A 57,671-nucleotide genomic window follows, 5' to 3' on the forward strand; every position below is an offset into this window, starting at 1 on the left:
ATCATTTTGTTTTGTGCATTTATATCAGGATTGGCATTTAATCCATCAGCTACCTCTCGAAAAGTCAAAGCTGTTTTAGGCGTGTTGTCTTCGTTTATACACGAATGCAATCCTATGGTTGCAATCAATAGGAGTAAAAATTTTTTCATTGTTTTCATGTTTTTATGATTATTTTTTAAATATGTAAAAAAATTAAAAACTATTGAAATTTGAAAATATCTTCATTTGTTTTTTACTACATAGATTTGACTGAGGGATAATTCAAAATTTTTAACTTGTATCCTTTGTTTTGTGATTGGCAATTTTTTATATTTTAAAAAAACATATCCATCTTTATCAATGATACATTCTGGCTTTGGCTTGAAGTTTCCTTTTGCATCAAAATGTTTCATAAAATCATCTTTCATAGGATCAAAATCGGGTCTTTGCCAGTCATAGGCGTATGTTTTTTCTGTGGAATGTATGGGCAAAAGATAGGAAAAAGACAGTCCAGTGAGAAATCCTGCCAAATGTCCCTGCCAAGAGATTCCTTCTTTTACATTGGGAAACATATACCAAATCGAACTTCCATAAAAAAGCACAACAAAAAATGATACTGCCATCAATCGAAAATTTTTACTTCGCAATCCTGTAAAAAACAAATAAGCGGTAAATACGTATATCAATCCACTAGCTCCAATGTGTACTCCGCTTTCGGCAATCAACCAAGTACCTAATCCAGACAGTACGATTCCACCTATAAAAAGTACTTTCCAATATTTGGGGTAATAATATAAAACCAAAGGAAATAATACAATAATTGCTATACTATTGTTGGCAATATGCTCGATAGAACCGTGTAAAAAGGGAGAAAACAAGATGCCTTTTAATCCGAAAAGTTCTCTTGGATGTATGCCAAAGTTTTCCCATTCAAAAGAAAATCTCCAGTTGATATAATAGATGCTCCACAATATAAAAATAAAGAGAAGTGGAATAGTAAATTGTTCTTTTTTTATCCTAATTTGATTTGTATTCATAGTATGAACTATTCAAAAATGTATCCAATATTTTTTTACTGACAATACGGCAGTAATGTGTTTTTTATGTAATTTAGCGGAAATTTTCTTAAAAAGAATATGGTTACTAACGAACAAATAAAAAATTTGAGTGAACGAGTAGAATCTTTGCACAAATATTTAGATATAGAAAAAAAACTCATTGAAATTACCAACGAAGAAGAAAAAACGTTTGCTCCTGATTTTTGGAACAATGCCAAAGAGGCAGAAATGATAGTAAAAAACCTTCGTTCAAAGAAAAAATGGGTAGAAGACTACAACCATGCAGTCGCAACCAAAGACGAATTGTTGATAGCAATGGAGTTTTTTCAAGAAGGTGCAGTAGAAGCTGAAGAAGTGGATGCATTGTATGAAAAAGCATTGGAAGCTGTAGAAAATCTCGAGTTCAAAAATATGTTGTCAGACGAAGGTGATGCCATGAGTGCTGTGTTGCAAATCACAGCGGGTGCAGGTGGTACAGAATCGTGCGATTGGGCGTCTATGCTGATGCGTATGTACTTGATGTGGGGTGAGAAAAATGGTTATAAAATCAAGGAACTCAACTTTCAAGAAGGTGATGTGGCTGGTATAAAAACAGTAACTCTGGAAATCGAAGGCGAATTTGCTTTTGGGTATCTCAAGGGAGAAAATGGCGTACATCGTTTGGTGCGTATTTCACCTTTTGATAGCAACGCCAAACGTCATACGTCGTTTGCTTCGGTGTACGTATATCCGTTGGTGGACGATACTATTGAAATCGAAATCAGTCCAGCAGATATTGAAATTACAACCGCTCGATCGAGTGGGGCAGGGGGGCAAAATGTAAATAAAGTAGAAACGAAAGTACAATTGCTACACAAACCTACAGGAATACAAATTCAGTGTTCAGAGACTCGTTCTCAGCATGACAACCGTGAACGTGCAATGCAAATGTTGAAATCACAGTTGTACGAAATAGAATTGAAAAAACGATTAGAGCAACGAGCAGATATCGAGGCAAGTAAAATGAAAATCGAGTGGGGGTCACAGATTAGAAACTATGTGATGCATCCGTACAAATTGGTAAAAGACGTGCGTTCGCAACACGAAACTAGTGATGTAGATGCTGTAATGAACGGTGGTCTCGACCCGTTTTTAAAAGCATACCTGATGATGATGGGGCAAAAAGAAGAATAGTAAGTAAAATTGCTTATGGAAAATACAACAAACGATTTAAACAACCCACATGTTCTTTATGTAAGAGAAAAGAGTTCAAATAGTATGGGAATTGCAGGATTTGTTTTTGCTATTTTGGCATCGGTTCTTTCTTTTATTCCAATATTAAATTTTATTTTATGGTTGATGGGTGCTATTTTTTCCATGATTGGAGTTTTCAGACGCCCACGAGGATTTGCTATAGCAGGATTAGTCATCTCCTTTTTCTGGATTATAGTTTTTATAATTGTAATGTTCGTTTTAGTAGGAGCAGCAACAGTTATAGCGGTATAAAAAAATCAGACTACTCAATGTAGTCTGATTTTTTTATTTGAATTTATGATTGAATTTTCTTTTGATGTATCTGAATTTAGCATGGCATAAATTGCAAAAATCGCCAACCAATGTCCGCCTCCATAATCACTTTCAAATAGCAAAGGCAAAATCCATTTTTAAAATTCTCTTTCAGGCAAAACATGCGTCATCAGGTAGGCTGTATTCAAACTTGGAAAGAAAAAATCCGATCCGTCAAGTTCGAGATGAGCTGGGATTTTTCGGTCGTTGAGATAAAAATATTTTGCTTTTTCGATGAGTTGTTTTTCAAATTCTACATTTTGAACTTCTCTTGCCCAATCGATTGCAAATGCCAATCCAAATGCTGTATTGGGGTGTACTCCAGTTCGGTTGGGATAGGTTTGTTTAGGTAAATAGTCTTTCCATTTTTTACTATTTCATTGGTCAAAGGTTGTAGGTTTTCTTTCCACTTTTTAGCGTATTCGTGTTGTTCTGTACGAGCAAGTACTGAAATTTCTTCGTCCAATTTTAGTAACCACGCCCAGCTGTAAGTTCTTTCAAAAGTTTTAGCCGAAGGGTATTTAGAAAAATACAAGGCTTCTTCCAATAGATTTTCTTTGGTAAGCGATTGATTGAGTTTTTGAATAATTTCTTGTTTTATAGAGAGATTGGGATACGTTTTTAGCAAACGTACCAGCATCCAATGTCCGTGTACAGAGCTCTGCCAATCATAGCAACCGTAAAAGGTAGGATGTAAATCTATTGGAGACAAACCTACTTCAGCCTCGGTATTGAATGTGTGTCCTGTTTTGTTTGGGTATTCTGTGTGAACGCAATGCAATGACAATTCAGCAAGATTTAGTGCTATTTCATTTGATAATATATGCTGATTTTGAGCGAAAGTTGAAAGAGAAAGCATCGACCAGAAAAATATGTTTTTCATCTTGTGATTATTTCCAAACAAAGATAGAGATTATTTTTTATGATGAAATCTCATTTTCAAATTAAAACAATCAACAAAAATCCTTCACAGATATTCAAAAAAGTATTAAATTTGCGACTTTATAATAGAAACATATCTTTATGAGAACAATACAATTTAGAGAGGCTATTTGCGAGGCAATGAGCGAAGAAATGCGTAGAGACGAAAACATCTATTTGATGGGGGAGGAAGTTGCTGAGTACAATGGTGCTTATAAGGCAAGTAAAGGAATGCTTGACGAATTTGGTCCAAAACGCGTAATCGATACACCTATTGCAGAGCTTGGTTTTGCTGGTATTGCGGTAGGTTCGGCAATGAATGGATTGCGTCCGATTGTAGAATTTATGACGTTTAACTTCTCATTGGTGGGTATTGACCAAATCATCAACAACGCAGCAAAAATGCGTCAGATGTCAGGTGGTCAGTTTTCGATGCCTATCGTGTTTAGAGGTCCTACAGCATCAGCAGGACAGTTGGCTGCAACACACTCTCAAGCGTTTGAAAATTGGTATGCCAATACTCCAGGTTTGAAAGTAGTAGTTCCTTCTAATCCGTATGACGCAAAAGGTTTGTTGAAATCTGCTATCCGTGACAACGACCCTGTAATCTTTATGGAGTCTGAGCAAATGTACGGAGACAAAGGAGAGGTGCCTACAGAGGAATACACAATTCCGTTGGGAGTTGCCGATGTAAAAAGACAAGGAACAGATGTTACGATTGTTTCTTTTGGAAAAATTTTGAAAGAGGCGTTTATCGCAGCAGACGAATTGGCAAAAGAAAATATTTCTGTAGAAATCATCGATTTGCGTACCATTCGTCCGATGGATTACGATGCGATTATCAACTCGGTAAAGAAAACCAACCGTTTGGTGATTTTGGAAGAGGCTTGGCCGTTTAGTTCGGTTGCATCAGAGATTACTTATATGGTACAAGAAAGAGCCTTTGATTATTTAGACGCTCCAATCCAAAGAATTACGACTGCCGATACACCAGCACCTTATTCACCAGCTTTGTTGAAAGAATGGTTGCCAAATGCACAAGATGTAGTAAAAGCGGTAAAAAAAGTTCTTTATAAATAATAAAAATAATCTTAAATTTGCAGCTCCAAAAACGTTCAGAGTTTTTGGGGCTTTTTTTATGAAACATTTTATAGCGATAATATATTTTTTTTTGGGTGTATTTTATTCATTTGCTCAAACACAAATCAGCGGAGTTGTCCGAGATGATATGGGTAATCCTGTGGCAAATGCTCTCATTTACTATGAAGATTATTCTGCTGAAACAGAAAGTAATGACAATGGAGAGTTTTCTCTTTATTCTAAAAAAAAACAAGAAAATTTTATTGTAAGTGCCGTTGGTTTTAGAGAAGAATCTATTTCTTTGAATACAGCCAATTCAAACTTTTTTAACCTTGTTTTAAAACCAGAAAACGAACTCAAAGAAATAATTATATACTCAGGAAGAACCTCTAAGAAAAACAATCCTGCGATAGATATTTTACGAAAAGTTTGGGAAAATCGTAAAAATAACGGACTCAATAAATTCAATCAATACGCATATAACAAATACGAAAAACTACAATTTGACTTTAATACCATAGACAGTACATTTATGAAAAATGCCCTGTTTAAAAATATGGATCTGGTGTTTCAGTTTGTAGATACTTCCAAAATTACAGGAAAGTCATTTTTACCTATTTTTATCAACGAACAAGCAAGTAAAGTTTACGGAGATAACACTAAAAACTTGAAAATAGAAAAACTATTGGGTAATAAAAATTCTGGTTTTGAAGATAATACATTTTTTACTGAAGTAACTAAAGAGTTGTATAAAGCGTATGATATTTACGACAATTATATCAAATTGTTTAACAAAGATTTTACAAGTCCCATTTCTCGCACAGGGATCGATGTGTACAATTATGTGTTGCACGATACGCTGATAGAAGACGACAGAAAATCGTTTCACATTGTATATTATCCTCGTAGAAAAGGTGGTTTGACCTTTAGAGGTGAGTTTTTCGTAGATGAACAAACTTGGGCTGTAACGAAAATCAATATGTATTCAAACGAAGGAGCTGATGTCAATTGGATAAAAGAATTTTTCATAGAGCAAGAATTTGTCATTGTTTCTGATGATTTGATTTTATTGAAAAAAGATTTTATCATGACTGATTTTTCACTTTCCAAAAAGGAAGAAGCTCGTGGTATGTATGCCAAACGCACTACGCATTACAACGATTTTGTCTTTGACGACGAAAAACCTGCTTCATTTTATCTGCAAAGAGCCAAAACTTATGACCCGACGATTTATAATCAGTCAGAATATTTTTGGCAAAATTTTAGAGCGGAAAACCTCAACAAAAATGAGGCGAATATATACGAAATGCTGGATCAATTACAAGACAATCCAAAGTTTAAAACTCTAACTACCCTTACTCAAATTTTGACTAATGGATATTATAGAGGGAAAAATTTTGACTACGGAAATTTGTTTACATTTTTTGGTTACAACGATATTGAGGGAATCCGCACACGCATTGGTGGACGAACATTTTTTAATCAAAACGATCAATGGAGATTGGAAGGATATTTGGCTTATGGTTGGAAAGATCAACAGTTTAAATATGCATTGCAAGCAAAAAAAATGTTGGTCAACGATTGGCGTTTGATTGGTCATATTGGTTATAAAAACGATGTGGAACAATTGGCGGGGCAGCTAATGCAATCGTCTAATCTTATGAAAAGCGAATTTGCTTCGAGTTCGCTATTGGCAGGAGGTGACAATTCTAAGCTCACACATATTCAGCATTTTTCAACAGGTTTTGAAATTGAACCATTGAAAAACATAAGGTTGCGGACTTCCTACAATTACAGACAATTACAACCTGCGGATTTCAGTAGATTTTCTACGGCATTTTTTCAAGATGGGGTGATAAAAGATCAAATCAAACAGCACGAATGGAATGTAGCTTTTGATTTTACACCCAATAGAAAAGTTGCGGGGTTTGGGGTAGAACAAAAGGCAATCGTAAGGAGATTTCCTCGCTTTTTCTTAAATTTTACGCAAGGATTTGACGGACTCACTGATACTGATTTTGCGTATCAAAAATTGCAATTTCTTTACCGACATCCTTTTACAATCGGAGGATTTGGACACATGACCGCTGTAGTCGAAGCAGGAAAAACATGGGGCACCGTACCATTGAGTTTGCTCAATGTATTGCCAGGAAATCAATCGTATTTTGTACTCGAAAACGGATTTAGTCAATTGGATTATTATGAATTTGTTACAGACCAATATGTTACCTTTCACATTACACACAATTTCAACGGAAAGATTTTTTCAAGAATACCATTGATTCGAAAATTAAAATGGCGTGAAATTATAGGAATACGAGGAGCATGGGGAGCCATTTCTGATAAAAACAAACTATTCAACCGAAGTATGATTAGCTATAACGCACCTTCGGATAAATTGTACTACGAATATTTTGTTGGTGTAGGAAATATTTTCAAAGTATTCCGCATAGATTTTAGTTGGAGAGGCAATTATTTAGACACTCCCAATGCAAGAAGATTTGGTATAAAAGGAGGATTTGAAATTAATTTTTAAATCTTTTATAAAACAAAAATTGCAGTCCGAAAAGACTGCAATTTTTGTTTTATAAAACTTGTAATGTAACTAACACAGGGTTAATTACCGTGAAATGCCTAACGAAGTGGGCTATAACATAAAAAAGAAAGCAATATGAGTTTTAAACTGCACTTAAAATTCAAGTCTTTTAATTTGTTGATAATCATTTATTTCAAAGAAATAAAAAACAAATTCTGAGACTTTGTAGGGAGATTGCCTCTCCTCCTGCTTATTGCTTTACTTCTTGATACAAAGTTATAATTTTTTTGAACTGGAAGTAGAAAAAAACAAAAAAATAATCTATCAAAATCAGTATTGAATTAGAATGGTGGTTTATTCTATTGATCATCACAATCATTGTGTTGTGGAAAGTATTTGCTTAATTTAGTGTTTTTTAGCTGATACTTGTTTGAAATCTCATAAAAAAGGAGTACTTTCGCAAAAAATTAATAAATAAAATAAAAGATGGCAAAAACAGATACTTTCGATGTGTTTATCGAAATACCAACAGGGAGCAGAAATAAGTACGAATTTGATTTTGAATTGAAAAAAATGCGTTTCGACCGTTTGTTGTTTTCATCTATGAAATACCCAACAGATTACGGTTTTATCCCTGAAACTTTGGCGTTGGACAACGACCCATTGGATGCATTGGTGTTGTTTACAGAGCCTACAATCCCAGGGTTGTTGGTAGAAGTAAAACCTGTAGGTGTATTCTACATGTCTGACGACAAAGGAAACGACGAAAAAATCATCTGTGTTCCTACAGGAGATCCTTTGATGAGAGAGTTGAACGACTTAAACGATGTAAACGCTCACTTATTGAAAGAAATCGAACACTTCTTTAAAGTATATAAAGATTTGGAAAACAAGAAAGTAGAAACTAATGGATTTGGAGATAAAGCAGCAGCTATTCAAATGATTGAAGAGTGTAAAGCTCGTTTCAACGCACTTCCAAAAGAAAAACAAGAAGAATATAGTATTTTTTAATACAATAATAAAAAGCTGTCTGAAAAGGCAGCTTTTTATTTTTCCCAAACGACCGTCCAAACAAAATCTTCTAAGAAATCAAAAATACCTTGGTATTCGATTTTGATATTGTTTTGTGTAGTATAGCCTTCAAATTGATTTTGTTGTAATTGAAAAGGACGAATATGCATTTCTTTTGTAGCATCAATTCCTTTGAGATTGTTTGTTTTGTAAATGCTTTCTTTTGCCGACCAAATAATGGCTAAATAGTTTAATTGTTCATTTTGAGAGATGAAATTTTCTTCTGAATCAATAAATCGACGTTTTACATTTGCCAATTTAGGTCTTATTTTTTCAATGTCAATTCCAACTGGTAGATGGTGAATTGCCATTGCAACGTATTCAAACGAATGAGAAAATGAAATATGCAAGCCATTGTTTAGCATAGGTTTTCCCGATGATTCATAAAAAAAATCTTCCTCTTTTATATTGGCTAATTGTAATAACTTTCTTTGAGAGAAAAAAGTTTTTTTCTGTAAATCAGTTTTTAAGTGGGAAAAATTTTCATTTAGCAAAGGATTATTATCAATGTTAAAAGACAATTTCTCAATGTTTTCAGTGATTTTCCATATAAAAAGTGTACAATTATTGTTGAATGATTTTTGTAAAACTAATGGCATTTTTTTATCCTAATTTGAATGTACAAAAATAGTTTTTTTTAGATAAAAATGACCATCTACTGAAAAATATACTTTATGTTACATACCTATTTACTCTATTCTGAGAATTTTAGAACTTGTTCCGAGAAATTTGAGACCTGTCTCGAGAAATTCGGGATTAATACTTTATTACGAATCTTTTGTACTTAATACTTTATACCTTACCTTTGCACTCAAATTAATAAAATCATAAAAATGAGTACAAAACAGATTCCGTATGTTCCGTATAAAGTTAAAGATATGTCTTTGGCGGCTTGGGGAAGAAAAGAAATAGAATTGGCTGAAGCTGAGATGCCTGGATTGATGGCGTTACGTGAAGAATACAAAGATGAACAACCTTTGAAAGGTGCAAGAATTGCTGGATGTTTGCACATGACAATTCAGACGGCGGTTTTGATTGAAACGCTTGCTGCATTGGGAGCTGAGCTTACTTGGTCTTCGTGTAATATTTTTTCAACTCAAGATCAGGCTGCGGCAGCAATTGCAGAAACTGGAGTGCAAGTTTACGCATGGAAAGGTCTTACAGAAGAAGAATTTGACTGGTGTATTGAACAAACGCTTTTCTTTGGCGAAGACCGTAAACCTTTGAATATGATTTTGGACGACGGTGGAGATTTGACCAATATGGTGATCGACCGTTATCCTGAATTGGTAGCTGGAATCAAAGGACTTTCTGAAGAAACGACAACGGGTGTTCACAGATTGTACGAACGCATGGCAAAAGGAACGTTACCTATGCCGGCTATCAATGTAAACGACTCGGTAACAAAATCAAAATTTGACAACAAATACGGATGTCGCGAATCTGCTGTGGACGCCATTCGTAGAGCAACGGATGTGATGTTGGCAGGAAAACGCGTAGTGGTATGTGGTTATGGTGATGTAGGAAAAGGTACTGCGGCGTCTTTTAGAGGAGCAGGTTCGATTGTAACGGTTACAGAAATTGACCCAATTTGTGCGTTGCAAGCGGCTATGGAAGGTTATGAAGTGAAAAAATTGGACAATGCTATCGCCAATGCCGATATTGTAATCACAACTACAGGAAATAAAGATATTGTGGTAGAAAAACACTTCCGTAAAATGAAAGACAAAACCATTGTTTGTAATATCGGACACTTTGACAACGAGATTGATATGGCGTGGTTAAACAACAACTATGGTCATACTAAAACGGAAGTAAAACCTCAAGTGGATATTTATAATGTCGATGGAAATGACATCATCATTTTGGCAGAAGGAAGATTGGTAAACTTAGGTTGTGCTACAGGACATCCTTCGTTTGTAATGTCTAATTCGTTTACCAACCAAACTTTGGCTCAAATCGAGTTGTGGAACAATAGTGCAAATTATAAAAACGAAGTTTATACACTTCCAAAACATTTGGATGAAAAGGTAGCTCGTTTACACCTAAATCGTATCGGTGTAGAATTGGATACATTGACCGAAGAACAAGCAGCGTATATTGGGGTTACGGTAGAAGGTCCTTTCAAACCAGAATATTACAGATATTAATAAATTTTTTCCTATAAAAAACAGGTTGTCTATTACAGACAATCTGTTTTTGTATTATTAAAACTCCGCTTCGGCTTCAAAAATCATTTCTTTTTGTGTAATGGGATGTGTGATTTTTAGTCGCTTGGCGTGTAAATACAATCTATCGGCAGGTGTACCGTACAAATCATCACCTTTGATAGGTATATTCAATCCTAAGGCGTGTGCAGAATGCATTCGCAATTGATGCGTTCGTCCAGTGATAGGTGTGTAGGCTATGCGAGTAGTGCCGTTTTTTATTTCGAGTATTTCGTATTTTGTTACAGCTTTTTTTCCATAGTCGAAGCAAACTTTTTGTTTAGGTCTGTCGTCTATGTCGAGAATCAACGGTAGGTTGATAATGCCAGTTTTTTCTGCCGAAATTTCGCCATCGAGCAAGGCAATGTATTGTTTTTCAGTTTTGTGTTTGATAAATTGCTGTTGCAAATGCTTGTGAACTTCCTTGGTTTTTGCCAAAATCATAATCCCCGAAGTGGACATATCCAATCGGTGAACGATGAGAGGTCCCGTAGCATTGGGGTAGCGATTTTTTATACGTTCATATACCGAATCGTGTACATTGATACCAGGTACGGACAAAAATTCCGCGGGTTTGTTTACCACCACAATATAGGGATCGTCATATACGATGGGCAATTCTTTCCCTTCGGCAGGGTTTACGAGCAAGGGATTTTCCTTTACTTCCAATCCGTCCATCATAAACGACAATATCGGCATACATTTTCCCCAACAAGCAGGGTAGATTTGTCGGTGTTTTTTTACTTCCGATTTAGGAGAAGCTCCCCACCAAAACTCCGCAATTGCCAAGGGTTTTAGGTTGTGTAGATACGCCATTTGCAATAGCTTAGGAGCACAACATTCACCTGCACCTGATGGAGGTGTGCTATATACATTTTTTTTAAAAATATCGAGTAAATCTTTTCGTTCGCCTTTGGCATTGAGAAAATTATACGAATGAAATAACTTTTGTTGTAGTTGATTTGATTTTTCTTGTCGTTCCTTTTTCAGTTGTTGAATTATAAACTCAAAATCCTGAATTTTCTCCGCAATTTCGTTTATTTGAGTTGAAAATTGTGCTTCAAGAATGCGTAATTCGTGTTTGTCTCGCAGACTTTGCTTGATTAAATCATTTTCAAATTTGGTGTATTCTTCGGCTGAGAGCATATTTTTAAACTGCAATCTCTTTTCTTTTCGTTCGTTTTTCAGCTGTTTGTTTCGTTGTTTTTTCTGAGTAATCGCCGTTTCTTTCTCCTTTGAAAGAGTATTTAATCGTTCTTTCAATAAAAGAAAATTTTCATCCTTTTCAATAGATTCGATTTGTGCATTGATACGATTAAGGTGTTTTTCCTCTTCCACAAAAAAGCTGTTTTCTGTGAGCATATCAAAAACCGGCGGAACAAAAAACGAAATATGATTGCTGTTTGCCAATTTTCCCGAAAAAGCTGCCAAATATCCCAATTCGCCTGTTGGTTTTTCTACGACCAGTACGCCAAACATTTTCCCAATCGATTGTTCGTTGGGAGTTGTAATACCAAAATCGTGGGTAAAATCCTTGGTAGTTTCCAAGTAGTTTTGTAATTCCTTTAAAGCAAGTTCGCACAGCGGATGTGTATCGATTACAAAGGGAAAATTAAACTGTTGGGGAAGTTCTATCGATTGAATATCGGTTTGAAAACAACGGAAGTATTTCTCTATCGTTTCTTCGGATTTTTTTATGGAAAATTGGGCAAAATTTGTCATTAAAGCGTATCTTTGCTACAAAAATAGGTAATTATGTCTTATATATCAAAAGTAGTAAAAGGAACTTGTCCTCATTGTGGAAAAAGTAAAGTATTCAAAAGCATAGGAAATATTCTCACTTTGTCTTTGCCAAAAATGCACGAAAACTGCCCTAATTGTAATTATTCCTTTCATAGAGAAACAGGATTTTATTTCGGAGCGATGTATATGAGTTATGCATGGACGGTTGCTGAAATGGTAGCGTGTTTTGTGTTGGGGTATTTGTTCCATGTAGATTGGCGTATCACATTTGCTGCGGTAGTAGTAGTGTTGATTTTATTGGCAAATTTCAACTTTAGAGTGTCTCGCTTGATGTGGTTGAATATGTTTTATAAAGAGGATGAGGCTTAATGGTTAATTATCAATTGTCAATGAATGAATAAACCAAAAACATCGTTGAATAGGCGGTGTTTTTATTATTTAAGAGTTGTTTAGGATGTAACATTTCAAAATGCTTGTGATAAAATAAATTTGTCATTGTAAAAAAATATTCGTTACATCTGCATCGATTTTTTCTGAAGGCAATTTATTCGTAGCTTCGTTTTATGTTAATATTACTTTTCAAGAATCTAAATAGTTTTAAGGAATCCCCTAATTTATATTTTATTAAAGCAAATTTAGCTTAAAAGTCTTTTTTCTTAATTAATTAACCCGTTGTGCATTTTAAATTATACTTGCTTTAATCTTATTTATTTCCTTTTTTAATACAAATTTGTTAATGTATTGAATTAAGGTTAAAGCAGTTATTTTACTGATAATTCGTGTTTTAAAACCGTTGAATGATTTTGCATAATTCCTTTTAATCATAAATTGATCACATAACTGCGAAATCGAAGATTCGACGAAGTCAAAATAATGTTTCGATTCTTTTCCTCTTTCTCTTGAATAAGTAAAATTTTTCCCTAATCTGATTTATATGATAAAAAAGATTTCGTTTTCTTTTGTTGTAAACACTTCTTTCTATTTTGTTTTTCAAAGAATTAGGTAGTTTTTTAAACAGTTGCATTTTACTATCAATACTTAAATATTTAATAGTTAAATTCAAACTCACAAGTTCTAAATCACTCATTTTTGGCTTTCTCCTTTGAGAAGGTAAAGACTTTTTAAAAACTTCTAAAATTCTTTCGTATATTTAACTTTATTGAATCTTCGATTTGTCCTAAGTTGTTCATTTTTGATTTGTTTTATCGATATAAATATATTGATTTTCAGTTAAATGAATAACTTTTTTTATTTCATAATGTACAACGGGTTAATACATTATATTTTAACTATTATAATTAACTAATTCTTGACTTTTTTTTATTTTGATATTTCTTTTACCCAAAATAATTTCGTGGCGATTTTTTAATATAAATATTTACAAACAATGAAAAAATATTTTACAATTATTTTATCCATATTTAGTTTGTTGAGTTGTACAAATGAAGAACAAGAAGTAAAACCAACTTTTGACAGAGGTTTTGTGGAAGTAGAGGTAGATGGTAAGTACAAAGACTTTAGTTCAAAAAATCATACATATCAATACAAGATTGATTATGTTGATTCTGGATGGGCTCATACAGCAAGAATTGATGAAGTTCCAATATGGGAATATGACCAAATTAGCATCATTTGTTTATTTGGAGAAGATGGTAAAACTATTACAAATTTTAAAGTTCATTATACAGATATGTTTGTAAGAGAAAGTGGTTATTCTGTAGGTGATATTTATTTATACTCAGATCAAGAAAATCCACTTATCTTCAGCAATGTTTACCAAGACAACGAATATGTTTATGGTGAATTTGAAGGTGCATTGACACTAAAACCATACGAAGATAAAAGTATAGACTTTAAAAATGGTAAGTTTAAAATACCTTTATTTAGAGTGGAAAAAGATTCAAAATGGTAAAACAACAAAAAACATCGCTTAATAAGCGATGTTTTTGCGTTTTGATAATATATCTGTGTAAATACGTTCGTAAAGTGGGATGATTTTTTCAACAGAAAATTTTAATGAATGTTTCCAAGCATTGGTTTTAAATTTTTCCAAGGTGGCAGTGTCAGACAATATTAGCAACGAATTTTTTACCATGTCTTCAATGTCTCCAATAGGAGAGAGGTAGCCCGTCAATCCGTGAATGTTTACCTCGGGAATTCCGCCTGTGTTGGACGAAACTACGGGTACTCCACATGCCATCGCTTCTAACGCTGCCAAACCAAAACTTTCGGTTTCTGAAGGCAATAAAAACAAATCTGATACTTTCAATATTCTATCCACTTCGTTAGAATTACCAAAAAAGATTACTTTCTCAGAAATGTTCCAATTGGCAGCCATTTGTTCTGCTTTGATTTTGTCTGGACCATCGCCAATCATCATCAATTTTGCCGGTTGTTGTTCTAAAATCCCTTTAAAAACCTTCATTACATCTTCTATACGCTTTACTTTTCTAAAGTTGCTCACGTGTGTGATGATTCGTTCCTCTTTTGTTGCCAAAACCTGACGACACGATTCGGGAGTGTGCGATTTGTTTTCTATAAAGTTGGGAATGACATAAATATCCTTGGCAATGTCAAATAATTCATAAGTAGATTTTTTCAAATCTTCCGAAACAGAGGTTACAGCATCCGATTGATTGATACTAAAACTCACCGCACTTTTGTAATAAGGATGATTTCCTACCAAAGTAATATCCGTTCCGTGCAAAGTAGTAACCATCGGAAGCGAAATCCCTTGTTCTTTCAACATTTTTTTTGCCATATATCCTGCAAACGCATGCGGAATCGCATAATGAACATGCAATAATTCTATACCGTGAAGTTTTACCATATCGACGATTTTACTCGATAATGCCAATTCGTATGGCTGATAGTGAAACAATGGATATTCGGGAACTATTACTTCATGATAATGAATGTTTGGGTTGAGTAATGCCAATCTTACAGGCATTTTGTATGTGATAAAGTGAACTTCATGCCCTTTTTTTGCCAATTCGATACCTAATTCAGTAGCAACAACACCACTACCTCCAAATGTTGGATAACAAACTATTGCTATTTTCATGTGAAATAAATTTTGGTAAAAATAAGGATAAAAGTCAATTTTTATTAGTAGAGTATTCGTTTAATTTATGTTAAATATTTGCGTATGATAAATATTTTTTATAATATTATAAAATTATAATATAAAAAAATTATACAAGCTAAACATTTGTAGATTAATTTTGCCTCAGAAAAATTTAAAAACAACAACAATATGAGTCATACAGAAGGAAAATGCCCTTTCCACCACGGAGAGGCTCCTAAACAAGAAGAAAAAATGCAATCATCAGGAAAATGTCCTGTAACACACGGTGCGAACACAGAAGAAAACCAGTCGGTAATGAGTTGGTGGCCAAAGGCGTTGAATTTGGATATTCTATCGCAACATGACAACAAAACTAATCCGTTTGGAAAGGATTTTGACTATGCTGAGGAGTTTAAAAAACTCGATCAGGAAGCACTGAAAAAAGATGTAAAAGAATTGATTTACGACAGCCAAGATTGGTGGCCTGCAGATTGGGGATATTACGGAGGTTTATTTGCTCGTATGGCATGGCATCAAGCAGGAACTTATCGTGTAGCAGATGGTAGAGGTGGTGGAAATACTGGTAATCAACGTTTTGCTCCATTGAACTCGTGGCCTGATAACGCCAATTTGGACAAGGCTCGTCGTTTATTGTGGCCTATCAAAAAGAAATACGGAAACAAAATTTCGTGGGCTGATTTGATTTTGTTGGCAGGAAATATGGCGTATGAAGCAGCTGGATTAAAAACTTTCGGATTTGCTTTTGGACGTAAAGATATATGGCATCCTGAAAAAGATATTTACTGGGGATCAGAGCGTCAATGGTTAGCAAAATCAGGAAGTGAAGGTTCTCGTTATTCAGGAGAAAGAGATTTGGAAAATCCGTTGGCATCGGTGATGATGGGACTTATTTATGTAAACCCAGAAGGTGTGGACGGAAATCCTGATCCACTCAAGACGGCAAAAGATATGCGTGTAACTTTTGCTCGTATGGCCATGAATGATGAGGAAACAGTAGCATTGGTAGCAGGTGGTCATACCATTGGAAAACAACACGGAAACGGCGATGCAAGCAAAGTAAGTGCTGAACCAGAAGGGGCAGAAATCCACGAACAAGGCTTGGGTTGGAACACGATAGAAGGACCAGGAAGAGTTACTTCGGGAATCGAAGGAGCGTGGACTACCAATCCTGATAAGTGGGACAATCAATTCTTCAAGTTATTGTTCAAATACGAAGATAAATGGGTATTGACCAAATCGCCAGCAGGTGCTCAGCAATGGGAACCAATTGAAATGGATGAGGAAGATATGCCTGTAGATGCTTTCAACCCAAATGTTCGTAGAAAAATCACGATGAACGACGGAGATATGGCTCTTATCCGTGATCCTGAATACCGCAAAATTTCAGAGAAATTTTTGAATGACCAAGCGGCTTTTGACGATGCTTTTGCTCGTGCGTGGTTTAAATTGTTGCACCGTGACTTAGGACCGAAATCGCGCTATCTCGGAAACGATGTGCCACAAGAAGATTTGATTTGGCAAGACCCAATTCCTGCAGTGGATTATACACTTTCGGATAGCGAAATTGAAGAACTTAAAAAGACTATCTTGAACAGCGGACTTACTCGCACGGAGTTGATTAATACAGCTTGGGATTCAGCAAGAACATTCCGTGGATCAGACTACCGTGGTGGTGCGAATGGAGCAAGGATTCGTCTGAACCCAATGCGTAACTGGGAAGCCAACGAACCTGAAAGATTGAACAAAGTATTGGAGAAATTGGAGCAAATTCAAGCGTCATTATCTAAAAAAGTAAGCATTGCTGACCTCATCGTATTGGGAGGAGCTGCTGCTATCGAAGCTGCTGCCAAAGAAGGTGGTTTTGATGTGAAAGTACCTTTCTTAGCGGGAAGAGGAGATGCCTTGCAAGAGCAAACTGATGTGGATTCATTTGGTGATTTAGAACCATTACACGATGGTTTCCGCAACTGGCAAAAGAAAAATTATATCGTTCAGCCAGAAGAAATGCTTTTAGATAAAGCTCAATTGTTAGGATTGACCGCCCCAGAAATGACTGTGCTTATTGGTGGTATGCGTGTACTCGGAACGAATTTCGGAGGAACAAAACACGGTGTTTTTACCAACAACGAAGGCGTGTTGAGCAACGATTTCTTTGTAAATCTGACGGATATGAATTATTCGTGGCAACCAACAGGTGAGAACCTTTACAACATCGTAAATAGAAAATCAGGAGCTACTAAATGGACAGCTACTCGTGTGGACTTGGTCTTCGGTTCCAACTCTATTTTGAGAGGCTTATTCTGAGTTCTACGCTCAAGACGATAATAAAGAACGCTTTGTAAACGACTTTATCAAAGTTTGGAACAAAGTGATGAATGCGGATCGATTTGATGTGAAATAAAAATCAAATGATAAAAAATTAGCCCTAACTAATTTAGTTGGGGCTAATTTATTTTTGCTTTCAAATAATGGTAATAGTTCAAATATTTATTCAAACGTTCTACATCTTTTTCTTCTAATTTAGACAATCTTTTTATATCGAGATTGTCTTCTAAATCATTGATTTTAAATTTTGTTGCGACGGGATTTTGAATAATTTGATTAATGAAATCACCATAGTCTTCGTTTTTTCTTTTAGTTAAACAATCTAAAATGGCTATTATTTCATCAGAAAAACCTTCGATTTTTAGTTGTTCAAGTGTCCATTCAGTATCTTCGATCAGATCGTGTAGCAATCCATAAATTTTTTCTATTTCGATCTGTCCTTTTTCTCACACTCTTAGTAAATGGTGCAGATAGGGATTTCCAGATTTATCTGTTTGATTTCTATGAGTAATCGATGCAATTTCTAATTTCATTTTTTATTAGTAAAAAATATTACTCCAAGTTCCCAAATTTTCCTTGTTCAAATTCTTTGAAAGCGGTGATCAATTCTTCACGTGTGTTCATCACAAATGGGCCATAAGCAGCGATAGGTTCGGCGATAGGTTCACCGCTAAGTAAAAGAATCTTTGAATTTTTGGTTGCTTTGATTTCGATATTTTCACCGTCTTTTGCAAAAAGTACAAAATGGTCAGCAGGAACGATTTCTGATTGATTTACTGTGATTTCTCCATTGATTACTACCAAAGCTGTAGTATAATGTTTTGGAAATGAAAAACTTTCCACTGCGTTTTCTTTCAAATCTACATTGTACATTTCGATAGGAGAAAAAGTACTTGCTGCTCCTTTTTGATTTTGAAATTGACCTGCAATAATTTCTACTTCGCCCATATCATTGGCAATTGCTACTCTTGGAATATCCTTATTTTCAATAGCTTGGTATTTTGCAGGAGTCAATTTATGCTTTGCAGGAAGATTGACCCACAATTGCATCATTTGGAAAATTCCCCCTTTTTTACTCCATTCTGTTTCGTGAAATTCTTTGTGCAGAACGCCACTTCCAGCAGTCATCCATTGTACATCGCCCTGACCGATAATTCCCCCACCACCTGCACTGTCGCCGTGTTCTACTTTTCCTTGATAGGCAATCGTTACGGTTTCAAATCCTTTGTGAGGATGTACTCCCACACCACGAGGAATCTCGGTTGGAGAAAATTCGTACGGTGCGTTGTAATCCATCATGATAAATGGATCGGTGCGTTCCATAGAAAATACAGATGGAATAAAATTGTGAACTCTAAAACCATCGCCTACAAAGTGTGGCGTACCTGGTTTGATTACTTTTTCTATTGTTTTTGTTGTCATGATTTTAATTTTTTATACAGCAAAATTACGAGTAGTCATTGAGTGGTGTATTGATGTATGTTAAGAAGTGAAAATTTTGCTTTTATTCTTTCGCTAATTCTTTACGCACACGGTTTAGACTTTCTGGAGTAATTCCAAGAAAGGAAGCAATCATCCATTGAAGTATCCGCTGTATAAGATTGGAATACAGATTCATAAAGTCTAAATATCCTGTCTTTTGCAGAGGCACTAATCAACAAATGTATTTTGTTTTGTAAATAACGAATATGGCTTTGTGTGATTTGTTCGTTATATTTCTGATAACTTGGATTTTGTTCAGCAATCATACAATGAATTTGATCATTAAATTGCATTACGACCGTATCTTCAATAGCTTGAATATAAAATTGAGAAGGTACTCCAAAATACAAGCTCGTACGGTCGCTGATAAACCATTGTTCAGAAGCAAATTGTAAAATATGTTCTTTATCAAAATCATCAATACTGTACATTCTCAACAACCCCTTTTCAACATAAAAATAACCTTGACAAATTTCACCTTGTTTTAGTAAATAATCCCCTTTTTTACTTCTTTATAAATCAAAAAAGGTGACAATTTTGTCAAATTGTTCCTCTGAAATAGTTGTTTTTTCTATCAAATACTGTTCAAATGAATAGGTCATAACTTTATGCTTTTGTCCCAACGATAGCTTTTCACTTATTACTGATTACTTGTTTTAAACACATTCATTTTGTCCAAATTAAGAAATGGGTTGTTTAGATTGGGAGCGTCTTCCAATTCAAAGCCAAAAGTTTTGTTTTTGAAATAACTTCTCCACAAATCGACAATTAGCGTTTCTAATGCAGAAATATCATCAAAATTAGCTGTTGTAATTTTGATTGTTTCATCTAATAAATGAGCTAGTTTTGTGATTTTTGCAATTTCATCTTTTGAATATGTGGTGTCTATCACAATACAATTGATGGAATGATTTTGTATTTTTTCTATTGCAGTTTCAATCGCTTGTTCTTGTACGATGTATATCATCGAGTTCCTTTTAGCAAGCGAAGCAGTATTCCAATCTTTGTTGGAAATCGTCAAAAGTGTAAATTTTTTCATATACAAAATTACACTTTTATTTCTAAAGAATGATTAAACTGATTACTAATGAAAAGTAAAAAGGGGAGAGGATATAAAAAGCTGTCCAAATAGGACAGCTTTACTACGTTTACTGATTATATTCAGCTTCTCTTTTTGCTTTGTTTTCTTTGATTAAGTCAACTGCACCTCCAAAGGCCCAGTAAAATACAAATGAAACTAAGAAAAGCATCAACCAAAATCCCATAAGGATAATAGTAGCGCCAATCATAAAAGCAACGAATTGTTGAAAATCAAACATAATATTCCGGAATTTTTTGTGTACTCTGCAAAAGTAGTAATTTTTTCTATTGTAAAAAAATCTTTCGCCTGAATTTAGTATTCTTTCAATAATATTGAATCAATATAAAAGTTTTATTTCTTTCAAATTATACAAAACTTCTATATCATCTTCATGTAAAACGATCAATTTTCCTTGACGATTGACTCCTTTTATTATTCCTACTATTTTTCGTTGGTTGGGTAATTCAAATGTAGAAACTTGATTTTTTCGGAATAAATTTTCAAGATAAAAATCCCATAAATTTTCTTCATTTAGAGGAAAATCATTTGCTAAAAGTTTGATTTGTTCTACTATTGTTTCGAGCAATTGCATTTTGTCTATCATCTGACCATATACTGATAAAATCGACCCCGCTTGTGGCAAATGTTCAAATTCGGTGTCAAATACATTGATTCCTATCCCTACTACAGAGTAAATTTCACTTTCGTTTTTGATTTGATTTTCGATGAGTATACCACATATCTTTCTATTACCTGCCAAAATGTCGTTTGGCCATTTTACACAATTTTTTGTTAAACCTAATTGTTCCAGTCCTTTAATTATAGCTTTTGTAATCAAAATATTCCATGAAAAAAGTTGTTCTGTTTTTTGGAATGTAAAGCGATGAAATACGCTAAAAGTAAGACTGTTCAATGGATTGGATTTCCACACAGTACCTCTTTGTCCTTTTCCTTGGGTTTGATTTTCGGTAAATACAACTGTGAAATTTGGCAAATCGGAATTAACAGAAAGCATTTTTAGATAATCATTGGTCGATCCGATGGCACTTGTTTTGATTAAATTCATACAAACAATTAGCTAATAGTCATTATCGTTTGGACAAAAGTAAGGATTATCCAAAATACTTTGCCTTTTGCACTGAAAAAATTACTAATTTTGTGCTTTTTGTACAAACGACTAAACAACTTTTATTAAATGAATAAAGCAACGCACAACAACGAAGAGCTTTTGGCTCTAATTATCGAAGGTATCGAAAATGTAAAAGGTGAAAATATCACTTTGCTCGACTTGAGAGAAATCAGCAATACACCTTGCGACTACTTTGTGATTTGTGATGGTAATTCCAATACGCAGGTAAACGCAATTTCGGGTTCTATTCAACGCACCGTTTCAAAGGCATTGAAAGACAAACCTTGGCATATCGAAGGTACCGAACAGGCTTTGTGGGTTTTGATGGATTATGTAAGTATCGTAGTACATATTTTCCAAAAAGACCAAAGAGCTTATTACAACATCGAAGACCTTTGGGGCGATGCGAAAATCACAGTATTAACTACCAACGACTAATCAATAATCTATGAATCAACAGCCTAATAGAAAAACTCGAATAAGCCCTTGGTACTTGTGGAGTAGCTTGATATTGCTTTTTATTTTTATCAATTATTACACAGGTGAAAATGGTGGGGCAACCGATGAAATTTCGATTTCAAAATTTGACGACTACCTCAACGAAGGTAAAATAGAAAAAGTAGCTTTCAACCGCAATTCGGCTCGTATTTTATTTACAAAAGAGGCTGAAAAAGAATTGGAAGAAGCCAATAAACAAAAAGCAGAAAATCAACGAGGATTCTTTAGCAATCTTCAAGGTCCCGTACGCTACAAAGTAGAAATTGCCAATGTGGAACTGTTTGAACAAACCTTGCGTGATGCCAAAAACAAAGGTTTGTTGAAAGAATACAAATCTGAAAAAGAAAGCGAATGGACGGGGATTTTCTTTAACTTTTTGCCTTTCTTGTTGATTATTTTGTTTTATGTATGGATGTACCGTCGTATGATGGGCGGAGCTGGTAGCGGAGGTCCAATGTTTTCAATGGGACGCTCTCGTGCACAGGTATTTGACGAAAAAAACAGTACCAAAGTTTCTTTCAATGATGTAGCAGGATTGGAAGGTGCTAAAGAGGAAATTCAAGAGATTGTTGAATTTTTGAAAAACCCTGAAAAATATACATCAATTGGAGGTAAAATCCCTAAAGGTGCTTTGTTGGTAGGTCCTCCAGGAACAGGTAAAACACTTTTGGCAAAAGCCGTTGCAGGCGAAGCCAATGTGCCATTTTTCTCTTTGTCTGGTTCGGATTTTGTAGAAATGTTTGTAGGTGTGGGAGCATCTCGTGTACGTGATTTGTTTAAACAAGCAAAAGAAAAATCACCTTCGATTATTTTTATTGATGAAATTGATGCCATAGGTCGTGCTAGAGGAAAATCGAATGTTTCAGGAGCAAATGACGAAAGAGAAAACACCTTAAATCAATTGCTCACAGAAATGGATGGTTTTGGTACGAATACCAATATTATTGTACTAGCTGCAACCAACCGTGCAGAGATTTTGGACAAAGCCTTGATGCGTGCAGGACGATTTGACCGTCAGATTTATGTAGATTTGCCAGATGTACGCGAAAGAAAACAAATCTTTGAAGTGCATTTGAAAAAACTGAAAATAGCAGAAGGATTGGATATTGAATTTTTGGCAAAACAAACCCCAGGATTTTCAGGTGCTGATATAGCCAATGTGTGTAATGAAGCCGCATTGACTGCAGCGAGAAAAAACAAAACACAGGTTGAAAAACAAGATTTCTTGGATGCAGTAGATCGCATCGTAGGTGGATTGGAAAAGAAAAACAAAATCATAACACCAGATGAGAAATATGCCATTGCGGTACACGAGGCTGGACACGCTACTGTTTCATGGCTATTGGAACACGCAGCACCACTAATCAAAGTTACCATAGTACCAAGAGGAATGAGTTTGGGTGCCGCTTGGTATCTTCCAGAAGAACGCCAAATCGTCCGTACCGAAGTAATGCTCGACGAAATGTGTGCTACTATGGGGGGTAGAGCAGCGGAAAAAGTAGTGTTTGATAAAATTTCGACAGGGGCTTTGAGCGACTTAGAAAAAGTAAACAAACAAGCCAAAGCGATGGTAACCATCTATGGATTGAGCGACAAATTAGGAAATATCACTTACTATGACTCTTCTGGACAAAGTGATTACAATTTCTCAAAACCTTATTCGGAAGAAACCGCTGTAAAAATCGACAAAGAAGTTTCTGAAATTATCGAAACTCAATATCAAAGAGCAATTGATTTGCTCTCTGAAAACAAAGATAAACTGTTGCAATTGGCAGATTTGTTGTGCCAAAAAGAAGTGATTTTCCGCGAAGATTTGGAGACGATTTTTGGTGCAAGACCTTTTGATAAAAAAGATTTGATTGCCGAGCAAGTTTCTTCTGAAATCAAACAACCAGAAACGACAATTGCAGAGGTTGTAGAAGAAATAAAAGAAGAAAAGGATACTGAAAAATAAAAAGTCATACTAAAACGACCAGTGTCTCAATATATTGAAAAAAACTATACCTCAAGGTATAGTTTTTTTTTACTATCAAAAGACTACTCTCAATAGTATCTCTACTTGTTTTACAAATGATCTACCTTTTCACCACAATACCCAATGCTTCAAGGGCTTGGTCGTCTTGGAAGAGGACCTTGGCATACGCTACCAATTCGGTATAGATAGGATAAAGTTTGTCCAATGCTTCATCGCGGATTTCGGTGGCTTTTTGGGCTTCGCTGGTTTCCTTTTTCTGACTTTCTTTCAAGGCAGATAGCTCTTGCAAAGCCGTTTTTTGAGCCTCCAAATCGGTTTGTGTGATGTTGATAGTGCCTACTTTTGCCAAAAACTCCGAATTGCCCAAAAGTTGCCCATAAAAATTACTCACCTGCTGATACCACGAAGCATAGGCATATTTTCTTTCCCCTGCAAACTCTAATGTTTTGGCTGCCAGAGTATCTCCTTTAAATAAAATTTTACAGAACGATAAATGACGAATGTAAAGTTCATTGATTTGTTTTCTTTTGGCATCCAATTTTTCTGTTTCTGCGTACTGCTCGGCGTATTCTTTCTTTTGATTTTGAGCCAATTGTTCTAGTTTGTTTACTTTCGCTAAATAGTCATTAAGCTTTTCTTCGGTATAGCCCAAAGTTTGCAATTGTGGTAAGATTTTGGGGAGTTTAGCATTAGAAAACACCAGTTTCATTTGCTGAATTTTGGCATCAGCATTTAGATACTGGCTTTTGGTGGCTTTTTTCGGTTCGTTTGCCGTAGCATTTTCTTCTGTGGGCTTTTTGTTTGTGTTTTCGCTCATAATAAAATGGATTTAGTTCGTTATAAAATCGTATTTGGTTGTTATTTTTTCAATATTGGTTGTACAAAAATAGTATTTCGGCACTGAAAAATGAGTTTTGGTCATCAAAAAATGATATTCAGGCAATCAAAAATGAATTTCGGTCGGCGGAAATTGGTTTTTTAGTGTTTGGAGATTAGTTTTATTTAAACATTTACAATCAATATATATCTTTTTATTAAGTTTATAAATGTTTAATTATTTGCTTTGCAATTTTCTCTATCACATTGATGGCTACACTATTTCCGAACTGCTGATAGGCTTGATTATCGGAAACTGGAATGATAAAATCCTCTGGAAAACCTTGCAATCTCGCTGCTTCTCGTGGGGTCAGTTTGCGTGGATTTTTACCTTTTTGTTCTATTAATATTTCGCTTCCGTCTTTATAATATCTTGCCGAAATGGTATTGGTGTATTCTGAATTTTCATTAAACAGTCCGTAACCAAACCCTTTTCCTTTGGCTTTATTTTCTATTTTTCGGCGTTGATGTCCTGCCCAAAGTCTATCCGAAATGGTATATTTTTCATCTACACTTTGTTCTAAAATATCGCCTACTTTGGTTGGAGATTGAATAGGTTTAGGAAATTCAAATTGTACATTTTTATCTAAAAAACCTACTATATAAATGCGTTCCCTATTCTGAGGAAGCCCAAAATCACGAGCTTTAAGCACTTCATACTGAACATTTTCATAGCCTATTTCTTTTAAATGTTCAATGATGGTTTTTAGTGTATTTCCTTTGTCGTGTCCTTTGAGTTGTTTCACATTTTCAAGTAAAAAGGCTTTCGGTTTTTTCTCTTTTAAAATTCTTTCAATATCAAAAAACAGCGTTCCACGAGTGTCTGAAAATCCTTTTTTTAATCCTGCTTGACTGAATGGCTGACACGGAAACCCTGCCAATAGAATATCGTGATTAGGAATATTTTTTTCATCAATTAAAGTAATATCTCCTGCAATATCTTCATTAGGAAAATTAGAACAATATGTTTTTACAGAATATGGATTTATTTCACTGGTAAAAACACATTCTATATTATTATAAGCTCTTTCAAATCCTAAACGAATACCTCCAATTCCTGCAAAGAGGTCTATTATTTTAATTTTCTTTGCCATTATTTTTTCCAAAAATTGATAATATTAGGAATTTCATCAAATAAATATTCTTCAAAACTAATAATGTTTTTCATTTCTTTTAATTCTTTCGAATTGGCTACCCAATCATAAGCTACTACAATGATATTATGATTTGCCATTTCTTGGGCTTTACTTTTTGAAATAGTTTCATCGGCTGTTAATAGATGAATTGTAGGAATATTTGTTCGCTGGATTTCCTCAGCGACTTCTTGCCATCTCTCACGAAGGGATGTTTTCATCGTTCCGATAATAGTCTTACTTCGTCTTTCTTTAAAGGCTTCAATATTAGGTAGAATGCTATCTACTTTTTTACCCAAACCGAGGCTATCAAAGGTTTTTCGCCCTACTTTGCTTTGGCTATCGTAAGAATAACCTAAATATTCGTACAATTTATAAATGATTGCCTCAAAAGTTTTCCCTGCTCTCGACCGCCTTGATTGTGTCATACTCAACGATAAACGATAAATATACGGAAATACCCTACCTGCATACTCTCCGCAAATGGCTTTGATACTTTCAAGCAACTCCTCTCCCTTTTTGTTAATGATATTTTCAGTTAATAGAATGTCCAAAATAGATTTTGGCGTGTTGAGAATCTTATGTAAATCACGCATTATAATGGCACTAAACTCTACTTCATCATTCAAATATTCTTGCCAAGATTCTTCACGAAGTTTGGCAATGGATTCACTAACTTCCTTATTATCAATTAAGGAAAGGTAAGTTTTATGATTTTTAAAAACCTGTTCCACAATTTCCTGCGAAGAACGAATGTATTGTTGTCTGTATTTTTTTATACTTTCATCAAAAACATTTAATTCTTTTTTGGGTATTTCTATTATTTTAGGTATCATTTTTATTCTTTTTAAATCCTAACTAATCCACTGATTCTCGCCAAAATCAGGTTTTCGTTTTTCGGCTCGTTTGCCGTAGCATTTTCTTCTGTGGGCTTTTTGTTTGTGTTTTCGCTCATAATAAAATGGATTTAGTTCGTTATAAAATTCTATTTGGTGGTTATTTTTTCAATATTGGTTGTACAAAAATAATATTTTGGCACTAAAAAATGAGTTTCGGTCATCAAAAAATGATATTCGGTCGGTCAAAAATGGATTTCGGTCGGCGGAAATTGGTTTTTTATTGCTTATAATACCTTTTTAAACAGATGAATGTTAATATCATATTTTGTAAAGTAAAAAACTAATGATTATTTAAATCAAATAATTCCGCAGGATTGATTTTGAATTGTAGCATTTTGGCTGTGTCGCGTCCGCCATCACCTCCTTTTCGTTGCATTGTTATTTTTCCTATTTTAAAACTACCTTGTTTGGTCATTATTACGCTTTCGTTTCCAAAATAATTCAGGCAGAAATTCATTGGCTTTAAAATCTATCGTGAATTCTTTTCAACTTTCTGAACCACCAGCATCCATTCGGCAGAAAATTGCCCTCTTCCCTTTAAAATATCTGAAACAATGAGCGATTTATTAGCCTCAATCCATTGCAATATCAACTCTTGCTCTTGGGTGGTAAATTCATCGGCAAACATTCTTCGTTTATCCCTCGGATTGGCTATATTCGGAATTATTTCGCCTGTATATCTCTTCAAAATAGAAGTAATTTCTTGGGGAATATCCCACATTTCCACATATTTATCCACCCAGCGTTTATCGATTTGATTAAATCCTTTTGGATTGCTTACCAATTTTACTTGTAGATTCTGACAATCAATGGCTTCTTTAAGTTTGATGGTTACTTGTACTTGTACATCGGTTTTATATCCGCTTATTTTTACAGCTTTCACAAATTCGATTTCATCCAAATCATATTGCATTATGATTAGCCACTTTTGAGCCTCTTCATCACTTTTCCAATTATTGAATTTATGCACAATATCCTCCTCATTACGAAATCCGTTCTTTGCTGTTTGTGAGCCTAATAATTGTTCTTTATTCATTTTGACATTTATTATTGATTATCCAAAACTTCCATTATTTCTTTGGCAATTTCCTTCAAAACATTGACCGAAACGCTGTTGCCAAACTGCTTATAAGCCTGTGTAATAGAATTATTTATGATAAAATCCTCAGGAAAACCTTGTACTCTGGCACATTCTCTAGGCGATAGTTTGCGTACTTTTCCATTTACGAGATACAAACCCGTTTTTGCCCCCACACCACCGCCATAGGCAGAAAGCGTAATGGCGTGTCCGTCTGTATGATAGATGCGTTCGCCTTGTCCGCCCTTGTTTACTTTTCCTATTTGAATAGGCTTGTTGGGATAATCTATTTCTCCAAATAAATCTTTGGTAGGTTGATAATTCTTATAAATTTCGATGTCGTTTCGTTCAATGATTTTACCATCTTTGGGATTGTCTTCTAAAAAATCTTTCAAAGCTACCTTTTGATTGAGTGGCTTGGGAAATTGAAAATTTTTACTATCAATGGAATGATGAAACGCCACGAAATAGATACGTTCTCTGTTCTGCGGAAGACCGAAATCACTGGTGTTAAGTACTTGATAATATACCTGATAGCCCAAATCTGTAAGAGTTTTCAAAATAACTTTCAATGTATTCCCGTGATTGTGTCGGACTAAGTTCTTTACATTTTCCAAAAAAATAACTTTCGGCTGATGATGATTGACAATCCGAGCAATATCAAAGAAAAGCGTTCCGCGAGTGTCTTCAAAACCTTTTTGTTTGCCCGAAATGGAAAACGCCTGACAGGGAAAACCTGCACAAAGAATGTCGTGCGAGGGAATTTCCTTTTCATCAATTTGGGTAATGTCGCCAAAAGGGGTTATTCCATAGTTTTGCAAGTAGGTTTGAGCAGCGTGTTTGTCCCATTCGCACGAGAAAACACATTGAGCATTGGCGTTGTTCATCGCTTGATGAAATCCGCCAATTCCTGCAAAAAGGTCGATAAACCGATTGTTATTTAATGAATGTAAATGTGTCATTTAAGTAAAATAGTATTATATTCTAAACCTATGAAATCCACCGATTCTCCCCAAAGTATGGTTTTCTTTTCTCTAAAAAGACTCATATAATTCTTTATCTTATTTTTTTTGAGTATTCAAAGCTCTTATCAAACTTCTTCCTACAGCATAGGCTAAATTCACGGGTACAGCATTTCCTATTTGTTTGTATTGATTGCTGATTGTACCTTGAAATTCCCAATCGTCTGGGAATGTTTGGATTCGTGCGTATTCTCTGACGGTTAGAGGGCGTGTTTCGTCGGGGTGACAACGCTCTGTTTGTGTTTGGGCGGGTGAGCAAGTAAGCGTAAGACTGGGTTCGTTCCAACTGAGCCGTCTTGCCATTCCTGTTTTTCCCCCTCCTAAATGATAACTTCCTTTCATATATTCTCGTGCGACTTCATCAGGCAAATCTCTCCAACAGCCACCTGGAGGAACTAAATCTAATATATTTTTTTTCTTCTCTGTATATTCTTGTCCTACAGATTTTGGGACGTCATTTTTGTATAATTCACCTGCTTTTAAGGCGTCGGTCATTTTCATTTCACGATGATAAGGTACAGGAAAGTGAAATTGAATGTTTTTTGCCAAATCATTTCTTATTCCTACGATAAGTACGCGTTCTCTTTTTTGTGGTACCTGATATTTCACTGCGTGAAGAATTTTAGGTTCTATAATGGTGTAGCCTAATTCCTGCAAAGTTTTTTTGATGGTAGCGATAGTTCGTCCTTGGTCGTGATTGAGCAATCCGCGAACATTTTCGCCTAAAATCATTTTGGGTTGCACTTCGTCAATGGCTCTTGCAAATTGAAAAAACATCGTTCCACGAACATCGTCAAACCCCTTTCCTTTTCCTGCATACGAAAATGCTTGGCAAGGAAATCCGCCTGATAGTAAGTCGATTGTACCTCGGTATTTTGTGAAATCAATATCACAAACATCGCTTTCTAATACATTCCAATTAGGACGATTATGGCGAAGGGTATTACAGGCGTGTTTGTCCCATTCGTTGAGTAAAACAGCCTCAAAACCTGCCATTTCTAACCCTAAAGCTAAGCCTCCTGCTCCTGCAAAAAGTTCGATACTTTTGTAATTTTGGTTAGGAACAACTTGTTTTTCTTCTTCCCAAGTAGGGCTAAATAAATCAATGGTTTGCATTATATTTTTAGTGTAAAGTGTTCGAAGCCTTGATATTTTTTGAATGCTACTAAATACAATTTTTGTAAAATATTATCAATTCCTTTTTCCTGTAAATCTTGAATTACGGTATTTTCTACAATATGTTGGTCTTGTTCTTTTAGTACATCTTGAATTACTTGTGGTAATACTTGACAAAGTTCTAAAAAAGCGGTAGAATTATCTGTAACAATTTCATAAAATTTGTCGATTGATACACGGCGAATATTTTCGTGTTCCATTTTTTGATTATCTAAACTGCAAGTCCATACAATGTTTTGACTGTTCTTTGCAATGATCTCTACCAGCATACAAATCGACTTAGGGTTTTTCAAGATTTGATTTTGCATTCGCATATAAGTCTTTGCAGAGGAAGAGCTGTTCATTGTGTTGTGTTTATTCTTCATTTCTACAAAAATATTTAGCTTATGATTTTCTATATCAAAGCCTTGATTAGGGACTGTCCAACCGTTGTTTGCTCCGATATATTTAAAAATATTCTGATGAAAATAACCTATGTGATTAGTATTCGATTTGTCAATTTGTCGAAGTACTTCATTTTCTAAAATCCGTTCCAAATTTTCGTTGGAAAATCCACCTTGATAAATTGCCGAATCAAAGGTTAATTTGACAGGGTCTAAAAGATTCTTATTCAGTTTTTCAAAATCTATCTGAAAACGATATTTATCCACCGTTTCTTTTATATGATTGAATAAATCTTGGTCTTTTATAAATGATAATTTATATTTTGACATTGTATAATATCTATTATCTAACTAATCCACTGATTCTCCCCGAAGTCAGGTTTTCTTTTCTCTAAAAAGGCGTTGCGTCCTTCTTTGGCTTCGTCGGTCATATAGGCAAGACGGGTAGCTTCCCCAGCGAATACTTGTTGCCCGACCATTCCGTCGTCGGTGAGGTTCATCGCAAATTTTAGCATACGGATAGAAGTTGGCGATTTTGCCAAAATCTCCTGAGCCCACTCATAGGCAGTAGCTTCGAGCTGAGCGTGAGGTACTACTTTATTGACCATTCCCATTTCAAACGCCTCTTGTGCGGAGTAGTTTCTACCCAAAAAGAATATCTCACGGGCTTTTTTCTGTCCTACCATTTTTGCCAAATAAGCCGAACCATAACCGCCGTCAAAGCTGGTAACATCGGCATCGGTTTGTTTGAAAATCGCGTGTTCCTTACTTGCCAAAGTCAAATCGCACACTACGTGTAGCGAGTGTCCGCCACCTACTGCCCATCCGTTTACCGCGGCAATCACCACTTTGGGCATAAAACGAATGAGGCGTTGCACCTCCAATATATTGAGTCGGTGTCTGCCATCATCGCCCACATACCCCTGATGTCCACGAGCTTTTTGGTCGCCACCACTGCAAAAGGCGTGTCCGCCGTCTTTGGGACTTGGACCTTCGCCTGTGAGGATTACCACGCCTATACTTGGGTCTTCGTACGCATCATAAAACGCATCATAAAGCTCGGAGGTGGTTTTTGGGCGAAAAGCATTGCGTACTTCTGGTCGGTTAAAGGCGATTCTGGCTACGCCGTTACATTTTTTGTAGGTAATATCTTCAAATTCTATGGCTGTTTTCCATTCGATTGTATTCATTCGTATGAGTTTTATATGTTAAACATTATTTTTATTAATTGAAAAAATCCCAACTGATACCAAAGCGAAAGGTTATATCTTTGTATGGATATGTTGGAGCTGTATAATGATTTGATTTTCCTATGATACTGTTTAGGTTTTCTATTCCAACAAACAATTTGGCTGTTTGTATTTTTCCATTGACAAATAAATCTACTATTGGATAATTGCCAATTTTTGAAATATTTTGTACATAATAATCTCCTATTACAGGATTGTATCCATCGGCGTGATATTTTGTAAAATACCTAACATTGATTCCTGCTTGTAGGTACAAGGCTTTTTTAAAGAAATAATCTGAATAATAAAAAGTATTTCTCGTAAAAATAGTCGGTACATTTACAATATCTTGTGATTGTGCTACTTGTTGAAATTTTACCAAATTTTCCATACTATATTTTTTCCATTGCCATTTTTTTGTAGCGGCAATTGCAAAATAATTGATGAGTTTGGTATGTTGTTTTGGTGTCGTAATCAGTTGATTATATTGATTGTACGAGTCCAAAGTAGTTGCGTCATTTGAAAAATATACTTTGTCGTGTATCAATTGATATTTTGCCTCTAATTCTAACCAAGGAGAAACAATATCAAACTGCAATTTGTGAATTTTTTCATTGTTGAATGCGTTATGCCAATTGTAGCTAACCAAATTACTCTGATACATTTGTGAAGTAAAATTGGGCAATTTTGACATAAATTGATACGACGCATTTACATCTACCTTTTCCAATGGTTTGACGTGAGTTGTAGCACTCAAACTACTGATATTGTCTTTGCTGATAGATTGTTGAGCGGTAATATCAATATCCAAAGGTTTGGTTTTGAGTAAATAACTTCCTCCTAAACTCAAAATGGTATTGTTTAACCTCGAAGGAATCACCTGATTATCTTTACCAATCATTTGACTATTGAAAAAATAATTGTAAGTATAGGTATTGACAAAAGCGGTCAATTTTCCTAAAGTTGAATTGTTTATCGATAAATCTACTTGATTTTCAAGAGTTTTTAACTTTGATTTGTCATAAATTCCTGAAAAAATTTCTCCAAAATATGATTCATTTAGGTTATAGGAAAAAGCCGTAGGTTGCTTGTAAAGATTTTTCCAATAATTGTATTCAATTTTTTGCGAAAGAATAACTTTATTGTTTTCCTTATTTATAAATGCATATTGATGATTGAGGTACAAACGCGTGTTGTCAAGAGTAGTTGAGGCATCTCTAAGTCTCACATCGAGTTGTTCACGATTGGTCTCACGGTCTTGATAAAGAATAGGTTCGGTAATACCTCCATTTTCTTGCAAAAATTGGTCTTGAACGACAATATGTGAAAACAATTTGTAAGTGTTGTTTTTACTAAAATAGCTACCACCTATTCTAAAATTTCCTACAGAAGTCAATTGATTGATATATGCACCTAACGAACGCAAACCAGTGTATCCTGTAAAAACATTGAGTTTTTCAGTAATATTTAGCGTGATAAAAGCGTCCAATTGTTGTCCTTGTTTGATACCCGATTGAAAGTTGAGGCGTGTCCAAGGGGTAGGTACATTGTAGTAATAGATATCATCGGTTTTCAAAAAAGTGATTTGTCGTGTAGCCATACCCAAAGTAGGGAATAAGCCTTCGTTTTTGAGCCAATAGTCCGCAAATGTACCACCTCTACCATCGTTGGCAAAAGGAATGAAACCTGCTAAATCTTTTTTGAATAAATTGTGTTCAAAGTATTTTTTTACTGTCAATGTAGTATCGACAATGGTGTGATTTTCTTTTATATCAAAGATTTTGTATTTGTCAATAGGAGGAATAGAATCTAGTTTTTTTGCATTAGAAAAACGTCTAAGTCCTACAGAATCTACATTTTGAGTGGTTGTGTTTTGGGAAGAATCTCTAAGAATATTTTGTTTTTTATGAGAAATGTTTTGCATGGATCTATTTATCTGAGCATTTGTAGAAAAAATAAACGAGCTAAACATTGCTATGGTAAAGATTCTTTTCATTTTTTGAATATCGATTTTTCAAAGGCAAATGTACGTAATAATGTTGGATTTATTGAATAAAAAAATCTCGTTGTCACAAACGAGATTTTTTTATGATTTTGTTGGCTATTATCCCAAACTTGCTAAATATCTTTCGGCATCCAAGGCTGCAATGCATCCAGAACCTGCTGCTGTAATTGCCTGTCTGTAGTCTTTGTCTTGTACGTCACCACATGCAAAAACTCCAGGGATATTTGTTTTAGATGTTTTTCCTTCTGTAATCAAATAACCTGTTTCGTCCATGTTTAATTGACCTTCAAAAATATCTGTATTTGGTTTGTGACCGATGGCAATAAATACTCCAGTAACAGCAATTTCTTGTTTTTCGCCAGTTTTAGAGTTTACCACACGTACACCGTTTACGATTTGTCCGTCTCCTAATACTTCGTCGATTTCTGTATTCATCAAGATTTCGATGTTTGGAGTGTTGCGTACGCGTTCTTCCATGATTTTCGAAGCTCTAAATTTGTCTGAACGTACCAACATAGTAACTTTGTTGCACAGGTGAGATAAGTAGTGAGCTTCTTCACAAGCTGAGTCTCCAGCTCCTACGATGATTACATCTTGCTTTCTGTAGAAAAATCCGTCACAAACAGCACAAGCCGAAACTCCACCTCCCATTTGCAAATAATGTTGTTCTGAAGGCAATCCTAAGTATTTTGCTGTAGCACCTGTAGAGATGATTACGGTTTTTGCGTGAATTTCGATAGAGTCGTTGATCCACACTTTTTTGATATCTCCTGACAAATCTACTTTTGTTGCAAATCCATCACGAACGTCTGTTCCAAATCTTTTTGCTTGGGCTTGTAATTGCATCATCATTTCAGGACCTGTTACTCCTTCTGGATAGCCCGGAAAGTTTTCTACTTCGTTAGTTGTAGTCAATTGTCCTCCAGGTTGCATACCTTGGTACAATACTGGATTCATATTTGCACGAGCTGCATAAATGGCAGCGGTATATCCCGCAGGACCAGAGCCTATAATAAGGCATTTTACCGTTTCTATTGTTGTTGACATTTTTTAATGTTTAGATTATTCCACAAAAATACTTTAAATTATAGGAAATAAAAACTTTTTATATTTTCTTTTTCAATAGAGCTATGGAAAGTATCGATACCACACAAAAAAGTGCCTTTGAAGACAGTTTTTTATGTTTATTAGTAAATACCGATAAAGTATTGATCAGTACCTGATGTGATACTTGCTCCATTTGTACCTTTAGGCGATGTAGAGTTTGCATCATATCTGTAGGTGTAAACAGTTTGTTCTACTGGAGCTAATGCTATGTAAAACTTACCGTTTCTGATGGTTGAGTTTTGCTATTGGAATAACCACAAATCATCTGGAACTTCCAAATCAACAGCAGTTTTGCTATTCAAATCAATTCTCGTGATTCCCCATGGAGATGAATCCGTTGGTTTCCATCTGGGGCAGCACCAATTTTTTAGTTGGTAAATGTTTTTTTCATAAGGCATAAAAACAATTCCATTTCCTGCGTAGAAAAATCCGTTACTTGATGTTTTTCCTTTGGCAACTTAATTTTATCATAAAAAAATTGTATTTATGGTTGCGACTATGGGATTTGCCACAACAACTTCAGCCCAAGTAGTAAACATTCCTGCCCCTATTTTTAAACAAAGATCGTTGACACATGAACCAGTTATTGATACTAAATGGTGATGGAGAAATACAAGTGAATGAAGCTGAGAGTTATGAAGGATCAATCAATATGCCTTATGCTTTAGGTATTACTTTTGTACAAGGAATAGATGTGTTTACAAGTATAAGTAGTTTTATTTGCGATAATCATTCTATTACAACATCTGTAGATTTAGGTAATAAGCCCTTAATTAAAGTAGTAAATTTTAATAAATCTTATTCATCAACTCAAGGTATAACTTCTTTTTCTATAGTAGCTCCGCTACTTGAAGACCTACAACTTAATAGTAACATTTTCACTCAATTGTATCTTGCTAATTTTCCAAATAAAAAAATAAACTGTAATAAAAACTCTTTATCTCAAATAAATGTGTCTGTGAATACTAATTTAAAATATTTGAATTTACATTCTAGTTCAGTTGCACAATTAAATTTGTCTAATAATACTGTTTTAAGAGAGTTAGGATTTTTACATGTTCCATTGATGCAGTTAGTACTTCCTTTCAATCCAAGTTTATTTGCTATTACTTGTTTCAATACGAGTTTAATTCAATTGGATTTGTCAAGTTGTTCTAATTTAAAAATTTTAGAATGTTTGGGTAATCTAACCCAGTTGAATATATCAAATGGGAATAATGGACAAATTCAACAAATTCATGTGTCATCAGCAGATAATCTGGTGTGTATTCAAATAGATCATAGCTATATACTTCCAGACTCTTGGATAAAGCCTACTCATACTGTTTGGAGTGATAATTGTAATTATCCATCGCTTTCTACCAGTACAAAAGATTTGTTGAATGCAGTGGTCGTAAATCCTGTACAAGATGCTTTGCAAATAGAATAGGATGCTACGATCCAGCAAATAGATATTTACAACATGGCAGGACAGAAAGTAAAAGTTTTGTCGCAACAAGAACGCAATGTATCTGACCTTGAAAAAGGCGTGTATTTTTTGACAATCGCAACTGACAAAGGCGTAATTGCTGACAAAATCATCAAAGAATAATTTACTTTTTTTATATTCACAGACGAGCTGTTCGATTAGTTTCGAGCAGCTTGTTTTTTTCTGTAGCTATTTTGGTTTTAAAGATTGTATTTTCTAAATCATACAAGGGAAGCAAAACAGCCTCCCTTTTTTTATTCTTTGATTGTAAAACCTACAGGGGCTTTCAATGTTCCATAATCATACATATTGATGTAAATGGAAACGGTGTCTTTAGAACCTTGCCAGGTTACACGATAATTGTCTAACATTACGGAACCTGTTCCCATTGGGTTTTTGTCGCTTTTTATGGGACAACAACTTCCCTGTCTATAGTATGAGATTTGTTCACCATTCGGACCAGCTAAAGCATTTAGAAATCTCCTTTCATTCAAAGGACCTTCATGCTTATCAACTCCACCAACTTGAATTGGGTTTTTGGGAGAAAATCCATAAGTTGGGTCTTTTGATATTTCTGTTAGTTCAAATGTTTGTTGGTTTTTTAGTTTGGTTCTAACAGGTTGTTGAATCGATTGTTTAACTGTCGAACATGAAAATAATAATGAGAAAATCCCAATTGTAATCAGTTGTTTCATAGTATGTTTATTTTAATTTCTATTTACCTCGGTATTTCAATACTTTCTAAAATTTGTCTGATGATTTCGTCGGCGGTGAGTCCTTCCATTTCGCGTTCTGGGGTAACGACCACTCTGTGACGCAAAACCGCATAAGCGACTTCTTTGATGTCTTCTGGGGTTACAAAATCGCGTCCTCTGATGGCTGCAAAGGCTTTGGATGCCGACAATAGTGCCAAACTCGCTCTTGGCGATGCTCCCAAATATAAAAATGGATTTTCGCGGGTGTTGATGATGATTTTGGCGATGTACTCAATTAGGTGTTCTTCTACAACAAGGCTTTTTACCAACTCTTGATATTTTGCCAATTGCTCTTTCGATAATACAGGGTTTACCATTGCTGTTTTATCGTTGGATTTGCTTTGGTGTTGGTTTTTAATGATTTCGATTTCTTGAGTTAAATTGGGATAACCCACATTAATTTTAAACAAAAATCGGTCGAGTTGAGCTTCTGGCAATCGGTAAGTTCCCTCTTGTTCGATAGGGTTTTGCGTTGCCAATACCATAAAAGGAGCTTGCATTTCGTAGCGTATGCCGTCTATAGTGATTTGTCGCTCTTCCATTACCTCAAAAAGTGCCGCTTGGGTTTTGGCTGGCGAACGGTTGATTTCGTCTATCAAAATAAAATTGGAGAAAATAGGACCTTTTTTGAACTCAAATTCTGAAGTTTTCATATTGAAAACCGAGGTGCCTAAAATGTCCGAAGGCATCAAATCAGGCGTAAATTGAATTCTACTAAAATCTACGGCTACGGTTTTTGACAATAATTTAGCGGTGATGGTTTTTGCCACACCAGGTACACCTTCGATGAGGCAATGACCATTGGCGAGTAGTGCTGCCAATAGATGTTCTATCATCGATTCTTGTCCCACGATGATTTTACTTATTTCTGCCTTTATTTGTTCAAGGCTATTTCTCAATTCTGATAAATCTATTCTCGATTGAAAGGTTGGATTGTGTTCCATAAGTTAAAAAATTAATAATTTGAAAATTGGTTAATTTGAAAATTTGGAAATTAATTAGCTTATTTCCAAATTACTGTTTTGTCTAATACGGGATTCACATTATCTCATCCACCACCTCATTCATCCTAACCAAATCCTTTTTTTGCACTTGGGCGTTGGGATTTTGTGCTTTGTTTATATATTCTACGGCTTCTTGAATGCGTTCGATTGGTTTTCCTGTTTTTAGATGGAGTTTTTTGATGAAATTTTCATCCAAAATATGAGTATCTATCAACAATTCTGTACGGATTTTATACAAGAAATACTGAGCTTTTTTCGCCATCATATCGTGGAAGTCGCCTTCTTGTAAATAGAGATTTCCTACACTACGGACAAATTCAACCGATTTGTTTCTCAGTGGTTCTATGACAGGCACTATGCGTTGTTTGCGTTTGGCGGTGAAAATTGCAAATAGTAACAAACCAAATAAGAATAACCACCACGCATATTTCAACGGCGGATGGGCAAGGATTACTCGCATTGGTGATTGCGAAACCACTACCGAGGTATCTTCTACAAACCATACGGTTTCTCTATTGGGAAGGTACGAAAACACAGCTTCGGCGTATTTTTTATCCTCGTTTTTTAGTAAGTGATAATTGGTAAGCACGAGTGGTTCGGTATGAACAAAAATATTACCTTTCCCTTTTTTTATCTTGATGAAATTGACTTTTTTTACAATATCATTGTCATAACCTTCAAATTCAAAGTACCCTAAAATTTCAACTTCTTTTTTTGATTGATTCAAATATGCTGCACTGGGTCTTTTGTCTAAAATTGAGGTAATTTTATTGAGTTTTTTGTCGGTGAATTTCAGTGTAATAAAATGTTCATACGAATTGTATAAAGAAATCGTTTCCTCTATAAAATGAGGTAATTTTTGATCGAAAAACAATAATAAATCCGAACCGTTTTCTACTTGGTTTTCAATTTTTTTCCACGAAATATCATCTATGGATTGGTTGATAACCAATATGTTGTGGGCAGGTAGATTGGGTTTGTTTTCGTAATAATCATAAGGCGAAATTTTCAGTCTTTTCAATTGATTGTTGAGTAAAACATCGGCTTCCTTGTTGAATACATACAATCCGAAAGGTGTTTTTTTATTCACTTCATAGTTTTTTCGCCAGTCGATAACCTCGGTTTTGGTTAGCTCAAAAAGCACCAATCCTATCATTATCAAAATGAAAAAAACTGCGTATATTTTGATTGTTTTAGTCATATTAATCAATTAGAAAATTACTTAATTTGGAAATTAGAAAATTAATTACCAAAGTATAAAAGTTTTTTCTTTCGTCGAAATGACAAAATTTATTAAATTACAAAATCCTCAAATTTCTTTTTAAACTCCTGATAATTAGTTTTATTTATTTCAAATTTGCCGTACCAAACATAATCAAAAATATAAGAAATTTCCCTGAATTGTTTTTTTAGTTTAGGGTCGTTAAATTCTCTTACATAATCTTTGTTGGTTTTTTCTGGATTCCAATCTATGAGTTTTCGGTCGGTGAGTTTTTTTAGTGCATACAAATACTGATATCTCACGGCATAGCGAAAATTTCCTTTTTGTTCAAAGTTGAAAATTTCTTTGATAAAGTCGATTTCGTGTATATTTTCCGTCAAACCATTGATGGGAATACCTGTTTCCTGATTTGATTTTTCAAAAATACCCAATCCACCTCTTTTCAACAAAGCTATTATGACAAAATACAAAGCGGCTGTTGCAATGAGAAATAAGAGTATTTTTAAAACAAATTCTCCTGTTTGATTCACTCCTTTGAATTGGAAAGGACCAAGCCATCTTGCAATATGCCCAACTATTCTATCCATTATCGACTCTTTGGGCTTGTTTTCCGAATAATTAAACGCTTTATCAGAATATTTCTCTTGAAAATCTTCCTTCCATTTTTTAGGATAAATAGTATTTTCGGTTGATTTTTCGCTAAAAAAATACTCTTCTAAATCAAGGTAAGTTTCCTTTTCAAGGCTGTCAACTTCGATAAATTCGGCTGTCTCCTCAACAGTAATTTCGGCATAAGTCTCCTCTGCTTCTCTTTCGGTTGCGGAAGGAGAAAAACAACTGGAAAACAACAACAGGATAACTAAAAATCTACAAATCATTTCCTAAATTTTGGATTTCTAATAGGTCTTCTTTTCTATGCAAATCTGTACGGTGATCGCAATACATAAATCCACAACCGATTGAGATTACATTGTTTAGTATTAATAAAACCAAAAATGATAGTATTTGAAAGACAAGTGAAAGTATAAGATAGATGAAAAGTGTTTTTTCGTCATAAGTTTCATCAGACGCTAAAATGTTTTCTACTGAAATTGATAAAATCAAAGGAAAAATCATAAATACCCACGAAATGATATTTATTAGTATATGAAGAACAAATGTCGTACCCGTATATTTCCAAAAAGGCGAACTCTTCGAGCCTTCCTCGTATGAAAATTGAGCTCTAACGGCATACAAAAACGAACTAAAAAATCCACGACTGGTAGAGAAATAGTCGTACATGTGAAAATTGAACACATTGACTATAAATGGAGTAACCAAAAATATGAGTAAAATTCCAATAATCAGAAAGATAGATAAAAATGTTCCGAATGCTACAAGTATGAAAACAGGAACTGTAAAAAATGTCGTTCCTATAAAAAACTTTACAATTTTCCATTTATTGTTTTTAAAATCGGAAAAGATCGTGTCCATTTTCACCTTGTTTTCTTTATGAACCACCACTCGTCTTAGGTAAAAAATAGGAAACAAATAATTGAGTATTCCCATGAAAATGAAAAACAATACCATAGTTACAAAAGCGACAACAAACCATGTGAAATTATTGCTTATCATTTGTTCGATAAAATTTTGCTGTCCGTCGAGTTTTCCATTCATAAATGGAGAAATAAAGGTATCTGATACCAAATAGCCCATGAGACCAAATAACAAGAAAATAGGTGTGTTGAGTAATAAATAATTTTTGAAAAAGTTTTTTCCGTTTTGTCTGAAAAACAAAAAAGTGTCGTTGAATAATTCGCTCAAATTTCTGTGTTTGTAATATTGTATCATATCTTATTTTGATTGTTTAATGTCCTATCGTCGATAGTGGAAATTTTTACAATGTATTTTTTACTTCGTTTTGAAAGATATTTTTTCTTAGTGATTCTAATTTTTTATTGAGAATAATTGGGTAAATAATGTAGTAAAAAACTACGATGGCTAAACATCCAAAGATGATGAATAAATTGATAGCCAAAGGCATTTTTAGTCCGTGTCGTGTGATGTAACCTTCGATAATTCCTGCAACAATGGTAAAGGGAGTGGTACTGAGGAAAATTTTAAACGAACACGAAAATCCTCTTTTCAACGATTCTAATCTCGTGTAAGTACCTGGAAATAAAATAGAAGTTCCCAGTATCATTCCAGCGGCACATTCGATGACCATGGCAAAAATCTCAAAAGTTCCGTGTAGCCATATTCCTCTGGCACTTTGCCAAAGTACTCCAAAATCGTGAAAAAAATATTGAAAACTACCCAACATAATGCAGTTTTGCAGTAAAATGTACAAACTGCCCACGCCTGCAAATAGTCCATAAAAGTACATTTTTGCCCCAACCATCAGATTGTTGAAGGTGATGCCGATGGTAGAACCCCAAGTGCTTCCCAAATCGTAAATTTTGATGGGATTGCCCTCTTTGATATTTTCTTTGGTTAGATGTACATAACTTTCACCTAAAATAAGATTGGCAAAATTTTTATCATAGATAGCAGAAAATACGCCAATTAGGGTAAAAAGTGCAAAAAACACAAACCCCCAATAGACATAACTTCGGTATTGGTACAAAATCAACGGAACTTCGGTTTTGAAGAAATAGGAAATGCGATTTTCCTCAATTCGCTTGGTTTTGTATATGCGTTGAAAGATGCGATTGGATAAATAATTGAGGTAAACAGTCGTTTTACTTTTGGGATAATAGGTCTGAGCAAATGACAAATCATTTACCACATTGATATAAAGTGAGGACAAGTCATCAGGATTTTTTTTGATTTTTCCATTGATAATCTGCTCAACTTCCAACCATTTTTCTTTATTTTGCTTTATGAATGCTACCTCTCTCATAATGGTTGCTAATTTATGAAAAATATTACTTATGTCAAAAATCACAGTAAATACTTCTCAAAATGTTACTATAGCCTTTGATGTTGCTAGTATCGGCGACAGAATCATTGCTTTTGTTGTAGATTTGCTCATTATAGTAGCGTATTTTTTTGCAGTGTTTTATTCACTAAATCGTCTGGGTTTCATGTCGCTTTTTCACGATGAGTGGTCACAAGTGGGGATAGCGATAGTGTTTTCACTTCCTGCTACCTTTTATACTTTAGTGTCCGAAATTTTGATGGAAGGACAAACCTTGGGCAAGCGATTGATGGGAATAAAGGTGATAAAAATAGATGGATATCAAGCGAGTTTTGGTGATTATGTCGCAAGGTGGTTTTTCCGATTGATAGATATTTACAGCAATGGTGGAGCAGTGGGAATTATTACTATGATAGTAAACAAAAACAACCAAAGGTTTGGAGGATTGGTATCAGGTACAGCGGTGATTTCGCTAAAAAACAAAGTGAATATTTCGCATACCATTTTGCAAGAAATAGGCGAGGAATATCAACCGATTTTTCCCCAGGTGATAATGCTTTCGGACAATGATATCAATATAGTAAAATTTCATTTTGACAAAGCAGTAAAGCACAATGATTTAATAATACTTGAAGAACTAACTCAAAAGTTGAAAAGTATCATGAAAATCGAAACATTGAAAGAAGAGATGACCCATCGACAGTTTATTGATTCCGTTTTGAAGGATTATAATTATTATACTGGGCGAGAGTAAATCATAGAATACAGGAGGGAATAAAAAAATGTTGGGTTATGCACCCAACATTTTTTTTACGATAGTCGAAATGGTTTTTCCGTCAACGCTTCCAGCCATTTTAGCATTGGCAAGACTCATTACTTGACCCATAGCTTGCATACCAGAGAAACCACCTTCGTTGATGATATGTTTTACGATCGTTTCTACTTCCTCTTCAGACAATTGAGTAGGTAAGAATTGCTCGATGATTGCAACCTGTGCCAACTCTGGCTCGGCTAAATCTTGTCTTCCTTGCTCTACAAAAATATCCGCCGAATTTTTGCGTTGTTTGATCATTTTTTGCAACATTTTTACTTCGTCTGCTTCGGTCAATTCTGCATTTACACCCGAAGTTTGTGCCAATAGCAATTCAGATTTTATTGCTCTCAAGGCTTCTAATGCCACAGTGTCTTTTGCTTTCATTGCTGTTTTCATCGATTCAGCAATTTTTGTTTGTAAACTCATGGTTATAATGTTTGTGTTTTGATTAGGTTGAATTTCTTTTCATACAAAGGTACTTATTTCTTTCATTTTATTCAAATGAATGATGTAGTTATCAAGACTTGTAATTTTCGCAAGTTTTGAGGATTGTTGAGGTTTAGGGGGAAAAATGATAAAGTTATTTTTGTTTTACAGCCAAGATATCTTTAATAAGGAACTATGAAAATTAAACCTGTCTAAACTTTTACTCTTAAAAAGTTTAGACAGGTTTTTTGTGAAAATCTATGTTTTCTCTGTGGTTTAAACAAAAAAAATGAAAAATTAATAAATCAAATTCCAACCGTTTTCAATCAAATGAGCTACTTCGGGTCTTTGTTTTTTTACTTCCAAAAGATGTGCTTTGGCGGCTTCTTCTACCGCTAATTTTCTTTCGTGTGCCAATTCTACAATTTCCAATGTCAATAACCAATCTTCTGAATGATTGGCTTTTAGTTCAGATAAAATGTTTTCTAATGATATCTCGGCGTTTTTCTCTCTACAATCGCGAACTTGCTGGTACAATCTCTCCAATTTTTGTCTTTTTTCGCATACTTTTGGTTTGATAGTCGTAGTAGATGGTACATGCGTAATCATATCAAAACTAAAACAATCCGCTGGTCCTGAGTATGCTGAAATCACTTTTTTACCAACCGCCATATCGTAAGTTCCCCACGATGGGTCAAACAAAATTTTGTCGCCATGAGTTACTGTACAATTTTTGAATTGAATCAAAATAATATCGCCTTGTAGATTTCTCATTCCTGTGATAATCTCACCTTTTACTTTGATATTTCCTTCAAATTCCAAGCAAACTTCTTTTCCTTCGCAAATATCATAAGCCTCCAAATCACGAGGACTCATATCTTCTATAGCCAAGTTGATACCTTTCAATTTTCCAACAGGACTACCAAAACCTTCGCTGTGATAGTCTGTGCCGTGGTTTAGAATTTCTTTATCTCTAAAAGCCAAAGCTGTTTTTCCTGTGGTTTGCACATAGACAGGTTTTCCGTCGTTTTCGATGATATTGGTAAATATTCCCGAAATTTGCAATCCGGTAGATAATTCTATAGTACCCAATGCTTTAGATTCGATAAGTTTGTTCAATCCTTTGATGCCTCCTGTACGCAATGCCATGGTGTTGGCAAATTCTTCCAATACTTTGTTTAGGTATGAAAAATCTGGCGTAACATATAATTGAGGTTGAGGTTTGGTAATGTCAAATCCTTGGTGAGCAGCCTCGATGGTATAAGGCAATTTTTTAACCTTATCGGTCATACACCATTCGCTTTCACCGATAGAAGAAAGCAATCCTGCACCGTAAATTTTAGGGGCTTCCACTGTGCCAACCAATCCATATTCTACTGTCCACCAGTGTAGATTGCGAATCAAAGCCATTTCTGATGGGGTAGTGTGTTTGGCTTGTAATTCGTTTACCCGGTTTCTCACTCGTTTCAATTCGCTTTCAGGAGTTCCTTCTGCCTCTTCCAAAATCGACAATTCACGAATCGCTTCGTAAATTTCATAATCGTGAGCCGACGAAATAGCTTTACAACCAATGGCACCGAAACGGCGAAGATATTCTGCATATTCAGGGTTGGCGATAATCGGAGCGTGCCCTGCTCCTTCGTGGATAATATCCGGAGCCGGAGTGTATTCAATATTTTCCAATTGGCGAATGTCAGATGCAATCACCAAAACATTGTATGCCTGAAATTCCATAAACGCATTGGGTGGAATAAAACCATCCACAGCAACGGCTGCCCAACCAATTTCTTTCAAAATGCGGTTCATACCGTACATACTTGGGATATGTTCGATAGAAATTCCCGTTTTTTTCAATCCTTCCAAATACGAATTGTGAGCAACTTTTGAAAGGTAATCCACATTTTTACGCATTACATATCGCCAAACCGCTTGGTTGATAGGCGTGTATTCGTCGTAATTTTGTGGTTTGATAAACTGTTTTAAATGAGGAGGTAAATTATCAATTAATGGGTTGGTTTCTATTGTTGTATTCATTGTCTTATAATTTGAGGCATAAAAATACTAAAAAAAGTGATATGGGATGTTTTTTTGAAATAAAACTATTGCCTTTGATGTAAAAAAGTCTTTTGAAATATTTAATAAATTATTGTATAGAAATTGGGCGTTTCGTACCTAACATTTGCTCCTGATTAATCACAAAATAAACATTCAGACAAGATGAAAAAAAAATGTTATATCTTTAGCGTTTGCAGTCGTTGGTATGACTGCAATTGTTTATGTAGTAAAAAGGATAGCACAACAACACCAATAAATTCTCAAAACTCACAAATCCCATAGAATCCACAAAATCTAGATAACAATACTACAACAGCTCAAGGAAAAATCACTATGAATGGAGTTGAGTATAAATTGGACAATGCTTTGTTGAGAGTAGAAGTAGATGCAGAAGGAAATATATTAGGTTTTCAAACAAGAGATAAAATTGTTTTTTCTTGGATTTTAGAAGCATATAGTGGAGATAATCAAAATACTGCTACGAATGTATATATTGTAGAATTTGACATTGAGGGTCAAGGTACTACTTTGGTTTATCCTGTAGATGGTACACCAATTGTTAAAGCATTGGCAGTTTATGCAAATAATGCTTCTCAACCAATAGCATAGGGACAATTGTCAAATGTAGCCTTAAACTTTACAGAAATACTTGCTCCAGGTAATGTAGAAGGTCAAGAAAAAGGAAAATTGGTATTTAACTCTTCTTTAAATTCAACTACTCAAAACCAAGAGAACGTTGTTTATAGCGGAAATTATATGGGATTAATGCCTCAACAAATTTCTCAAAAACCTGCAAAAGTAGTTTTGGCTGATAAAAATGAGTTGAAAAACGTACAATATATAGATGTTAAAAAATTGAAATAATTTTTTACTCAACAATTATTAAAAAGGGATTGTACATTGTGGTCTCTTTTTTTATTTTTACAGAAAAATAATTAAAAAATGTTTAAAGATTCTCATTTACAATTTCCACTACATTTTACTTTTAAAATTTCAACTTTGGCAAGTGATTTTATTGTTACCAATTCCAGAAACGAAGAAGTATCGTATGTAAGACAAAAGTTATTTAAGCTAAAAGAAAGTGTACAAGTATATAAAAATCAACAAAAAACAGAGGTTTTATATAATATAAACGCCAATAAATGGATAGATTTTAATACAACTTATACAATATCAAAACCCAATGGAAATGTGATTGGCACTGTGGCAAGAAAAGGTATGCGATCTATATGGAAGGCAACTTATGCGATTTTGGATACCAACAAAAAAACTCTATTTACAATCGAAGAAGATAATGCTTGGGTAAAATTTTGGGATGGTTTGGTGTCTGAAATTCCGTTAGTTGGTATGTTTACTGGATATTTTCTCAATCCAAGTTATAGTGTAAAAAATGCACAAGGGAAAGTATATTATCAACTGAAAAAACAACCCTCATTTTGGGGAAGAAGATTTGTCTTGGAAAAAATAAATGAAGTTGATTCAAGTGAAGTAGAATCATTGATAGTCAATGGTTTGATGATGATGGTGCTTATGGAAAAAAACAGAGGCTAATTGTTTTATTTAAAAAACATTTCGGGCATCGCATCTTCGGGTTTACGCTTTTGGATTTCAATAAAATAGGTACTTTTCAAAAAACCCCAACCATAACCAAAAAATTGAATTTGTAGGGCTATAATTGTCAATAATCCTATATAAAAAGAACGATTGTTTATCGTTGATTCGATAAATACTAATGAATTAAATGCAATCAAAATACAAAAGAAAATGGGAGTGAAAGCCAAACTAATCAACGAAAAAATTACTCCTGCGATATAAATCGTTGGTAGCCAAAAGATTGCTTTTTTGTATTTAGGAAATCGATGATTGAGTATAGGACGAGCTTTGCCAAACTTATGAACTTGAACATAAAATTTTTTCCAATCGATACGGCGTTTGTGATAGACATACGCATCGTAAATCAAAGCGGTTTGAAAGCCTAAATCCCATAATTTCATTGTTAATTCTGGGTCTTCGCCTGGGTGAATGTTATTAAAACCACCTGTTGCTATAAAGGCTTTTTTAGAAATCCCCATGTTGAAACTCCTTGGTTGGAATTTGCCTATTTTTTCTGATGCACCACGGATGCCTCCAGTGGTAAAAAAAGATGTCATCACAGAATTGATAGCTTTTTGAACCGAAGAAAAACTCTTATGTGCTGCGTCTCTTCCTCCAAAACAATCGACAGGATGTTTTTGTAAATAGGTGTCAACCGCAGTCAAATAATGTGGGGGTAAAATACAATCCGAATCCAAAATAATGAAATAGTCTCCATAGGCTTTTTGCATTCCGTAATTACGCGAACGACCCGGTCCAGAATTGGGCTTTAAATAATAGTGAATTGTCAGCTTGTCTTGATATTTTTCTACCACATCACGGCAGGGTAGGGTAGAGCCGTCTTCAATTACCAATACTTCATAAGGTATTTGTGATTGAAAATACGTCATACTTTCCAGCAATTCATCAATTTCATCAGGTCGATTGTAAACGGGTATAATAAAAGAATATTTCATTTGTTAGAAACTACTAAATAAAGAATAGTAAATAGTTGGAAATTTTTCATTAAGATTGAGGAAAATTACACCCATTCTACAGGATTTGCTAATATTTTTATCAACTTTTCTTCTTCTGAACCTTCTTCAGGATGGTAATCATATACCCATTGTACATGTGGTGGCAAACTCATCAAAATAGATTCGATGCGTCCGTTGGTTTTCAATCCGAAGATGGTTCCTCTGTCATGTACCAAGTTGAATTCTACATAACGTCCACGACGAATCTCCTGCCAAGTACGATTTTCGTTGGTATAGGGAGTGTTTTTACGTTTTTCTACAATCGGAGCATAGCAATCTAAAAAGCTATCGCCTACGGTAGTTACAAAGTCGTACCATTGCTCAATGCTTTGGTTTTCGTTTGCCGTTAAATGGTCAAAAAACAATCCGCCAATACCACGAGCCTCGTTGCGGTGAGCGTTCCAAAAATAGTTATCACACTCTTTTTTGTATTTTGGATAAAAACTTGCGTCGTGTTGGTCACAGGCGTTTTTGCAAACGGTGTGAAAATGTTTAGCATCTTCTTCAAACAAATAATAAGGAGTCAAATCCTGACCACCGCCAAACCACGTATTGACTTTTTTTCCTGATTTGTCGTACATTTCAAAATAACGCCAATTTGCATGAACTGTAGGAACCATCGGATTTTTCGGATGAATCACCAAACTCAATCCACAAGCGAAAAAATCTACATCGCCTACATTGAAGGCTTTTTGCATAGCTTCGGGCAATGCTCCGTGTACGGCAGAAATATTTACTCCGCCTTTTTCAAAAACAGCTCCATTTTCAATCACACGGGTACGACCGCCACCTCCTCCAGGGCGTTCCCATAGGTCTTCTCTAAAAGTAGCACTTCCGTCTATTTGTTCTAGTTTTGAAGTGATTTTGTCTTGCAATTGCTGAATATATGCGTAAAATTTTTCTTTCATATTATTTTATTTTTTATAAGTTACAAAGATAGAGAAAAACTAAAATTTTATAGTGTATCCATTGTATTATTTCGACTGTAAACCATAATTGTCAATCATCTTATTCATTTTTTATAATCCTGTTTTAAGAATTTTAAGCCAACAAAAAACACTCCCAAAATATTGAGAGTGTTTTTTGTAATGTAAAAAACAAATTATTTAAAATCTGCTTCAGAAACTCCTTCGTTTACTTGTACAGATTCTGCTTTCAAGTCAGCGTTCATACCTGGTTCCTAATGGGATAGAAACAGAGTGAGGCAATTTGATTCCTTTTACTTCTTTATAATCTCCGTAAACAGTACTCAAAGTAAATGTTTGTCCCATTGCTTCTACTGTTTGAGCATCTCCTAATTTCAATCCAGTTTTTGTGCTGTAGTATGAAGTGGTATCTCCGTTTTTCAAAGCATAAGCATCTTCTCCTTCAAAGTTTTCGATTCCTTCTAATGTATAATTTTTAGCATTAGTCAATTCTTCAAACAATACCGCTTTTGCTTGAGCTTCTTTCAACTCGTCTCCTGTCAAATCTGCTCTTTGTCCTTGCTGAGTCATGTATCCAAATTTTGGAGTTACTACTTGTTTCATCAACTCCATTCCCATAGCATTCATGCTTACCAACAATTGTCCTTTGTTTGTTTTCTTTTGAGTCAATGTCAAAGGTGTACCTTGGATATCTCCTTTAAACACATTTACAATTGAATTTGCTTTGTTCAAGTTTTCTTTTCCTCCGATAGCATTGATGTATCTATCGATTACTACTTGGCTTGTAATGCTTGGATCAATTGTTTTTTGTTGTGGTTTTTCAGTTGGATTACCATACTTGTCGAAATAATTGATTGGAATGTTTAATTTTTCTAATCCTTCCAATACATCCGCTGCTTTACCTACTACTACGATACGAGAGTTGTCTAAAGAGAAATACTTGTTCGCTACTCTTTGGATATCTTCTGCTGTTACCGCTTCGATATTTGCAATGTAGTTTTGGTAAAAGTTTTCAGGCAATTTGTGCAACAATGTGTTCAATGCATAACTAGCAACCGTTTGAGGTTTTTCTACTTGCATTACAAAGTTACCAATGTATTTTGCTTTTGCGTTTTTCAAATCCTCAGCAGAAACTTTTTCTGTACGGATTCTGTGCAATTCTTTTCTAAACTCTACAATTGCACTGTCTGTTGCTGTAGAGCGAACAGAAGCTGTAGCTGTAAAATCGCTGATATAACGCGTTGGAGAAATCGAAGAATATGCTCCGTACGTCCAACCGTTTGTTTCTCTCAAGTTCATGAACAAATAACCTTCACCACCTCCACCTAAGATGAAGTTTGCCAACAATACTGGGAAAAAGTCTTTGTCTGCCATTCTTAACTTGTGCAAGTTTTTGATAGAAATCTCTGTTTGAGAAGCTGTTGGTACATCTACAAAGTTGATTTCTGTTTTTGCTACATCGTTTGGATCTTTGTAGTCATACGATACTGTAGCTCCTTTTTTCCAGTTTTTAAAATGCTTGTTAACCAATTTTTTTGCTTCTTTCAAAGTGATATCACCTGTAATCACCAAGTAAGCGTTGTTTGGCGAAAAGTATTTTTTGTAATGAGCTTTTACATCGTTCAATGTAATGTTTTTCAAGCTCTCTTCTGTAGTGTATTCACCGTAAGGGTGGTTTTTACCATACACCAATACATCTTGAACTCTTCCTGCGATAGATGTCACACTTTTCTCATCAGCTTTCAAACTTTCAATCATTTGATCACGCAATTTGTCAAGCTCTTCTTGAGTAAATAATGGATCCATTGCTCCTTGTACCGTCAAATCTAAAATTTTAGGGAAATCTTTTTTCAAACTGCTCACATAACCACCAGAAACTCCGATTGATGATGAAGCACCGTAAAATTCGATTTCTTCAAGGTATTTTTCTTTAGACATTTTTGATGTACCATTCCCCATCATTTGGCTTGTAATGGAGTTGATTCCTACTTTATCTCCCTCAGAATAGGGTGGAATGTCGATTGTAAGCGAAGCCGTAACTTTTGGCAATTTGTGATTTTCAACTACCAATACGGTAAGTCCGTTATCCAATTTGAAAGATTGTGGTTTACCAAGGTTGATTTTTGGAGCAGGTCCTGGTTTTGGCTGACTTCTGTCCACTTGTGCAAATGTAGATGTAGTTACTACCAACGCCATCAATGCATATAATATTTTTTTCATCTGTTTTACCTTTTTTATCTTAGTTTACATTAGTTTTGAGCTGTTGCTGTAGCGGGTACATAATCAATTACAACTCTTTGGTTTGGATTAAGATATTTTTTAGCTACCTCTCTGATTTCTTCACGAGTGATTGAGCGGTAAATGTCAATTTCGTTATTAACCAAATTGATGTCTTTGTACAACAAGTAGTAAGTTGCCAAATTACTTGCTACTCCTTCGATCGTAGAGTTGTTGCTCACATACTGATTTTCATAGATGTTTTGCAACTTCTGGAAATCTCTTTCAGAAATCAAATCTTTTTGCAATTTCACGATTTCTTCGTCCACTTCTGCCAACAAATCTGCTAATGTGTTTTCTCCCATTGGCAATCCGTAGATGATGTACTGACCGTAATCTTCTTGAGGGTAGTTAAACGCTCCGATTTGCAATGCTTTTTTCTTATCGTCAACGATTTTTTTGTACAATACTGAAGTTCTTCCTCCCGACAAGTATGTAGAAATCATATCCAATACTCTTGCATCTCTTGTTACCATAGATGGTGTGCGGTATGCAGTAATCATCATTGGGATTTGAATGTTTGGATCTTCCCAAGTAGCATTTCTTTGTTCAGTGATTGGCTCTTCCTCGATTTTAGTTCTTACGATGTCTTTTCCTCTTGGAATCGTACCAAAGTACTCGTCAATCCATTTTTTAGCTTGATTGGTTTCAAAATCTCCAGCTACTACCAATACTGCATTGTTTGGAATGTAATATTTCTCGTTAAACATTACAAAGTCGTTCAACTCAGCAGATTTGATGTGCTCCATTTTTCCAATCGTTTGCCATCTGTACGGGTGTTTTTTGTACAAATTTTCTTTGATTGAAAGTAATAATCCTCCATAAGGACGGTTGTTATAGCTCGTTTTCTTTTCCTCTTGGATTACTCCTTTTTGAGTATCCACACCAATTTGGTTGATTACTGGGTGTAGCATACGCTCTGCTTCCATCCACAATCCCAATTGCAAGTTGTTTGATGGGAAAACTTCGTAGTAGTAGGTTCTATCGTCTGTTGTGTTGGCGTTGTTGATACCACCATTTGCCGTTACGATTTTAAACCAATCTCCTCTACCGATGTTTTCTGTACCTTCAAATAATAGGTGTTCGAAAAAGTGAGCAAAACCTGTTTTATTTGGATCCTCGTCCTTTGCTCCTACATGGTACATTACAGAAGTAATAACCACAGGTGCAGATTTGTCTTGATGCAATACTACATGAAGACCGTTGTCTAATGTGTATTGTTCAAACTCAACTTTTTGTGCAAGAGCCGTACCTGATACTAAAGCTGCTCCTACGAAAGCTGTCAATGATTTTCTCATAATCAATTGTATAATGTTAATATTAAACTTTAATTTCACTTACATTAGTAGCACTTTCTTTCTTTTTGTTACACTTTTTTTCAAAAAAAATGAAAATAGTTTTTAATATATTGATTTTCAATTGTAAAAAAATATTTTTCTATGATAAAATATCCAATAAACCACAAGATAGGTGTACTTTCTACAATAAATCGAGTGAAAAACATCGGTCTTTTTTCATTGGAATAAAGGGTAAATATTATTAAAAGAAAGGAAATAAATAGTTCTACGGTCAAATGTGGCTCTGTCAATTGTCCGTTTTTCTGTTGTAGGGAAAAATAACAAATAATCAATAATAGGTTGAACATTTTTACCTGATGTTTACCAATGATTTGTGGTATCGTTTTTAATTTGGTTTCATCGGTTTGAAAATCTTTCAATTCAAAAATGATGAGTAGGATAAAAACAAAAAGATACATTTTTGTACAGTGTAATAGGGTAGTAGTGTTCCATTCAATGACAGTGTAGTTGTGCAATAATCCCAAAGCTAAAAACAACCAACACAAAGGCACGAGATATACTTTTATATAAGGAATCAAGCGAAAATTGATGTTTGTAAACGGAAAATTTTTGGTGTAAAATAAAGTTATTAGACTTGCTAAAAAAAGAAAAGCAAAGGCATTGATATTTTCAATAGAAAGAAAAGAAATACTTCCAATCAAAGATATAATCAATAAGGTAAAAATGTACTTTTGAGAAAAAATGGTTTTCCAATGATTTTTGGTAAAATTATAGGAAAATATACTTGCAAAAAAAGTAAAAATCAATGGTTTTGTTGAGATTTCTACTTGAAAATGATAAAAAGCCATCCAAACAAAACAAACAGCAGCCAAAGCCGTGTGGATGTTTTTCTGAATATAAAATGAAAAAAAAGATTTCATCTATGAGGATTGTTTTTCTAAGGCTTCAAAATATCTTTTTTCTATAAAATCAATATCTTTGATAGATTTTCTTGTCCAGTCTAAACGCTTTTCAATCAATTGTTGGTCGGTCAATTGCCAGTTTATCTCTGATTTTCTTAATCTCGTCATCAAGTTTTGTAAGATGATAGCAGCCGAAACAGAGATATTCAAACTTTCTGTAAATCCAACCATTGGAATTTTTAAATAGCCATCGGCATTTTGCATCACTTCGTCAGAAAGTCCCGTTTTTTCTGTACCAAAAAACAAAGCAGATGGTTTTGATATCTCAAAATCTTCGAGAAAAGTTGCATTTTCGTGTGGAGTAGTCGCAATGATTTGGTAGCCTTTTTTTCTTAGAGCATCTATGCAATCTTTGCTGTTTTGATGACGGATGATGTCCACCCATTTTTGAGCACCCAAAGCAATTTGGTCGTCGATGCGTTTGCCAAATTTTTCTTCGATTACATTGAGTTCTTGTACGCCAAAAACCTCACAACTACGCATTACTGCACTGGTGTTGTGCAATTGATACACATCTTCTACGGCAACGGTAAAGTGGTTGGAACGATTTTTTAAAACTTCTAAAAAACGCGATTTTCTATTTTCTGTAATAAAAGATTCTAAGTACTCTAAAAGATTTGTGTCCATTTGTGATTGTAATAATAGGCTGTTTGAAGAAGACCTTCAAACAGCCGTATGATGTTTAAACCGTTGCAAAAATACTAAAATTATTTTTTAGTAAATTTAAAGGTGTCAAAACCTTGATTGGTTTCAAATCGGATGATATAATTTCCAGATTTTAAATGTGAAACATCGATTTGTGTGTTGTTTTGTATTGCTTTTTCAACCAATCTTCCACTCATATCATAGATTTGGTACGATACTATGTCTTCCAAAGTCTCCAATTGGATAAAATCAGAGGTTGGATTTGGATACAGATTCGTTACCACTTTTTTAGGTGACTTTACAGAAAGTGTGTTTTCAAACGCCGGATACCCCTCGTTGATGCTTGCATTTATTTGCCATACATTGGTATCGTTGTTTAGTACGTTTTTAAAAGCTTCTGTTTTCATTTCTGCAGTTGTTTTTTCTACGATTGCAGGCAATGTTCCGGTAAAATCACCAACAGGAACAGTGTTTGCCAAAGTATAATCGTAATAGCAATTGGTAGTTTGTGCAGCTGGAGTGATTGAACCAAAAAAACCTCCTCTTGCTCCTTGTGAAGTTACCGTAGCAGCAGCGTAGCAATTTTCTGCAATTCCCATTTGACTCAACCCTTGGAAACCTCCTACATTGTTTGTACCTGTTACAGTTCCTCTCGAAAAGCAATTGATGAATTTTACTTCTGTATTTGCTCCGAAACCAAAAGTAGTAAAGCCTACAAAACCACCTACGATTTGCCCACCTTCTACTGTACCAACAAACGAACATTCGCTGATGGTCGTATTATTCCACGGCGAACCGATAAACCCACCGATTTGTGCATACCCTTTTACAATACCCGAGCCCGAGCATTTGCTAATGTTGGTATTGGTCAACGCACCTCCAACAACAGAACCTGCTGTATATCCAGACCCCATAGACCCCGTACTGCTTACTTCGATATCTACATTGATTGCGTGACAATTGGTCATCGTACAGTTGGTGTATAGATTTCCGGCAACTGCACCCGCAGTTCCTTTTCCTCTAATGATCGCATTGCTCACTTTTAGGTTGATAATCGTACCGCCATTTACCTGACCAAATACCCCTAAAAATTCATCATTCGGACGGTTGATTTTTAGGTTGTCAATGGTATGGTTGTTTCCGTTAAATGTTCCAGAAAAAGGAGCATCATTGTCATAACCAATCGAAATCCATAAATGAACACCCAAGTCGATATCAGCTGTCAGATTGATAGTTTTTCCAGAAAAAGAATTTCCGTTTTGTACCAATTGAGCCAAACCAGCCAATTGCTCGGCTGTTGACAAATCAAACGTAGTGGCAGTGGCAGAATACCAAGAGGTATCAGCCGACATTGACCAAATAGTTGTGGGCAATGTTGAGTTAAGTGTAGTGTTGTTTACAATGTTTTCGTTTTGAGAAAAAACATGTGCAAAAGTACCTTGAAACGCCATCAATAAAGAGGCAGAAAGAATTAATTTTTTCATACGCAAAGTTTTTAGTTAAAAAACAAATATAATGAAAAAAGATAAAGAATGGGTAATTTTATAATTATCTGTATATGTTTTTTAATTATACCCGTTGTGCATTTTAAATTATACTTGCTTTAATTTTATTTATTTCCTTTTTTAATACAAATTTGTTAATGTATTGAATTAAGGTTAAAGCAGTTATTTTACTGATAATTCGTGTTTTAAAACCGTTGAATGATTTAGCATAATTCCTTTTAATCATAAATTGATCACAAAGTTGAGAAAATAGAGTTTCGATTCTTTTTCTCTTCTTTTTGAATAAATAAAATTGAGGTTTGTAATCTTTTTGATTTATTCTTTTAGGTGTATCTAACTGAATAGTAGCAGTGTTAAACAAATCTAATTGATATTGTGACGATATATAACCTCTATCACCAATCAAAACGCAATTTTGAATTTGAGAACTAACATCTTTTAAATAATGAACATCGTGAACAGATGCTGGAGTCATATCTAAACTTTGTACAATACCTTCTATTGAACAGATTATGTGTAATTTATATCCAAAATAATGTAACTTCTGACTAGCACAAAAACCATAATCAGGATATGAAAAACTTTCGTCTCTACAAATTTTACTTCTCATTGCTCTAGCATTTTCACATATTTTCAAAGGCATACTATCAATTACAAAATAACTCTCCTCTCTATTAAAACACATTGCAAGTTTTTCCCTAATCTGATTTATATAATAAAAAAGATTTCGTTTTCTTTTGTTATAAACACTTCTTTCTATTTTGTTTTTCAAAGAATTAGGTATTTTTCTAAAGAGTTGTAATTCACTATCAATACTTAAATATTCTGCTGTTAAATTTAAACTCACCAATTCTAAATCACTCATTTTTGGCTTTCTCCTTTGATAAGGTAAAAGTTGATGAGGAAAAAAATCTTCTAAAACTTCTAAAATTCTTTCGTATATTTGCTCTAAGTTGTTCATTTTTTATTTGTTTTAGCGAACTAAATATACTGAATTTCAGTTAAATGAACAACTTTTTTTATTTTATTTCATAATGCACAACAGGTTAATTATAAAAAAATATTGTAACTTTACAACTCAATTTAAAAAAATAATACATGGTGGAAATTAAACAAAAATCACGCTTTTCAAAAGCACCCATTGTTTTTTTTTGCACTTTCTGTTTTTAGTAACTTTATTTTCTAGTTGCTCATCTGATGAAGCTGTAAAAAGTTCTAATAATGAAGTTGAAAAAACAGCTCTTAGTAGAAATTCTTGAGATTTTTACAAAATCACAAAAGATTATGTAAAAGCTGTAGAATTTATGACTGCAAAATGGGCTACACCAGGTAGATTTACATGTACTACATTAGTTTGGTGGGCGGGTAAAAAGGCTCATGATGTAAATATTTCTAGTTGGTACTCTCCTTTAGTTACACCGAGAGATATTTATATGGACGATCATACATAAAAACTGAAGTAAAATGAGAAAGATATTGATGTTAACGTTGTTTTTATTTTTATCGAATTTGATTTTCTTTTCTTGTGATAATGAAAATTCAGAAATAGAGCGATATAAAAATGGATATAGAGATCCAGAGATAATTGGAAAATGGCTTTCTCTTAAAGATAAAGGTGAAAGTTATAATTTTTTTATATTTTTTAACCTGTTGTGCATTATGAAATAAAATAAAAAAAGTTGTTCATTTAACTGAAATTCAGTATATTTAGTTCGCTAAAACAAATAAAAAATGAACAACTTAGAGCAAATATACGAAAGAATTTTAGAAGTTTTAGAAGATTTTTTTCCTCATCAACTTTTACCTTATCAAAGGAGAAAGCCAAAAATGAGTGATTTAGAATTGGTGAGTTTAAATTTAACAGCAGAATATTTAAGTATTGATAGTGAATTACAACTCTTTAGAAAAATACCTAATTCTTTGAAAAACAAAATAGAAAGAAGTGTTTATAACAAAAGAAAACGAAATCTTTTTTATTATATAAATCAGATTAGGGAAAAACTTGCAATGTGTTTTAATAGAGAGGAGAGTTATTTTGTAATTGATAGTATGCCTTTGAAAATATGTGAAAATGCTAGAGCAATGAGAAGTAAAATTTGTAGAGACGAAAGTTTTTCATATCCTGATTATGGTTTTTGTGCTAGTCAGAAGTTACATTATTTTGGATATAAATTACACAT

General features: G+C 34.5%; 56 protein-coding genes and 4 pseudogenes (2 of these 60 only partly in view). 20 read left to right on the plus strand and 40 right to left on the minus strand.

The annotated features are described in order from the left end of the window. Positions 1-149: the 5' portion of a hypothetical protein gene (locus AB4865_RS04260; RefSeq protein ID WP_372474499.1), read on the minus strand. It extends 67 nt beyond the left edge of the window; 149 of the gene's 216 nt are visible here — the first part of the coding sequence; it begins with the start codon at positions 147-149; the stop codon falls past the left edge of the window. Positions 150-221: 72 nt separating this feature from the next. After that, positions 222-1,016, minus strand: coding sequence for a rhomboid family intramembrane serine protease (locus AB4865_RS04265; RefSeq protein WP_372474500.1), 795 nt, complete (start codon positions 1,014-1,016; stop codon positions 222-224). Between the two features lie 99 nt (positions 1,017-1,115). Here AB4865_RS04265 and prfB point away from each other — a divergent pair, with 99 nt between their 5' ends. Then, on the plus strand, positions 1,116-2,210 hold the full coding sequence (gene prfB, locus AB4865_RS04270) for a peptide chain release factor 2 (RefSeq protein WP_372474501.1): 1,095 nt from the start codon (positions 1,116-1,118) through the stop codon (positions 2,208-2,210). A 15-nt stretch (positions 2,211-2,225) separates the two neighbouring features. After that, positions 2,226-2,522 carry a hypothetical protein gene (locus tag AB4865_RS04275; protein WP_372474502.1) on the plus strand — a complete coding sequence of 99 codons (297 nt, stop codon included), beginning with the start codon at positions 2,226-2,228 and terminating at the stop codon, positions 2,520-2,522. Positions 2,523-2,680: 158 nt separating this feature from the next. Here the strand turns inward: AB4865_RS04275 and AB4865_RS04280 are convergent. Next, positions 2,681-3,465 (minus strand): annotated as a pseudogene (locus AB4865_RS04280) (DUF2891 family protein). Positions 3,466-3,605: 140 nt separating this feature from the next. Here AB4865_RS04280 and AB4865_RS04285 point away from each other — a divergent pair. From AB4865_RS04285 to AB4865_RS04295, 3 genes are all read left to right on the plus strand, one after another. Further along, on the plus strand, positions 3,606-4,583 hold the full coding sequence (locus tag AB4865_RS04285; RefSeq protein ID WP_372474503.1) for a pyruvate dehydrogenase complex E1 component subunit beta: 978 nt from the start codon (positions 3,606-3,608) through the stop codon (positions 4,581-4,583). Positions 4,584-4,674: 91 nt separating this feature from the next. Then, positions 4,675-7,119, plus strand: a complete 2,445-nt coding sequence (locus AB4865_RS04290) for a DUF5686 family protein (protein ID WP_372474504.1) — start codon at positions 4,675-4,677, stop codon at positions 7,117-7,119. Between the two features lie 486 nt (positions 7,120-7,605). Further along, complete coding sequence (locus tag AB4865_RS04295) at positions 7,606-8,130, plus strand: inorganic diphosphatase (RefSeq protein WP_372474505.1); 525 nt, start codon at positions 7,606-7,608, stop codon at positions 8,128-8,130. A gap of 35 nt (positions 8,131-8,165) precedes the next feature. On the opposite strand, the gene AB4865_RS04300 is transcribed toward AB4865_RS04295, so the two are convergent. After that, on the minus strand, positions 8,166-8,789 hold the full coding sequence (locus AB4865_RS04300) for a 4'-phosphopantetheinyl transferase superfamily protein (RefSeq protein ID WP_372474506.1): 624 nt from the start codon (positions 8,787-8,789) through the stop codon (positions 8,166-8,168). A 234-nt stretch (positions 8,790-9,023) separates the two neighbouring features. On the opposite strand from AB4865_RS04300, the gene ahcY reads away from it, so the two are divergent. After that, a complete protein-coding gene (gene ahcY, locus AB4865_RS04305) occupies positions 9,024-10,340 on the plus strand; it encodes an adenosylhomocysteinase (RefSeq protein WP_372474507.1) in 1,317 nt (438 codons plus the stop codon). A 57-nt stretch (positions 10,341-10,397) separates the two neighbouring features. Here ahcY and AB4865_RS04310 read toward each other — a convergent pair whose 3' ends face one another. Then, complete coding sequence (locus tag AB4865_RS04310) at positions 10,398-12,119, minus strand: pseudouridine synthase (RefSeq protein WP_372474508.1); 1,722 nt, start codon at positions 12,117-12,119, stop codon at positions 10,398-10,400. Positions 12,120-12,152: 33 nt separating this feature from the next. Here AB4865_RS04310 and AB4865_RS04315 point away from each other — a divergent pair, with 33 nt between their 5' ends. Next, positions 12,153-12,509 (plus strand): DUF983 domain-containing protein, encoded by a 357-nt coding sequence (locus AB4865_RS04315; protein WP_372474509.1) that lies wholly within the window; start codon positions 12,153-12,155, stop codon positions 12,507-12,509. A 312-nt stretch (positions 12,510-12,821) separates the two neighbouring features. Here the strand turns inward: AB4865_RS04315 and AB4865_RS04320 are convergent. Beyond that, a pseudogene (locus AB4865_RS04320) lies at positions 12,822-13,227 on the minus strand (hypothetical protein). A gap of 300 nt (positions 13,228-13,527) precedes the next feature. On the opposite strand from AB4865_RS04320, the gene AB4865_RS04325 reads away from it, so the two are divergent. Continuing rightward, positions 13,528-14,052, plus strand: coding sequence for a hypothetical protein (locus AB4865_RS04325; RefSeq protein ID WP_372474510.1), 525 nt, complete (start codon positions 13,528-13,530; stop codon positions 14,050-14,052). Positions 14,053-14,070: 18 nt separating this feature from the next. Here AB4865_RS04325 and bshA read toward each other — a convergent pair whose 3' ends face one another. Then, positions 14,071-15,204 carry an N-acetyl-alpha-D-glucosaminyl L-malate synthase BshA gene (gene bshA, locus AB4865_RS04330; RefSeq protein WP_372474511.1) on the minus strand — a complete coding sequence of 378 codons (1,134 nt, stop codon included), beginning with the start codon at positions 15,202-15,204 and terminating at the stop codon, positions 14,071-14,073. Between the two features lie 192 nt (positions 15,205-15,396). Between bshA and katG the strand changes: the two are divergent. Beyond that, positions 15,397-17,629 (plus strand): annotated as a pseudogene (gene katG, locus AB4865_RS04335) (catalase/peroxidase HPI). Positions 17,630-17,672: 43 nt separating this feature from the next. Here katG and AB4865_RS04340 read toward each other — a convergent pair. From AB4865_RS04340 to AB4865_RS04365, 6 genes are all read right to left on the minus strand, one after another. Beyond that, positions 17,673-17,963 carry a hypothetical protein gene (locus AB4865_RS04340; RefSeq protein ID WP_372474512.1) on the minus strand — a complete coding sequence of 97 codons (291 nt, stop codon included), beginning with the start codon at positions 17,961-17,963 and terminating at the stop codon, positions 17,673-17,675. Positions 17,964-18,105: 142 nt separating this feature from the next. Beyond that, on the minus strand, positions 18,106-18,975 hold the full coding sequence (locus AB4865_RS04345; RefSeq protein ID WP_372474513.1) for a pirin family protein: 870 nt from the start codon (positions 18,973-18,975) through the stop codon (positions 18,106-18,108). A gap of 101 nt (positions 18,976-19,076) precedes the next feature. Next, positions 19,077-19,508: a Crp/Fnr family transcriptional regulator gene (locus AB4865_RS04350; RefSeq protein ID WP_372474879.1), complete on the minus strand. Its 432-nt coding sequence runs from the start codon at positions 19,506-19,508 to the stop codon at positions 19,077-19,079. A 167-nt stretch (positions 19,509-19,675) separates the two neighbouring features. Then, positions 19,676-20,074 carry a hypothetical protein gene (locus AB4865_RS04355; protein ID WP_372474514.1) on the minus strand — a complete coding sequence of 133 codons (399 nt, stop codon included), beginning with the start codon at positions 20,072-20,074 and terminating at the stop codon, positions 19,676-19,678. A 109-nt stretch (positions 20,075-20,183) separates the two neighbouring features. Next, on the minus strand, positions 20,184-20,354 hold the full coding sequence (locus AB4865_RS04360) for a hypothetical protein (RefSeq protein WP_372474515.1): 171 nt from the start codon (positions 20,352-20,354) through the stop codon (positions 20,184-20,186). A gap of 99 nt (positions 20,355-20,453) precedes the next feature. Continuing rightward, positions 20,454-21,182, minus strand: coding sequence for a biotin--[acetyl-CoA-carboxylase] ligase (locus AB4865_RS04365; RefSeq protein WP_372474516.1), 729 nt, complete (start codon positions 21,180-21,182; stop codon positions 20,454-20,456). A 129-nt stretch (positions 21,183-21,311) separates the two neighbouring features. On the opposite strand from AB4865_RS04365, the gene rsfS reads away from it, so the two are divergent. After that, positions 21,312-21,683 carry a ribosome silencing factor gene (rsfS, locus tag AB4865_RS04370; protein ID WP_372474517.1) on the plus strand — a complete coding sequence of 124 codons (372 nt, stop codon included), beginning with the start codon at positions 21,312-21,314 and terminating at the stop codon, positions 21,681-21,683. A gap of 10 nt (positions 21,684-21,693) precedes the next feature. Beyond that, complete coding sequence (ftsH, locus tag AB4865_RS04375) at positions 21,694-23,697, plus strand: ATP-dependent zinc metalloprotease FtsH (protein ID WP_372474518.1); 2,004 nt, start codon at positions 21,694-21,696, stop codon at positions 23,695-23,697. A 121-nt stretch (positions 23,698-23,818) separates the two neighbouring features. On the opposite strand, the gene AB4865_RS04380 is transcribed toward ftsH, so the two are convergent. The 11 genes and pseudogenes from AB4865_RS04380 to AB4865_RS04430 all read right to left on the minus strand — a co-directional run bounded on the left by AB4865_RS04380 (position 23,819) and on the right by AB4865_RS04430 (position 35,024). Beyond that, the gene (locus AB4865_RS04380; RefSeq protein ID WP_372474519.1) at positions 23,819-24,535 is read right to left on the minus strand and encodes a hypothetical protein; all 717 of its coding nucleotides are present in this window, start codon (positions 24,533-24,535) and stop codon (positions 23,819-23,821) included. 223 nt (positions 24,536-24,758) lie between these two features. Continuing rightward, positions 24,759-25,688 (minus strand): DNA cytosine methyltransferase, encoded by a 930-nt coding sequence (locus AB4865_RS04385; RefSeq protein ID WP_372474520.1) that lies wholly within the window; start codon positions 25,686-25,688, stop codon positions 24,759-24,761. Continuing rightward, entirely contained in the window at positions 25,688-26,563 is an 876-nt protein-coding gene (locus AB4865_RS04390) for a type II restriction endonuclease (RefSeq protein ID WP_372474521.1), read from the minus strand. The genes AB4865_RS04385 and AB4865_RS04390 overlap by 1 nt, the downstream gene beginning before the upstream one ends. Positions 26,564-26,906: 343 nt before the next feature. Then, positions 26,907-27,662: pseudogene (locus tag AB4865_RS04395) on the minus strand (hypothetical protein). A gap of 11 nt (positions 27,663-27,673) precedes the next feature. Next, a complete protein-coding gene (locus tag AB4865_RS04400) occupies positions 27,674-28,666 on the minus strand; it encodes a DNA cytosine methyltransferase (protein ID WP_372474522.1) in 993 nt (330 codons plus the stop codon). 99 nt (positions 28,667-28,765) lie between these two features. Beyond that, on the minus strand, positions 28,766-29,842 hold the full coding sequence (locus AB4865_RS04405) for a DNA cytosine methyltransferase (RefSeq protein ID WP_372474523.1): 1,077 nt from the start codon (positions 29,840-29,842) through the stop codon (positions 28,766-28,768). Beyond that, positions 29,842-30,615, minus strand: a complete 774-nt coding sequence (locus AB4865_RS04410; protein ID WP_372474524.1) for an Eco47II family restriction endonuclease — start codon at positions 30,613-30,615, stop codon at positions 29,842-29,844. Before AB4865_RS04410 ends, AB4865_RS04405 begins: the two co-directional genes overlap by 1 nt. A gap of 17 nt (positions 30,616-30,632) precedes the next feature. Next, complete coding sequence (locus AB4865_RS04415; protein ID WP_372474525.1) at positions 30,633-31,475, minus strand: 1,4-dihydroxy-2-naphthoyl-CoA synthase; 843 nt, start codon at positions 31,473-31,475, stop codon at positions 30,633-30,635. A gap of 34 nt (positions 31,476-31,509) precedes the next feature. Next, positions 31,510-33,510 (minus strand): putative porin, encoded by a 2,001-nt coding sequence (locus AB4865_RS04420; protein WP_372474526.1) that lies wholly within the window; start codon positions 33,508-33,510, stop codon positions 31,510-31,512. A 108-nt stretch (positions 33,511-33,618) separates the two neighbouring features. Beyond that, the gene (trxB, locus tag AB4865_RS04425; protein WP_372474527.1) at positions 33,619-34,566 is read right to left on the minus strand and encodes a thioredoxin-disulfide reductase; all 948 of its coding nucleotides are present in this window, start codon (positions 34,564-34,566) and stop codon (positions 33,619-33,621) included. Positions 34,567-34,868: 302 nt separating this feature from the next. Then, positions 34,869-35,024 (minus strand): hypothetical protein, encoded by a 156-nt coding sequence (locus tag AB4865_RS04430; protein ID WP_372474528.1) that lies wholly within the window; start codon positions 35,022-35,024, stop codon positions 34,869-34,871. 176 nt (positions 35,025-35,200) lie between these two features. Between AB4865_RS04430 and AB4865_RS04435 the strand changes: the two genes are divergently transcribed. Together AB4865_RS04435 and AB4865_RS04440 are read left to right on the plus strand one after the other, a co-directional pair. Continuing rightward, positions 35,201-36,055, plus strand: coding sequence for a hypothetical protein (locus AB4865_RS04435; protein WP_372474529.1), 855 nt, complete (start codon positions 35,201-35,203; stop codon positions 36,053-36,055). An 18-nt stretch (positions 36,056-36,073) separates the two neighbouring features. Further along, positions 36,074-36,217 carry a T9SS type A sorting domain-containing protein gene (locus tag AB4865_RS04440; protein ID WP_372474880.1) on the plus strand — a complete coding sequence of 48 codons (144 nt, stop codon included), beginning with the start codon at positions 36,074-36,076 and terminating at the stop codon, positions 36,215-36,217. A 131-nt stretch (positions 36,218-36,348) separates the two neighbouring features. On the opposite strand, the gene AB4865_RS04445 is transcribed toward AB4865_RS04440, so the two are convergent. The 6 genes from AB4865_RS04445 to AB4865_RS04470 form a co-directional block, all read right to left on the minus strand. Further along, entirely contained in the window at positions 36,349-36,789 is a 441-nt protein-coding gene (locus AB4865_RS04445; protein ID WP_372474530.1) for a 2-dehydro-3-deoxyphosphooctonate aldolase, read from the minus strand. Between the two features lie 23 nt (positions 36,790-36,812). Next, positions 36,813-37,793, minus strand: coding sequence for an AAA family ATPase (locus AB4865_RS04450; protein WP_372474531.1), 981 nt, complete (start codon positions 37,791-37,793; stop codon positions 36,813-36,815). A 94-nt stretch (positions 37,794-37,887) separates the two neighbouring features. Further along, the gene (locus AB4865_RS04455; protein WP_372474532.1) at positions 37,888-39,054 is read right to left on the minus strand and encodes a hypothetical protein; all 1,167 of its coding nucleotides are present in this window, start codon (positions 39,052-39,054) and stop codon (positions 37,888-37,890) included. Positions 39,055-39,146: 92 nt separating this feature from the next. Next, on the minus strand, positions 39,147-39,953 hold the full coding sequence (locus tag AB4865_RS04460) for a DUF4129 domain-containing protein (RefSeq protein ID WP_372474533.1): 807 nt from the start codon (positions 39,951-39,953) through the stop codon (positions 39,147-39,149). Next, positions 39,943-40,905 carry a hypothetical protein gene (locus AB4865_RS04465; protein ID WP_372474534.1) on the minus strand — a complete coding sequence of 321 codons (963 nt, stop codon included), beginning with the start codon at positions 40,903-40,905 and terminating at the stop codon, positions 39,943-39,945. The genes AB4865_RS04460 and AB4865_RS04465 overlap by 11 nt, the downstream gene beginning before the upstream one ends. Positions 40,906-40,951: 46 nt before the next feature. After that, positions 40,952-41,956 carry a stage II sporulation protein M gene (locus AB4865_RS04470; protein WP_372474535.1) on the minus strand — a complete coding sequence of 335 codons (1,005 nt, stop codon included), beginning with the start codon at positions 41,954-41,956 and terminating at the stop codon, positions 40,952-40,954. A gap of 31 nt (positions 41,957-41,987) precedes the next feature. Between AB4865_RS04470 and AB4865_RS04475 the strand changes: the two genes are divergently transcribed. Next, the gene (locus tag AB4865_RS04475) at positions 41,988-42,728 is read left to right on the plus strand and encodes an RDD family protein (RefSeq protein WP_372474536.1); all 741 of its coding nucleotides are present in this window, start codon (positions 41,988-41,990) and stop codon (positions 42,726-42,728) included. A 36-nt stretch (positions 42,729-42,764) separates the two neighbouring features. Here the strand turns inward: AB4865_RS04475 and AB4865_RS04480 are convergent, their stop codons facing one another. Both AB4865_RS04480 and AB4865_RS04485 read right to left on the minus strand, forming a co-directional pair. Then, complete coding sequence (locus AB4865_RS04480) at positions 42,765-43,214, minus strand: GatB/YqeY domain-containing protein (protein WP_372474537.1); 450 nt, start codon at positions 43,212-43,214, stop codon at positions 42,765-42,767. Positions 43,215-43,511: 297 nt separating this feature from the next. Then, positions 43,512-45,248 (minus strand): aromatic amino acid hydroxylase, encoded by a 1,737-nt coding sequence (locus AB4865_RS04485; RefSeq protein ID WP_372474538.1) that lies wholly within the window; start codon positions 45,246-45,248, stop codon positions 43,512-43,514. Between the two features lie 354 nt (positions 45,249-45,602). Here AB4865_RS04485 and AB4865_RS04490 point away from each other — a divergent pair, with 354 nt between their 5' ends. The 3 genes from AB4865_RS04490 (at position 45,603) to AB4865_RS04500 (ending at position 46,820) form a co-directional block, all read left to right on the plus strand. Then, positions 45,603-45,878 (plus strand): hypothetical protein, encoded by a 276-nt coding sequence (locus AB4865_RS04490; RefSeq protein WP_372474539.1) that lies wholly within the window; start codon positions 45,603-45,605, stop codon positions 45,876-45,878. 6 nt (positions 45,879-45,884) lie between these two features. Beyond that, entirely contained in the window at positions 45,885-46,133 is a 249-nt protein-coding gene (locus AB4865_RS04495; protein WP_372474540.1) for a hypothetical protein, read from the plus strand. 78 nt (positions 46,134-46,211) lie between these two features. Continuing rightward, complete coding sequence (locus AB4865_RS04500) at positions 46,212-46,820, plus strand: hypothetical protein (RefSeq protein WP_372474541.1); 609 nt, start codon at positions 46,212-46,214, stop codon at positions 46,818-46,820. A gap of 5 nt (positions 46,821-46,825) precedes the next feature. Here AB4865_RS04500 and AB4865_RS04505 read toward each other — a convergent pair whose 3' ends face one another. From AB4865_RS04505 to AB4865_RS04540, 8 genes are all read right to left on the minus strand, one after another. After that, complete coding sequence (locus tag AB4865_RS04505; RefSeq protein ID WP_372474542.1) at positions 46,826-47,818, minus strand: glycosyltransferase family 2 protein; 993 nt, start codon at positions 47,816-47,818, stop codon at positions 46,826-46,828. Positions 47,819-47,883: 65 nt separating this feature from the next. Further along, positions 47,884-48,786, minus strand: a complete 903-nt coding sequence (gene hemF, locus AB4865_RS04510; protein WP_372474543.1) for an oxygen-dependent coproporphyrinogen oxidase — start codon at positions 48,784-48,786, stop codon at positions 47,884-47,886. A 252-nt stretch (positions 48,787-49,038) separates the two neighbouring features. Then, positions 49,039-51,024: a M16 family metallopeptidase gene (locus tag AB4865_RS04515; protein WP_372474544.1), complete on the minus strand. Its 1,986-nt coding sequence runs from the start codon at positions 51,022-51,024 to the stop codon at positions 49,039-49,041. Positions 51,025-51,053: 29 nt separating this feature from the next. Then, a complete protein-coding gene (locus AB4865_RS04520) occupies positions 51,054-52,379 on the minus strand; it encodes a M16 family metallopeptidase (protein WP_372474545.1) in 1,326 nt (441 codons plus the stop codon). 80 nt (positions 52,380-52,459) lie between these two features. Further along, the gene (locus AB4865_RS04525; RefSeq protein WP_372474546.1) at positions 52,460-53,299 is read right to left on the minus strand and encodes a hypothetical protein; all 840 of its coding nucleotides are present in this window, start codon (positions 53,297-53,299) and stop codon (positions 52,460-52,462) included. Next, positions 53,300-53,968, minus strand: coding sequence for a TrmH family RNA methyltransferase (locus AB4865_RS04530; protein WP_372474547.1), 669 nt, complete (start codon positions 53,966-53,968; stop codon positions 53,300-53,302). Between the two features lie 80 nt (positions 53,969-54,048). Then, positions 54,049-55,470, minus strand: coding sequence for a T9SS type A sorting domain-containing protein (locus AB4865_RS04535; protein WP_372474548.1), 1,422 nt, complete (start codon positions 55,468-55,470; stop codon positions 54,049-54,051). A 103-nt stretch (positions 55,471-55,573) separates the two neighbouring features. Continuing rightward, positions 55,574-56,452, minus strand: coding sequence for an IS982 family transposase (locus AB4865_RS04540; protein ID WP_372472445.1), 879 nt, complete (start codon positions 56,450-56,452; stop codon positions 55,574-55,576). A 343-nt stretch (positions 56,453-56,795) separates the two neighbouring features. Here AB4865_RS04540 and AB4865_RS04545 point away from each other — a divergent pair, with 343 nt between their 5' ends. The 3 genes from AB4865_RS04545 to AB4865_RS04555 form a co-directional block, all read left to right on the plus strand. Then, entirely contained in the window at positions 56,796-56,942 is a 147-nt protein-coding gene (locus AB4865_RS04545) for a hypothetical protein (RefSeq protein ID WP_372474549.1), read from the plus strand. A gap of 13 nt (positions 56,943-56,955) precedes the next feature. Next, entirely contained in the window at positions 56,956-57,159 is a 204-nt protein-coding gene (locus tag AB4865_RS04550; protein WP_372474550.1) for a hypothetical protein, read from the plus strand. Positions 57,160-57,222: 63 nt separating this feature from the next. After that, a protein-coding gene (locus AB4865_RS04555; RefSeq protein WP_372472445.1) for an IS982 family transposase crosses the window boundary here: on the plus strand, positions 57,223-57,671 show its 5' portion. It continues 430 nt past the right edge of the window; only the first 449 of its 879 coding nucleotides appear in the window; it begins with the start codon at positions 57,223-57,225; its stop codon lies off the right edge, out of view.

The sequence above is a fragment of the Capnocytophaga sp. ARDL2 genome, from assembly GCF_041530365.1.
In the GTDB taxonomy this organism is placed as follows: Bacteria; Bacteroidota; Bacteroidia; order Flavobacteriales; family Flavobacteriaceae; genus Flavobacterium.

What these genes read in the sequence shown, in the direction of transcription:
- AB4865_RS04325 (WP_372474510.1), top strand. Translation starts at nt 13,528, where the DNA reads ATGAAAAAATATTTTACAATTATTTTATCCATATTTAGTTTGTTGAGT.
- AB4865_RS04490 (WP_372474539.1), top strand. Translation starts at nt 45,603, where the DNA reads ATGAATGGAGTTGAGTATAAATTGGACAATGCTTTGTTGAGAGTAGAA.
- AB4865_RS04525 (WP_372474546.1), bottom strand. Translation starts at nt 53,299, where the DNA reads ATGAAATCTTTTTTTTCATTTTATATTCAGAAAAACATCCACACGGCT.
- AB4865_RS04485 (WP_372474538.1), bottom strand. Translation starts at nt 45,248, where the DNA reads ATGAATACAACAATAGAAACCAACCCATTAATTGATAATTTACCTCCT.
- trxB (WP_372474527.1), bottom strand. Translation starts at nt 34,566, where the DNA reads ATGTCAACAACAATAGAAACGGTAAAATGCCTTATTATAGGCTCTGGT.
- ahcY (WP_372474507.1), top strand. Translation starts at nt 9,024, where the DNA reads ATGAGTACAAAACAGATTCCGTATGTTCCGTATAAAGTTAAAGATATG.
- prfB (WP_372474501.1), top strand. Translation starts at nt 1,116, where the DNA reads ATGGTTACTAACGAACAAATAAAAAATTTGAGTGAACGAGTAGAATCT.
- AB4865_RS04475 (WP_372474536.1), top strand. Translation starts at nt 41,988, where the DNA reads ATGTCAAAAATCACAGTAAATACTTCTCAAAATGTTACTATAGCCTTT.
- AB4865_RS04465 (WP_372474534.1), bottom strand. Translation starts at nt 40,905, where the DNA reads ATGATACAATATTACAAACACAGAAATTTGAGCGAATTATTCAACGAC.
- AB4865_RS04540 (WP_372472445.1), bottom strand. Translation starts at nt 56,452, where the DNA reads ATGAACAACTTAGAGCAAATATACGAAAGAATTTTAGAAGTTTTAGAA.
- AB4865_RS04380 (WP_372474519.1), bottom strand. Translation starts at nt 24,535, where the DNA reads ATGAGCGAAAACACAAACAAAAAGCCCACAGAAGAAAATGCTACGGCA.
- AB4865_RS04535 (WP_372474548.1), bottom strand. Translation starts at nt 55,470, where the DNA reads ATGAAAAAATTAATTCTTTCTGCCTCTTTATTGATGGCGTTTCAAGGT.
- AB4865_RS04480 (WP_372474537.1), bottom strand. Translation starts at nt 43,214, where the DNA reads ATGAGTTTACAAACAAAAATTGCTGAATCGATGAAAACAGCAATGAAA.
- ftsH (WP_372474518.1), top strand. Translation starts at nt 21,694, where the DNA reads ATGAATCAACAGCCTAATAGAAAAACTCGAATAAGCCCTTGGTACTTG.
- AB4865_RS04360 (WP_372474515.1), bottom strand. Translation starts at nt 20,354, where the DNA reads ATGTTTGATTTTCAACAATTCGTTGCTTTTATGATTGGCGCTACTATT.
- AB4865_RS04300 (WP_372474506.1), bottom strand. Translation starts at nt 8,789, where the DNA reads ATGCCATTAGTTTTACAAAAATCATTCAACAATAATTGTACACTTTTT.
- AB4865_RS04420 (WP_372474526.1), bottom strand. Translation starts at nt 33,510, where the DNA reads ATGAAAAGAATCTTTACCATAGCAATGTTTAGCTCGTTTATTTTTTCT.
- AB4865_RS04445 (WP_372474530.1), bottom strand. Translation starts at nt 36,789, where the DNA reads ATGAAACAACTGATTACAATTGGGATTTTCTCATTATTATTTTCATGT.
- AB4865_RS04500 (WP_372474541.1), top strand. Translation starts at nt 46,212, where the DNA reads ATGTTTAAAGATTCTCATTTACAATTTCCACTACATTTTACTTTTAAA.
- AB4865_RS04430 (WP_372474528.1), bottom strand. Translation starts at nt 35,024, where the DNA reads ATGCCTTATGAAAAAAACATTTACCAACTAAAAAATTGGTGCTGCCCC.
- AB4865_RS04530 (WP_372474547.1), bottom strand. Translation starts at nt 53,968, where the DNA reads ATGGACACAAATCTTTTAGAGTACTTAGAATCTTTTATTACAGAAAAT.
- AB4865_RS04460 (WP_372474533.1), bottom strand. Translation starts at nt 39,953, where the DNA reads ATGATTTGTAGATTTTTAGTTATCCTGTTGTTGTTTTCCAGTTGTTTT.
- AB4865_RS04515 (WP_372474544.1), bottom strand. Translation starts at nt 51,024, where the DNA reads ATGAAAAAAATATTATATGCATTGATGGCGTTGGTAGTAACTACATCT.
- AB4865_RS04275 (WP_372474502.1), top strand. Translation starts at nt 2,226, where the DNA reads ATGGAAAATACAACAAACGATTTAAACAACCCACATGTTCTTTATGTA.
- AB4865_RS04345 (WP_372474513.1), bottom strand. Translation starts at nt 18,975, where the DNA reads ATGACAACAAAAACAATAGAAAAAGTAATCAAACCAGGTACGCCACAC.
- AB4865_RS04365 (WP_372474516.1), bottom strand. Translation starts at nt 21,182, where the DNA reads ATGAATTTAATCAAAACAAGTGCCATCGGATCGACCAATGATTATCTA.
- AB4865_RS04450 (WP_372474531.1), bottom strand. Translation starts at nt 37,793, where the DNA reads ATGGAACACAATCCAACCTTTCAATCGAGAATAGATTTATCAGAATTG.
- AB4865_RS04315 (WP_372474509.1), top strand. Translation starts at nt 12,153, where the DNA reads ATGTCTTATATATCAAAAGTAGTAAAAGGAACTTGTCCTCATTGTGGA.
- AB4865_RS04310 (WP_372474508.1), bottom strand. Translation starts at nt 12,119, where the DNA reads ATGACAAATTTTGCCCAATTTTCCATAAAAAAATCCGAAGAAACGATA.
- AB4865_RS04355 (WP_372474514.1), bottom strand. Translation starts at nt 20,074, where the DNA reads ATGAAAAAATTTACACTTTTGACGATTTCCAACAAAGATTGGAATACT.
- AB4865_RS04545 (WP_372474549.1), top strand. Translation starts at nt 56,796, where the DNA reads ATGACTGCAAAATGGGCTACACCAGGTAGATTTACATGTACTACATTA.
- AB4865_RS04455 (WP_372474532.1), bottom strand. Translation starts at nt 39,054, where the DNA reads ATGACTAAAACAATCAAAATATACGCAGTTTTTTTCATTTTGATAATG.
- AB4865_RS04550 (WP_372474550.1), top strand. Translation starts at nt 56,956, where the DNA reads ATGAGAAAGATATTGATGTTAACGTTGTTTTTATTTTTATCGAATTTG.
- AB4865_RS04435 (WP_372474529.1), top strand. Translation starts at nt 35,201, where the DNA reads ATGAACCAGTTATTGATACTAAATGGTGATGGAGAAATACAAGTGAAT.
- AB4865_RS04295 (WP_372474505.1), top strand. Translation starts at nt 7,606, where the DNA reads ATGGCAAAAACAGATACTTTCGATGTGTTTATCGAAATACCAACAGGG.
- rsfS (WP_372474517.1), top strand. Translation starts at nt 21,312, where the DNA reads ATGAATAAAGCAACGCACAACAACGAAGAGCTTTTGGCTCTAATTATC.
- hemF (WP_372474543.1), bottom strand. Translation starts at nt 48,786, where the DNA reads ATGAAAGAAAAATTTTACGCATATATTCAGCAATTGCAAGACAAAATC.
- AB4865_RS04410 (WP_372474524.1), bottom strand. Translation starts at nt 30,615, where the DNA reads ATGTCAAAATATAAATTATCATTTATAAAAGACCAAGATTTATTCAAT.
- AB4865_RS04265 (WP_372474500.1), bottom strand. Translation starts at nt 1,016, where the DNA reads ATGAATACAAATCAAATTAGGATAAAAAAAGAACAATTTACTATTCCA.
- AB4865_RS04505 (WP_372474542.1), bottom strand. Translation starts at nt 47,818, where the DNA reads ATGAAATATTCTTTTATTATACCCGTTTACAATCGACCTGATGAAATT.
- AB4865_RS04285 (WP_372474503.1), top strand. Translation starts at nt 3,606, where the DNA reads ATGAGAACAATACAATTTAGAGAGGCTATTTGCGAGGCAATGAGCGAA.
- AB4865_RS04390 (WP_372474521.1), bottom strand. Translation starts at nt 26,563, where the DNA reads ATGATACCTAAAATAATAGAAATACCCAAAAAAGAATTAAATGTTTTT.
- AB4865_RS04400 (WP_372474522.1), bottom strand. Translation starts at nt 28,666, where the DNA reads ATGACACATTTACATTCATTAAATAACAATCGGTTTATCGACCTTTTT.
- AB4865_RS04520 (WP_372474545.1), bottom strand. Translation starts at nt 52,379, where the DNA reads ATGAGAAAATCATTGACAGCTTTCGTAGGAGCAGCTTTAGTATCAGGT.
- AB4865_RS04405 (WP_372474523.1), bottom strand. Translation starts at nt 29,842, where the DNA reads ATGCAAACCATTGATTTATTTAGCCCTACTTGGGAAGAAGAAAAACAA.
- bshA (WP_372474511.1), bottom strand. Translation starts at nt 15,204, where the DNA reads ATGAAAATAGCAATAGTTTGTTATCCAACATTTGGAGGTAGTGGTGTT.
- AB4865_RS04415 (WP_372474525.1), bottom strand. Translation starts at nt 31,475, where the DNA reads ATGAATACAATCGAATGGAAAACAGCCATAGAATTTGAAGATATTACC.
- AB4865_RS04385 (WP_372474520.1), bottom strand. Translation starts at nt 25,688, where the DNA reads ATGGCAAAGAAAATTAAAATAATAGACCTCTTTGCAGGAATTGGAGGT.
- AB4865_RS04470 (WP_372474535.1), bottom strand. Translation starts at nt 41,956, where the DNA reads ATGAGAGAGGTAGCATTCATAAAGCAAAATAAAGAAAAATGGTTGGAA.